This window comes from Vibrio sp. A37 (assembly GCF_059777565.1).
The window spans coordinates 115343-173013 of sequence record NZ_JBLNLI010000009.1; the positions used below are offsets into that span (position 1 = coordinate 115343).

Below are 57671 nucleotides of genomic sequence, written 5' to 3' on the forward strand. Positions count from 1 at the left end.
ATGCCATTATCGACGAAGTAGAACTCACGCTTGAAGAATTGCGTGAAAAACGCAGTGAGCAGAAACGTTTAGATAGTGATTGTGACAGTGAAATCAAGCAACTTGAAGCCAGCGCTCCAGCTTGGATTGTTGCTAATGATGCGCTAGCTAAACTGCAAGAGCAAACGTCTGCGGACTTATATGATAGCCAAGCGGTAATGACACAAATGCAGTCGGTGCTTGAGCAAGAACGTACGCTGACTGTTGAAAAAGAAAAGCTCGCCATTAAGCGCAACGAAGTAGAGCAAGAAATTGAGCAGATCGCATCGCCCGGAGGCTCAAACGATCCGAGGCTAAAAGGGTTAGCGGATATTTTAGGCGGTGTTTTACTATCGGAAATCTATGACGATATTACCCTTGAAGATGCACCTTACTTCAGTGCGATTTATGGTCCGGCACGTCATGCGATAGTCGTTTCCGACTTGGAAGGCATTCAAGAAAAACTCACGGGCTTAGACGATTGTCCAGATGATTTATATATCATCGAAGGTGATGTTGACGCGTTCGACGACAGTACCATGATGGTAGATGAACTCGATGGTGCTGTGTGCGTTCAGCTTAATGACAGACAAGTCCGTTATTCTCGTTTCCCGAAAATACCTTTGTTTGGCCGGGCGGCTCGTGAGCAGCGTTTAGAAAACCTGCGTGAATCCAGAGAAGAAGTCGTTGAGCAGCACGCGAAAGCTGCGTTTGATAGCCAGAAGCTGCAACGATTGTTCCAAAGCTTTAATGATTTTGTTGCCAAGCATTTACAGGTTGTCTTTCAAGATGATCCAGAGAAAGCATTGCAAGCTGTTCGTGAGAAGAAGAATCAAATCACGCGCGCTTTATCTGAAATTGAAGCTCAAGAGCAGCAACATCGAAGCAGGTTGAATGAAAGCAGATCAGCATTATCATTGATAGCAAAGCTGTCGCCAAACTTAGCTTTGCTTTCAGACGACTCTCTACAAGAGCGGCATGATGAACTCCATAGCAAATTACAAAGTTTGTTAGAACAGAAAGCATTCGTTAGTCAGCATGGTAAAACTCTGAAAGAACTTTCAGGTATTGTGAATGCGCTTGAGGCCGATCCAGAGCAATTTGAAACTCTAGAAAGTGAGTATCAAAGCGCAGATACAAGTCTACAAGCACTAAAAGCCCAAATATTTGCTCTGTCTGACTTATCGGAGAGAAAACAACATTTCAGCTATTCAGACTCCGTTGACATGCTCAACCAAAGTAGTGAGCTCAGTGACAACCTTAAGCGTAAATTGGTCGATGCAGAACGAACGAAAATTCGTTCACGCGATGAAGTGAAACAAGCGCGAAGCCAAGTCAGTCAGTACAACCAGTTGATGGCTTCTTTAAAAAGCTCTTACCAAGCGAAACAAGAAACGGTGCAAGAGTTTCGTACCGAAATGAGCGAACTAGGCGTCGTGGCTGACGAAGGTGCTTTGGTACAAGCACAGCATCGCCGCAATGAATTGCAAGAGCAGCTGCAAGGTGCTCGAAATCGCAAGAGTGAATTCGAACGCACGACCACTTCGACTGAGCTAGAAATGAAGAGCTTACTCAAGCGAGCGAAAGCGGCTAAGAAGGAGTATATCGAGCTTCGCACTTTTGTTGTTGCTGCCAAAGCTGGCTGGTGCTCTGTACTGAAGCTGGCGAGACAAAACGATGTAGAAAGCAAGCTAAACAGACGCGAGCTTATTTACTTGTCCGCTGAAGAGCTACGTTCGATGTCGGATAAATCTCTGGGTGCACTGCGTTTAGCGGTTGCTGATAACGAAAACCTGCGTGACGCACTGAGATTGTCAGAAGACAACGCGAGGCCAGAGCGTAAGGTATTGTTCTACATTGCAGTGTATCAACATCTACGCGAGCGTATTCGTCACGATATTATTCAAACGGCGGATCCTGTTGAAGCTATTGAAGAGATGGAAGTGGAACTTGCGAGGCTCACTGAAGAGTTGACTCAGCGTGAAAACCGCCTTGCAATCAGCTCTGCATCGGTTGCGACCATCATTACCAAAACCATTCAGCGTGAGCAAAACCGAATTCGACTGCTCAACCAAGGTCTGTCGAATATTGCTTTTGGTCAGGTAAAAGGTGTTCGCTTAAACGTGAAAACTCGTGATAGCCATTCCGTGTTATTGCGTGGGCTGTCTGAGCATCAATCGCAGCATAAAGACCTATTTGAAAGCTCTAGGCTCACCTTTTCAGAAGCGATGGCGAAACTATTCCAGCGAGTGAATCCACATATCGACTTAGGCCAACGTTCTCCGCAAATATTTGGCGAAGAGTTATTGGACTACCGCAACTACTTGGAATTGAGCGTTGAGGTTAACCGTGGCTCTGATGGTTGGCTACAAGCCGAATCTGGCGCACTTTCAACGGGTGAAGCGATAGGTACTGGTCAGTCAATTTTGTTGATGGTCGTTCAAAGTTGGGAAGAAGAAGCACGCCGCTTGCGCAGCAAAGAGATCATCCCATGTCGATTGCTGTTCCTAGATGAGGCTGCACGATTGGATGCGAAATCTATCTCGACACTATTTGAATTGTGTGAACGCTTAGACATGCAACTTCTAATCGCAGCCCCTGAAAACATTAGCCCCGAAAAAGGCACCACCTACAAGCTGGTACGTAAAGTGTTTAAAGACCACGAACACGTGCATGTGGTTGGCCTTCGAGGATTTGGTCAGGCCAAGCAAAGTGATCAGGAAGAAGAGCTAGCAGAAGAAGTGTAAACTGTTCTTACTACTAAGCCCCAAGTACTGAAATACTTGGGGCTTTTTGTCTCTATTGCAAAGGAAAGTCTAAACGATTAGTGACGACAGGTTTCAAGACGCTCCAAACTGCCTTGCAGCATATTTTACTCTCTCAGCAGGCTTAGGGTACTCAAGTGACACACCCATAGACTCTATATGATGAAGCCTTGGTAGTAGGCCAGCACCGTTGGCAATCTGAATCGCCAATCCCGGGCGAGCATTGAGCTCTAGCACCATTGGTCCTTCTTCTTTATCCAACACCATGTCTGTGCCCATGTAACCGAGGCCAGTCATCTCCCATGCGCCAGCTGCAAGAGTAAGTAGCTTTTCCCAATGTGGAACAGTTAAAGTGAGCAGATCTTTGCCAGTGTCAGGGTGTTGTTCGATGGGTTTATCGTATTGGACGGCACGGATGGCTTTGCCAGTGGCGATATCTAAGCCTACTCCGACTGCTCCTTGGTGCAAGTTTGCTTTGCCATCCGATGCCGCTGTTGAACAGCGCATCATTGCCATAACGGGATAGCCCTTAAACACAATGATGCGAATATCCGGTACACCCTCGTAGCTAAAACCTTCAAAGCAATCATCAAATTTAATCAGGTTTTCTACTACGGCTACATCGTTTTTTCCGCCCAAGGAAAATAGACCCGCTAAAGCATTCGATAAGTGGCGTTCTACATCTTCTTTACCAATGACTTCACCAGATGGTTTTGTGTAACGGCCATCTTCATGAGACAAGATGACCAAAATACCTTTTCCGCCACTGCCATGAGCTGGTTTGATGACAAAGCCGGGCCAGTCTTTGATCATCTTGTGAATGCCTTTGACTTCTGCTTGATGGCTAATCACGCCGATTAATTTTGGAACGGTACATCCAGCTTGCTCAGCGAGGAGCTTCGTTTTTAATTTGTCATCAACCATCGGAAACTTAGAGCGGTCATTATATTGCCCGATATAGTGGTTGTTCCTTTGATTCATGCCCAGTATGCCTTTATGACGGAGTTTACTGGGTGATGTAAAACAAGATAACATCTTTAGTCCTCCGTTAAAGGCTTGAAGCGGCGAAGTTCAGTTAAACGATAGCCTGTGTAAGTACCGAGCATCAAAATGCACGCCATTACGATGAGCTGAACACCAATGAAGTTAAATGTTAGATGTTGTATGTACGAGTTTGTCATGCCAAGGTACACGATGACCGCTGTAAACAAGGAGCCTCCTCCCTGGATGAGCACTTCTTTTGCTCCTTCCTCTTCCCAGAGAATCGACATTCTTTCTACTGTCCAAGACAAAATGATCATTGGGAAGAACGTAATAGTGAGGCCTTCCGTTAAGCCTAGTTTAAAGGCGAGTACCGTAAAGAGGGCAATAATCATGATGACAGCAATAATCACAGCCGATATTCGCGCAACCAGTAGTAAGTTGAGTTTGGATAAGTAACTTCGAATAATTAGTCCAGTACCAACAATCAACAGAAAGCCAATAATACCGGTTAAAAGCTGAGTTTGAACAAAAGCAACTGCAATCAAAACAGGCATGAATGTACCTGAGGTTTTTAAACCAACAATGACGCGCAGGAACACGACAATCAAAGCACCAATTGGAATCAACATAATGGTTTTGAACATGGCTTGCTCTTCCAGTGGCAGGCTATGAATCGATAGATTTAACAAACCATCTGCTTCTACTTTATCTCTAGTTGCTGCTTGGGCTGACACTTTTTGCTCGATCATCGAGAAATGAACTTGGCTATTTTGTCCGCCAATCACGTCCAACAATGAGACATTGGATTCATCCCAAACTAACAGATTCGATTGAATATCTTGGCTTACGGTATTTGGATTAAATAACACCCACTCACTGCCGTTCCACACTTCATTCATTTTTTGCAGTTGCTGACGTCTGCGGCCATCTTGTAGCTCAATGACACCAACGATCTTATTGGCAATATTGGAGTACGACAATAGCTGATGAATGACCTCGACTTTGCTCATACTGTTTAGAAGTAAGGCTGCGTTTTGACTTTCATTGTCATTGATAAATTTGATTAATTCCCGAGTGAAAGTGACGTCATCTGCTGACAGTCGATTGGCTCTTTGGATTAGAGCGGTAGCCGCTGCTTCAGTTGGTCCATCGAATGTCGGTTTTTTTATTTCTCCAGTTGGAGGCTCTGCTTTAAATCGGGATTGTGGGTCGACCAAAAATTGAGTCTTATAGTAGATAGTTTGGGGGCCCTTTGCATCACGGATAGTCCATTCTGCGCGCTCGCCTGATTCTGATTTGACGTAGGAAACGCCATAGCCAGGAGAAGAAGAGGAGCGACTAGTTCTAGTATAACCATGTTGTGTGTCTGGGATAGCAAGAGAAATCTTGACTGGTTTATCTAAGGCTGAGAATTCAATGCGTGCTTCAACATCCCATACTTGGCGGGTATCGCCCGGCAAGTATGGAACACCATAGTGCTGGTGTCGAAAGACACTTAGTAAGATGCCAACAGCAATCAGCATAAACACTGATAGATAGAAGGGAATTCTGGATGTCATAAGCGTCCTTTCTTTTTTCTAATTTCTTACTTTTCCGTTTGCAAAAACTGTTTACTGACGTCGACAACTGCTATGTCACGTATAAACTCTCGACCTAATAGCACTGGATATTTCATCTGGGTCCTATCTGCTAAGGTAAACTGAACTTTTTCATGGATTGCTCCAACTTTAATCCATAGTTCGATGACGGCTCTACGCTTTGCTTTGCTTACGGTCGCTTGCCTTACTTTAACATGTTTAAGTACAGGTGCTTCAAGCCAAACTTTATCATCAATGGCCTGTTTTCCATCAAATAAGTGAAACTTAACCCATTGCTGACCGTTGCGCTCAAATTCTTGAATATTTACCGCATTCAGTGATGACGTCGCGGCACCAGTGTCGATTCGTGCTGTAAAGTTTTTATCAATAGAGTCGATGTGGACAGTCTCTAACTCACCAAGCATGTTTTTTGTTGTTGGCTGCTGTTGGGCTGTTGCAGTGGGGGAGGGTTGCTCAACAACAGGCTTAACTGAAGCGTTTGTCGTATGGCTGATGTTATCTTTATGGTATTTCTCTATGTCCGAATTTAGCGTATTCACTTCTGAGCGAAGGCTAGATATTTGTAGAGCTTGCCTTCTCAATTGAAGGTTGAGTTCGTTAATTTTTATATTGACGTTGTGTTCTGAAGCTTTGATCGCTTTGAGGTTCTCTTGGTGATATTGTTCGCCATTTACCAAGCTGCACCCAGACAAAAAACTGAATACCAATACTGGGGCTATTTTCTTATACATTTAAAACCTTATTGCTTGGATATAAAACGAAGTGTGCGCTGAGTGTAGCGTAGAAAAAAGGAGGCGTGAAGCCTCCTAAAACCAGTGTGTGACAGTGCTAGGTCAAATATAACGCAAAGCTAACACAATGTTGATTAAGGTTTGTCCGCAATCAAAATCGCTCGGCGTGGTGCAGGGTGGCCTTCCGTTGTTTTACTTGGATCATTTTCGTCCAGATAATCTGGGAGAGAGTTGTGAGTCATCCACTCGGTTGTTCGCTGTTCGCCCGTAGTAGTGATGTTTTCATCAACAATACGCACATTTTCGAAACCACATTTCTCTAGCCACACTTTGAGGGCTTTCGCCGATGGGAAAAAGTACACGTTTCTCATTTGCGCGTAACGGTCAGTTGGCACTAGTACCGCATTTTCATCGCCATCAATAACTAATGTTTCTAATACTAGTTCGCCACCAGATACGAGTTGATCTTTAAGTTGAAGCAAATGGTCGAGAGGAGAGCGGCGGTGATACAGAACGCCCATGCTGAATACGGTGTCGAACGCTTCCAATTTCGGTAGTTGTTCTATTCCTAGAGGCAATAGGTGCGCCTGTTGGTTATCGCCCATCAACTTGCGAATTGCTTCGAATTGGATAAGGAACAGGTGTGATGGGTCGATACCGACACACGAACGCGCGCCTTCGCCAAGCATACGCCACATGTGATAGCCGTTGCCGCAGCCCACATCGAGGACTGAACGGTTTTTCAAGGGTGAGATATGTGGAAGCAAGCGATCCCACTTCCAATCACTGCGCCACTCGGTATCAATGTGTATTCCGTGAACGTTGTATGGGCCTTTTCGCCAAGGGTGGAAAGTTTTGAGTAGGTTTTCTAACTTTCTTAATTCACCTTGATGCATTGGCTCATCGTTGGCGATAGTAACGGAGTCTTTAAGGTTGATAGAATCTGGTTTTGCAGAAGAGATTTTGTTTAGTGCTCTTAACCAGCGGTCAAAGTCGCCATGCTCTGCATTAGACCAATCAGTCAGTTGCTGTGGCAGAACATTTAGCCAAGGTTGTAGGCGAGTATCTTGAGCTATTAGTTGGTAAAAATTGGCGAAATCAAACATGTTAATCTATCGACTTTTTAATAAGTTAGTTGGATATTGATATTTATTTAATGGCAAACATAGAGCCAAAGTTAAAGCATTGGAACCACATTTCACAGCTAGAGAAACCAATGCCTTGTAACCTTTCTTTGTGCATTGCGATAGAGTCAGGGCGCATGACATTTTCAATGGCACTTCTTTTCTGGCTAACTTCTAGTTCGCTGTAACCATTTGCTCGCTTAAAGCTGTGGTGTAAATCAATAAGTAGCTCATTTGAAGCGTCATCTTCGAAGGTGTACTTTTCAGACAGGATAAGTATGCCTCCGGGACGTAAGCCATCATAAACACGTTTTAGTAGAGATAACCTATCGTCTGGAGCGAGAAATTGCAGGGTAAAGTTAAGCACGACCATGGAAGCATTTTGGATCTCCACTTCACGGATATCAGCTTCGACAACATTGACCGGTGTATCTGAGCGATAGGCGTTCACGTGAAGTTTGCAGCGTTCTACCATGGCATGAGAATTATCAACAGCAATGATTTGGCATCCTTCACTTTGGATGTGTCGACGCATTGACAGTGTCGCAGCTCCAAGTGAACAACCAAGATCGTAGACTTGTGTATTTGGTTTAACGTAGCGTTCAGCGAGCATCCCGATAGCCGAAATAATATTGCTGTAACCCGGTACCGAACGTTGGATCATATCCGGAAAGACCTCAGCAACTTTTTCGTCGAAGGTAAAATCGCCAATTTTATCAATCGGAGCTGAAAAAATGGTGTCTTTATTGCTCATTGAACTTATCTCATCAAATAAACCGTCAACCGAGTTTCTAAGCTGACTCTAAGGGGCGGATATTTTATGGGAACTTAGTCACATTGTCATCTTTCGACGCAAACTAAGTTAAATCACGTTTTAGAACATGCTGATTTGTGACTCACCATCGTTGGCAGGAAATGTATTCAGCGCTGGCAACTGAACAACTTGTTGTAACTCGGTATACAGCTTAAGAGCTAGTTCAGGTGCTTGAATATTATCTGGCGTGTGAATCATTAAATACGGTTGTTTCCCTTGCGCAATCCACTCGGGCAGTTTGTTTACCCAAGGCTTAAAAAACTCGCTGTTCTGGTCAATATTTGGATGACCGATAAAACGTATCATTGGATTGTTAGACGTAGAGATAGCGTGGACCGGCACTTTCGGCTTTTTCTGCTGAGCGTCAATAACGGATGCAGTAGAAGGCTCAGCAGCAAATACTGGTCTGCTATCCATAATGATTCGATTCACGCCAGTTTCTATTAACCACTGATTAAAAAGCTTCTCTTCTTCTTTTTTGTTGAAGAAGACCATATTGCGCACTTCAACGCCTAAACCACTACCTTCGGGAAAATACGTGCAGAAACGTTTCAGGCGTTCTAAGTGTTCGAACGAAAATGCAGCGGGCAGCTGAATTGTCCATTGACCAATACGATCGTGAAGCGGCTCCATCACGGTTAAAAACTGCTTAAGCTCTGCTTGAGAGTGGTTGAGCATTTGCTGATGAGTAATGGCTTTTGGCAATTTAAAGGTAAAGCTGAAATCATCGTGCGTAGCAGCTCGCCAGTTGTTCACAGTAGACACGGAAGGGGTTGCATAAAATGTTGTGTTACCTTCGACACAATGAAACACCTGAGCGTATTTTTCTAATCGCTCAGAGTTTGAAGTGCCTTTGCCATAAAACGATTGTTGCCACTGAGAGTGTGACCACATGGTAAGACCTAAGCGAAGGGGAAGAGTGGTCATGTTGTTAAAGTCGCAGAGAAGTAGAAAGGGTTCAGTCTACTTGAGATTTTGACGCTCTGGTACCGCAACATTACTCAGTCACGTTGAAACTCGCATCTTGAGCTTAATTGGGTATATAATCTGCGCCAAATTTTAGCGGATTTCATTCGTCGCAAAATAAAACCGAGAAATATGTCCGCTGAGAGTCGATTTTGTCTGACTTTCAGCGTATAAATGGAGGTTTGATTTGCTGCGTTCAAACTTGCTGCAAATACAGACAGATTAATTAAATAAGAGGTTGGGAATTTCATTATGCGCACCCATTATTGCGGTCACCTGAACAAGTCCCTTGCAGGACAAGAAGTAGAACTTTGCGGCTGGGTTAACCGTCGCCGTGATTTAGGCGGTCTAATTTTTATAGATATGCGAGATCGTGAAGGTATCGTTCAGGTTGTTGTTGATCCCGATATGGCAGATGCGTATGAAGTAGCAAACCAACTTCGTAACGAGTTTTGCATCAAACTCACGGGTGAAGTGCGTGCGCGCCCTGACAGCCAAGTTAACAAAGACATGGCTACGGGCGAAGTAGAGCTTCTTGCCAAGTCTCTTGAAATCATCAACCGTGCAGATGTTCTGCCACTTGATTTCAACCAAACGAATACTGAAGAGCAACGCTTAAAATATCGTTATCTAGACTTACGTCGCCCTGAAATGAGCGATCGTATTAAACTGCGTGCGAAAGCATCAAGCTTTGTGCGTCGTTTCCTAGATGACAATGGCTTCCTTGATATCGAAACACCAGTGCTTACTAAAGCGACACCTGAAGGCGCACGTGATTACCTAGTGCCTAGTCGTGTACACAAAGGTAGCTTCTACGCGCTTCCACAATCTCCACAGCTATTCAAACAGCTGCTGATGATGTCTGGTTTCGATCGTTACTATCAAATCGTTAAGTGTTTCCGTGACGAAGATTTACGTGCAGATAGACAGCCAGAATTCACCCAAATCGATATCGAAACTTCGTTTATGTCTGCTGACGAAGTACGCGCGACCACTGAAAAAATGGTCCGCGATATGTGGCAAGAGCTACTTGATGTAAATCTTGGTGAGTTCCCAGTGATGCCGTTTAGCGAAGCGATTCGTCGTTTCGGTTCTGACAAGCCGGACTTGCGTAACCCACTAGAATTGGTGGATGTTGCCGATCTAGTGAAAGACGTTGAGTTCAAAGTATTCTCTGGTCCAGCTAACGATGAGAAAGGCCGTGTAGCCGTTATTCGCGTTCCAGGTGGTGCGAAGCTGACTCGTAAGCAAATTGATGGTTATGCAGATTACGTTGGTATCTATGGCGCGAAAGGCCTAGCTTGGATGAAAGTGAACGATCGCGCAGCTGGCGTTGAAGGTGTTCAGTCTCCAGTCGCTAAGTTCCTAAACGAAGATGTTATTAATGGCATTCTAGATCGCACACAAGCTGAATCTGGTGACATCATTTTGTTTGGTGCAGACAAAGCTAACGTTGTGGCAGAAGCAATGGGCGCGTTAAGACTTAAAGTAGGTAAAGACCTAGAGTTGACCAACGAGTCTGCTTGGGCACCTCTATGGGTTGTTGACTTCCCAATGTTTGAGGAAGACGACGAAGGTAACCTGCATGCAATGCACCATCCATTTACTTCTCCTCTAGGTGTATCACCAGAAGAGTTGAAAGCGAACCCTGCAGCTGCAAACTCTAATGCTTACGATATGGTTATCAATGGCTATGAAGTGGGCGGTGGTTCTGTGCGTATCCACAATGCAGAAATGCAAGCGACTGTTTTCGATATTCTAGGAATTGATGCGGATGAGCAGAAGCTTAAGTTTGGTTTCCTACTGGATGCTCTGAAGTTTGGTACGCCTCCACACGCTGGCTTAGCATTTGGTCTTGACCGCTTAGTAATGCTGCTTTGCGGAACAGAAAACATCCGTGATGTGATTGCGTTCCCTAAAACGACAGCGGCTGCATGTTTGCTCACTGACGCACCTAGCGTTGCTAACCCAGCAGCACTTGATGAGCTTGCGATTGCAGTGACAGTAGCGAAAGAAAAAGACGCTGAGTAATTCGATTACTCAAGTGATATAGAAAAAACGCCACTTCATATTAGAAGTGGCGTTTTTGATCGACCTTGCTGAGCTGAAAAAATAGCTACAAGTTGATCTCTTTCCATTCTCCGGGTTGTAACCCTGCAAGCTTGATGCTTCCCACTGAGTATCGAACGAGCCTTAAAGTAGGAAAGCCAATATTGGCCGTCATTCGACGAACTTGGCGATTTCGCCCTTCAGTGATGGTAATAGAGAGCCAAGTGGTTGGGATACTAGCTCGAAAGCGCACAGGTGGATTTCTTTCCCACAAGTCGGGCTCTGTCATGACTTCAACTTTGGCAGGTAGAGTCATACCGTCTTTGAGCTCAACACCTTTTCGCAGTTTGTCTAAATCACTTTCGTTTGGTGCACCTTCCACTTGTACCCAATAGGTTTTAGGCGACTTAGAAGACGGCTGGGTTAATTTAGCTTGCAAGATACCGTCATTGGTTAATACCAGAAGGCCTTCACTGTCTCTATCTAGTCTGCCTGCGGCATAGACATCTTTTACAGGGATGTAATCCGCAAGTGTTTGTCTACCTTGACCATCGGTAAACTGGCTGAGTGTGTCGTATGGTTTGTTAAAGATGAGAACTTTTGTTTCGCTTTTCGAAATCGTTTGAGGCTTCTTCTTCACTTTATATTTACTTTTCGAGAGAGTTGCTTTCCCTGATTGTGCTCGGCGCTTGTCGTTTGAATTGTTATTGCGCTTTGTACGAGCTGTATGAGAGGTATCTCTATTTGAGCGTGGTGGCATGTTAACTAACCTGCAAAAAAGTAACGATTATGTATGTAAAAGTTTTATGAACTATAGTTATGAGCTAGAATGCTCGCGCCAAAAAGCGCGATTAACGCACAAGATGATAGACTATTGTCCTAGTTTGTTTAATTATAAAATATTTACGGCTTGGCTCTGATGTCGCTCAACGTATCAAAGTCCAGTCTTTAAAAGTGAACCGATTGTCGGCCAATGGTAATTCAACAATTAGCATTCGCCCTTAGACATTCACCTGCAACAAAAGAAAGTTTGATGCTGCAAGATCAATAGGGAAACTTCATGCCTACAGAAAAACCTACAATTATCTACACCATTACTGATGAAGCACCAGCGTTAGCAACTTATTCGCTGCTACCGATCATTCAATCGTTTACTGCTTCTTCAGGAATAGAGGTTGAAACTCGAGATATTTCTCTTGCCGGGCGTATTATTGCAAACTTCCCTGAGCATTTAAAAGAAAATCAAAGAATCAGTGATGCACTAGCAGAATTAGGTGACTTAGCGAAAACACCTGAAGCGAACATTATCAAGCTACCAAACATCTCAGCTTCAATTCCACAGTTAAAAGCCGCTATTAAAGAGCTTCAGGGGAAAGGATATGACCTTCCAGAGTATCCTGAAGAGCCAAGCACCTATGACGAAGAAGCGATCAAAACCACCTACGATAAAATCAAAGGTAGTGCAGTAAACCCAGTATTACGTGAAGGTAATTCTGATCGTCGCGCACCGCTATCAGTTAAGAACTACGCGAAGAAAAACCCTCATTCGATGGGTGCTTGGGCTTCTGATTCCAAATCGCATGTGTCTAGCATGGATGGAAAGGATTTCTTCGGCAGTGAAAAATCCGTAACCGTGAATGGTGCAACCGATGTACACATTGAGTTCGTTGCACAAGACGGTTCTGTGAAAGAGTTGAAAAAAGCCTTTCCACTGCAAGACAAAGAAATCATTGATGCTTCTGTCATGAATAAGGCTGCGTTGGTGGCTTTCTTTGAAAAAGAAATTGCAGATGCGAAAAAGCAAGATGTTTTGCTCTCTTTGCACATGAAAGCGACCATGATGAAGGTATCAGATCCAGTCATCTTCGGTCATGCAGTTAAAGTGTATTACAAAGATGTATTCGACAAGTACGGCGCTGAGTTTGACAAGCTAGGTGTAGATGTTAATAATGGCATTGGTGACGTTTACGCGAAAATTGCAGCTCTTCCAGCAGATAAAAAAGCCGAAATTGAGTCTGCATTGCAAGTTGTTTACGAGACGCAACCACCACTTGCTATGGTTGATTCCGACCGAGGTATCACCAACCTTCACGTACCAAGTGACATCATTGTAGATGCTTCAATGCCGGCTATGCTTCGTTCTTCTGGTCAAATGTGGGGTCCAGATGGTAAGCAAAAAGACACTAAAGCAATGATTCCTGATCGTAGCTATGCAGGCATCTATCAAGCGGTTATCGATTTCTGTAAAGAGCACGGTGCATTCGACCCAACAACTATGGGTAGCGTGCCAAACGTAGGCTTGATGGCTCAAAAAGCAGAAGAATATGGTTCACATGATAAAACCTTTATTCTAGAGGCTTCTGGAACGGTTCGAGTGGTTGATTCTTCGGATGCTGTATTGCTTGAGCAGCCTGTTGAAGAAGGCGATATCTTCCGTATGTGTCAGGTTAAAGATGCGCCAATTCAAGATTGGGTTAAGCTAGCCGTGAATCGCGCTCGTGCGACTGGTGTTCCGGCTGTCTTTTGGCTAGACCAAAACCGTGCTCATGACGTGCAGCTAATAAAGAAAGTAAACACTTATCTGGCAGATCACGATACCAACGGACTAGAGATCAAAATACTCGCACCGATTGAAGCATGTGAGTACTCACTATCTCGTATTAAAGATGGTTTAGATACGATTTCAGTGACAGGTAACGTATTGCGAGATTACCTAACTGATTTGTTCCCAATTTTAGAACTGGGTACTTCTGCAAAAATGCTTTCTATTGTTCCACTCATGAATGGCGGTGGTTTGTTTGAAACTGGCGCTGGTGGTTCTGCACCGAAACATGTTCAGCAGGTCGAGAAAGAAAACCACTTGCGCTGGGATTCGCTAGGGGAGTTCCTCGCTCTGGCAGCTTCTCTGGAGCACCTAAGTCAATCTACGGGTAATACTAAGGCTCAAGTTTTGGCTGACTCGTTAGACAAAGCGACAGGTGAGTTTCTAGACAACAATAAATCACCTTCACGTAAGGTAGGCGAGTTGGATAATAGGGGAAGTCACTACTACTTGGCTTCGTACTGGGCGAGAGCATTAGCAGAGCAAAATGTCGATCAAGAACTGGCGAATGAGTTTGCTCCAATTGCTAAGGCGTTAGCACAGCAGGAAGATAAGATCGTTGCTGAGTTAAACGATGCGCAAGGTGTTCGTGGTGAGTTGGGCGGATACTACGCGCCAAATGATAGTCTAGCGTCAGCATTAATGAGACCGAGCAATACGCTTAATAATATCATTAGCAAGTCTTAGTTTTGAGAATTTAAGGAAGATTCTGACCCGTCAGGTTTCTGGCGGGTCATTGTTTTAAGGGACTGTATTTACTTCGTTGCTTGACCTTCGATGGGGACTACGGAGCTTGCGTGATAGCCTTTAGGGCCTTGTTCTACCTCGTAAGAAACCTGTTGACCAGCCTTCAGAGTTCGATACCCATCCATTTGTATGGTCGAGTAATGTGCAAAGATGTCTCCATCTTCCCCCTCAGGGCAGATAAAACCGAATCCTTTGGCATTGTTAAACCATTTTACTGTACCTGTCGCCATGCTATACATCCCTCATGCATATTGTTACTGAAGCTGTTGCAAAGATAAACTCAATATGTTGAATTTGATCTAGTGATAATTTTTGGCAAAACATTTGCACAAATTATACTCACCATGTTGACCAATGTAGTCAATGATTTGCAACAGTCAATAGAAAAAATGCATTAAAATCTACATATTTGTAAATAAGTCAAGTTTTTTTGATAACAAATATGTAACCGCTTACGAGTTTCATGATTGCAATTTGTTAGCTGAATTAGGAAAATGAGATTTCGTAGTCAGCGATTCGATGAAGGTGTTACACCGATCTCTCTCTTTAATTTGCAGTCGAACAATTGCTGCATTAGGCTCTAAGTAAGAGGTGTTTTTATGGCTGACCGTTTCTTATCCAATTAAAAATGGATAGTGAAACACCCGTCACAATGACGTGATAAAATATGGCCGATCAACACGTTGAATAATACTATTAACCATGAGCAAGCATTTTGAATGGGTATCTCCAGACTCAGATTTACTGGAGAAAGAAAAGACCAAAGTTAAGCCGCCGGCTATGTATAACGTTGTGTTAAACAACGATGATTACACCCCGATGGACTTTGTTATCGAGATCCTAGAGCGTTTTTTTTCTAAGGATATCGATCAAGCGACACAAATAATGCTCAAGGTGCATTATGAAGGTAAGGCAATTTGTGGCACATATACTGCTGAGGTTGCAGAAACAAAAGTAGCTCAAGTTACGGCGTACTCAAGGGAAAATGAGCACCCGCTACTTTGTACAATGGAGCAAGCCTAGATCTCATTAGCTATGAGATCGTTCTTAGAGGAGGTACTTATGCTAAATAAAGAGTTAGAGTCGAGTCTAAATGGCGCGTTTGCACGTGCCAGGGACAAAAGACATGAGTTTATGACCGTCGAACACCTCCTACTAGCGTTACTTGAAAATGATGCCGCTAGAGAGGCTCTGCATGCCTGCCAAGCAGACTTAGATTCGCTTCGTCAAGAACTTGACGTCTTTATCGATCAAACCACACCACTTATTCCAGAAAACGACGAAAGTCGTGAAACACAACCAACATTAAGCTTTCAAAGAGTTCTTCAACGCGCTGTTTTCCATGTTCAATCTTCTGGCCGCAACGAAGTAACAGGGGCAAATGTACTTGTTGCAATCTTTAGTGAGCAAGAGTCACATGCTGCGTACCTTTTGAAGAAGAACGACATTAGCCGTCTGGATATTGTCAACTACATCTCCCACGGAATAACCAAAGCGTCTAGCTCAAATGAAGAGCCGTCTTCAGAATCTTTTGGCAACGAAAGTGTTGAAGAAGGTAATTCCGAAGAACGCCTTGAGAGTTTTGCGACCAATCTTAATCAGCTTGCAAAGCAAGGAAATATCGATCCATTGATTGGCCGTGACAAAGAACTGGAAAGAACGGTTCAAGTGCTTTGTCGTCGCCGTAAGAATAATCCTCTCCTTGTGGGTGAAGCAGGGGTTGGTAAAACGGCTATTGCTGAAGGTCTTGCATGGCGTATCGTCGAAGGGCAAGTGCCGGAAATCATCCAAAACAGTGTGATTTATTCTCTCGATATTGGTTCGCTTCTAGCGGGAACAAAATATCGCGGTGATTTTGAGAAACGTTTTAAAGCGATCCTCAAGCAGCTCGAAAAAGAAGAAGACGCAATCTTGTTTATTGATGAGATTCACACCATTATCGGTGCCGGTGCAGCTTCTGGCGGGCAAGTGGATGCTGCTAACTTAATTAAACCGTTGTTAAGCGGTGGCAAGCTTCGCTGCATTGGCTCGACGACTTATCAAGAATACAGCAACATTTTTGAAAAAGAGCGCGCACTTTCTCGCCGATTCCAAAAAATCGATATTGTTGAACCATCGCTTGATGACACAACCAAGATTTTGATGGGACTTAAACCGAAATACGAAGCTCACCATGAAGTGAGATACACGAACAAAGCGCTTCGTGCTGCTGTTGAGTTATCTGCCAAGTATATTAATGAACGTCACTTGCCAGACAAAGCAATTGATGTCATTGATGAAGCGGGCGCGCGCTGCCGTTTAGTTCCAGCGAGTAAGCGCAAGAAAACTGTGGGAGTGTCAGATATCGAAGCCATGGTTGCGAAGATGGCTCGTATCCCAGAGAAATCGGTGTCTTCTTCAGACAAAGATATTCTTCAGAATCTGAATGAGAAGATGAAGATGTTGGTGTTCGGACAAGATGCTGCTATCGATGCGTTGAGTGAAGCAATTAAGCTAACTCGCGCGGGTTTAGGGGAAGAGAATAAACCCGTTGGTTCATTCTTATTTGCTGGGCCAACCGGTGTTGGTAAAACTGAGGTCACAGTGCAATTGTCCAAGTTGCTCGGTATTGAACTACTTCGCTTTGATATGTCCGAGTATGGTGAACGCCACTCAGTCAGCCGTCTAATCGGTGCTCCTCCAGGTTATGTAGGTTACGACCAAGGTGGCTTACTAACGGACGCCGTAATTAAACACCCTCACTCGGTAGTACTACTGGATGAAATTGAAAAAGCACATCCAGATATCTTTAACTTGTTACTTCAAGTAATGGATAACGGTACATTGACTGACAATAACGGTCGCAAAGCAGATTTCCGTAACGTTATCTTAGTGATGACCACCAACGCGGGGGTTCAAGAAACTGAGAAACAATCGATTGGTCTTATCCAGCAAGATAATAGCCATGACGCGATGTCGGAAATCAAGAAAGTCTTCACACCTGAATTCAGAAACCGTTTAGATAACGTTATCTGGTTCAATAGCTTGAATGAAGAGGTTATCAATCAAGTCGTTGATAAATTCATCGTTGAATTGCAAGCACAGTTGGATGCAAGAGGTGTTTCACTGGAAGTGTCACAAGATGCTCGAGCTTGGCTAGCTGTTAAAGGGTATGACAAAACTATGGGTGCTCGACCAATGGGACGTGTCATTCAGGAACAGGTCAAAAAACCACTTGCTAACGAGCTGCTGTTTGGAGTGTTAGTGAATGGCGGAACGGTGAAAGTGTCCATGGATGGCGAAGAGCTCAAATTCGAGTACTTGGGCACGAAAGAAGAAGCTTTTAACTAGGAATAACTTATCAACTAAAAGCCAGAGCATATCTGCTCTGGCTTTTTTATGCCTAAAACACAATATTACTTTTTCCAGCGTTGACTATATTGCTCAGGAGAGCTCCCTGCGTGTTTCCTGAACATTGCAATAAATGCAGAAGAAGAGGAATACCCAAGCTCAAAAGCTACCTCCTGAACGGAGAGGGATTGCTTTAGTAATTGCAAGGCTGAGACAAAGAGTAGCCTTTGCTTCCACTCATTGAATGACATGCCAAGTAGCTTATTACATCTTCTAGAAAGGGTTCTCTCTGTCGAAAATACAGATTCAGCCCACTGCTTTAGCGTCCGCTTGTCTCCAGGGTTTAGCTTTAAGGCGTTAAGTATAGGTTTTAAAAGTTTATCTTCGCTACTTGGTAGATATTCAGACATATACGAAGCTGAAGTAAGTTGGTCATGTAACACGCGGGCTAACCGAATCTCCCTTGGCGTATTGATATGATTTTTATTCCAATGAATAAATTGATTGATGATGCTGCGTGTTAAAGGCTCAATGGCTAAAATACAAGGCTTACTTGGCATGGATTGTGAAAGTTCAGGTTCTATATAAATAGAGCAATATTTATGTGCCTTTTTGTATAAGCTTGCATGCTCTGTTTCAGCAGGGATCCAAATCCCATATTCACTTGGTGCAATGAGTAACTTGTCTTCGATAATTATCTCAGCAACACCTTGGTCAATAGTATTAAACTGTCCCCAAGAATGAGAGTGCTTAGGGCATTCCGACACCAATTCAAAATCTTCAAACTGAAAACAAAGTGGTTTAGTCATATTTATGATCGGCGGATAGCAATTCATTATGTTGTCCGAATTTACCAATGGGCTGTCTTACATTCATTATACGTGGGCTATCAGTCAGTGTAACCTATGCCAACTAATTCGACGTTGGAACTCTTTATGCAACCTTTTTTCCCTCTAATCTCTGTGTTCATCTGGTCTGGGAATATGCTAGTGAACAAAATGGCTGCCGGTGTTGTGTCTCCAATTTCGATTTCTTTTTATCGTTGGGCGCTTGCTGCTCTTATCCTGACTCCTTTATGTTGGCGAGCTATTGCTAATAATCGAGAACATCTGACTAGCCAATTGTGGCGTCTAGCGGTGCTAGGGGCTTTTGGTATGGTGCTTTATCCGAGCTTCGCTTATTTTGCAGCGCACACTATTACCGCAACCAAATCCGGTGTGATGCAAGGTCTTTTACCTGTTTACACATTGTTACTTGGTGGATTGCTTTTTCGCAACAAGCTGCATTTTGTTGGAATTATAGGGGCCATTATTTCTTTGCTGGGAGTCATGGTATTTATCTGCAAAGGTTCACCGCTTGAGCTGTTTCATGAGCACCTTCAAATTGGTGATGGCTGGATGGGCTTAGCTGTTTTTTGCTATTCCATATATAGCTTATTACTTAAACATTGGGAACAAAAAATCCGGCTACCAGTTTGGGTGTCCCTCAATGTTCAGGTTTTGTCTGCGGTGTTAATACTTCTGCCGTTTTATCTAACTAATGGAGAATTTGAGATTCACGCAAATGCGATTGGTCTAATTGGATACGCAGGAGTATTAGCGTCACTGGGGGCACCGTATTTTTGGATGAGGGGTATTGCGGTATTAGGTGCGCCAAAAGCATCCGTTTTTATAAATTTAATGCCAATTATTAGTGCTGTTCTAGCCTATTTTATATTGGGAGAGAGAATGGTTGAAATCCAATTGATAGCGGCCGTGATGATAATTTGTGGTGTCGCGTTAACTCAGGTTCCTCAAGACAAGCTACGCGAGTATGGCTTAAATAAAACATCATAATGTTATGAAAGGCATTTTTTGTAACACGTCATTTTCGGTATTTTATTGCTTGTAAATGCTTGCCTTTAAACATCCACTTCAATGGAGTGCAGGTGTATAGTCGTTAGCTAACAGTTTTATCCAGTTAGAGGTAGAGAAGCTATGACTAGAAACCCGATACAAGAAATATTCTACCGAGTCATTCAGTCAACGAAACTCAATCGTGTGCCGATTTGGGTATGGGGTGTACTGTTTTTCGTCAATTTGATTTATTTGGTGTTTCAACAAGTGCATGGTGACGTATTTTATACTCAGGTAGTTGTGACTGCTTTGCTTGTGTTTATGGGTGTCAGCTATGATGAATACAAAAAACGTGAGCCTTATAAATTCAACAACAAGCGTTAGTGACTAATTATGAAGGGTAGAAGGACTTAACCTTTCAGCACACTTTTAAAATTAACTCTTACTGGCAGCTACCTTTCTATATATTCTTACTCAACATTCCGCTTTATTACTATTTATTGTCCGAATGTAATGTGAAATCTCGACTAAATATTACATGCCATAATGATGGTCGAGACAGGGTTATTAAATATAAAACCGTCCAATAGCCACTGACTCTTTTATTCTAAATAATGTCAGATAGAGCAAAGGCGGCTAGAGCCGCCTTTAAGTAAGCTATATTGACTAAAAAGGTATTAGAACTTCTTCGGAGCGAAACCCGTCATTACATCTAAGCGAAGTTCTTTACCTAACTTGGTCATTGGATGAACAACCACTAACCCTTTTACAGATTTCTTCAGTTTGCCCATATCTGCTTGTTCTTCTTTAGTGATTTCACGAGAAAATGGCATATCCAGTAAGGCTTTACGCTCTTTATTCAGTGTGTAACTTTGCTTATGTTTTAGTTGAGACACCTTTTTGCTAAGTTGATCAACCTCGTCAGTAAATTTGCTAATCATTGGCTGATCACCACGAGATTTTGCAGCTTCAAGTTTATTCTTACATTTGTCTAAGCGGTTACTTAACTGCTGAATTTCATTTTTTACACTCATGGTAGGCCTATTGTTCGCAAAATATGGACGCGGAGTATATCACACAAAGCGGCCCTAGCATTCAAATATAGTTTACTTTAACATTTTCAGCAGTTGCTGCGGGTCATTTGAATAGTCATTACTTAGCCAATGCCGGGTAAGTAAAAAAGACCAAATGGACAAAATTAAACAAGAAATGCACTACAACTGCAGCCCATAAACGGTTGCTGAAATAGAACACCAGTCCGTAGCCAAGTCCTGCCAATCCAGCAAAGATCATTAGCGTTAAGCCCCCTGCAAAGTGCGCAAGGCCGAACACAATACTGGCTATCAGTAATCCCGCAATCCACCCTAGTTTACGGCCTATTTCTCTTTGCAAAAAACCTCGGAAGAAAGCTTCTTCGGCGACGCAGGTGAGAAGTAAATTATTTAACGCAAATAGCCACCACCATGAAGGTATCGCAAACTCTGGCTTAATTGCCCCAAGCCATTGGGCAACAAGAAGTAAAGCGAACAATGGTATGACCGTAGCGATAATGGCTTTATTATTTGGCTTAGCGCCACTACCTAGTAATCGCGGAAAGGCAATTAATAAGGCAAAGAAAATTAACGGCTTATCTAGGTTTAGGTACATGGTAAATGGTGTGCTATGTGGCTTAGCAATGACCTGATCCAGTACTTTTAAGTTGTGAAATCCTGGTACGATATGGAAAAAAAGTGCTGAACACCAAGCAATCAATAACGCGATACACAGCAAGCGATTTATCTTGTGAGTTTTTGGAATGAGAGAAGCAACAGCAAAACCCAACAAGGAATAAATCACCCCCACATAGCTTATTTTGTCGGTAAAAAAGCCTGCAATAACAACGGCGACAGCGGTACCGATTGCGAGCTCTCGTTGCCCTAAAAATGCGACGATGATAGCTAGGGCAAGCAGTGCCCAAATCCAAAGGTTATAGTCGAGGTACATGGTTAGACCTTATAGAACAAAGAGTGCATATTAATCTGCCATAGTTGATCTAGGTTCGCAACTAACTAACTAATATATAAGATTTTTGCTCAACATACTTGGATAGGTATGGTCAGGTTAAGCGTCATAGCTGACTATATATTGTTTGTACTATTTGGTTCTGAAGCTTCTCCGCACTACCTATATTCAAAGAGCCGTTGATCAGGATAGAAAATAAAATATGATGTTTTTTATAGGTCGTCACCATTCCCGATATCGATGAAACTCCTGAACGGGGCATTCCTCCGATTCTGCCGATTACATTGTTTTTAACACCCGGTGAGCAAAGTCTGTGCTTTAACGCACCGGTTTTACAAGATACCGACAAAAATGGCTTATAAAATGGACTCAATTTTTGATCTTTTAAAATGCTGCGTAATATCTGCGTTATTTGCATCGGCTTAACTCGGTCATAAATAGAAATACCAGCTCCATCAGCAAAGTTAGTATTTTTTAGGCTCAAGTCTGTATGAGTGTTTAATGTTTGGACTAATGCGTTTATGCCAGTAGTAAAACTGCCATTTCTTCCATGCGAAAATTTGACGCCCATTGTCTTGGTTATGGCGTTTAAGTATAAATTCTCTGATTGCTCAGGAATATTGGCCAATATTTCTGACAACGACTTTGAATTATGACTGACTAATATGTTCAAGTTGTGAGGAAAATTTTTTACAAAAATAATATTTCCTTGAAAACTTACATTACTCTCTTTTAAAAATTTTTTTATCGTACTTACCAGATTTTCTCGATTATTTGTTATTGAGAGGTTCATAATGTAGGGTATATTTTTTGGTCGTACACAACCCTCTAAAAAATATTGTCTCGTATAGTAGAGGTGTACATTAGATGGGCACTCTTTCTCTGCTTCAGTAACAATTTTTCCATGTAAAATTGGGCTATATTCTCCGGTTGATTTAAGAGTAGCACGCTGCCCAATTTTATCGGATGGTATGACAGTAACACTATATTGGTTTTGATTTAGGTTATAGCCAGTAACAGGCGCAGCATACCCCCATTGTAGATCGTCACTTGTTACCCCAGCAGGTACAGTCACACCATCGAAAGGGCTTTTTATGTAAATATTTCCTGAAATTGCCTTAACTTTTGACGTTTTGATTAAATTCTGAAGTTGATTTGCAGTTAGTGACGGGTCTCCAGAAAATGAGATGTAGTAGTTACCAGTAAGTGTACTATTGTGAATTTGTTTTCTGTTCGCTAGTACTCGGGTCGTGAAGGTATAATTGGGCCCCAATACATATAGCGATGCTGCAGCGGTCAGTAACTTCATGTTACTCGCTGGAATAAAGTATTTTTGGGAATTTTTATTGTAAAGCGATTTTCCAGATTTTATATCGACAATGGATATACCGATGTCAGGATTCTTGTTCTGTTTGATTAGGTGATTTAAATCATACGTAAAACTTTGGCAGTATCCGTACCCGAGAGGGAATAAAGCAATAATTGTTAGGAGCCACTTTAGCATTTTTATATGCTCATAAAAAAATAAACTAATATATTTTTTATCACCTTAGATAAGTAGGCATCAATGACGAGACTGTTAATTTAGTGCAATATGTATCGTTCTGTATATGAGCCCCTTTTTACAAAATACACGCTTAATATGGGCGCAAATTCTGCCGTTCCCAAGCTTATTATAGAAATATTTTTGGCAATCTATATGGAGGTAAGTGCTTTCTATGTATATCAAAGCGCCCATTTAGGTCGCTTTTTTCTTAACTCTAATTAGCAGAGAAAGGTATCGCGTCTAAAGCCTCGATAATGTGTGTGTACTTAAACCGATAGCCAAGGGATTGTAATTTGTCTGCCATTATCCTTTTGTCTGGCGCATCGATAATGGTTGGTAGTACATATGGTGCGCCAGTTGTTTCGATTGCATGTTTGTAAAACACCGCTTTGGTGACAGTTTTAGGTGTGGTTGCATTCACTACAGTATTTTTCTCGGATGCGATCAAAAACTCGATGCTGCCAATCACATCTTCTAGGTGAATCATGTTTGCAGGTGCAGACTGACTAACTACCTTTAAGTGGCGTACAAAGCGGGAAGGGTGGCGATTTGGGCCCATTAGGCCACTACATCTTACAATGCTGTAATTTATACCTGAATCAAGAAGGTGTTGCTCTGCTTTGAGTATTTGCTTTGCTCCTTCTGAGAACAGCTCATTTCCTAGGCTGAGTGAATAAAATGCGTCCTCTTCAATGCAATCTCGCGCTATGTTTGGGTATACCGAAGTCGAGCTTACCATAATGATTTTTTTTACAGAGGTGCGCTTTGCTTGCTGGATTAAGCGTTGCCATTTTTTAGCATAGTCTTTTCCTTTCGTCTCTGAACGCATTCCAGGGGGAAAGGCGGCGATCAGGATGTCACAGTTTTGCTCATTTAAAATGGGATGAAGTGAATCGTCTTCTGGGGTAAGTTGATACTGAAACCCACTTAGACCAAGCACCGCGAGTTCTTGTACTCCTTGCTGTGTGGTTTTGCTGGCAAAAACCTTGTGCCCTAGGGATTTAAGGTGAAGTGCCAGTGGCTTTCCTAGCCACCCAGCACCAAGGACAGTGATCGTCGTCATTGGCCAATCCATTATTGAGAATCAGTAACTTGATTGATTTAGTGTAGCTTTGTTTGAGAAGTCATAAAGCGGACAACACGTTCGATGTGCTCAGTTAATTCGATGCCTTCGTCGGTTAGATAACCTCCATCAGGAAGAGTACATAAACCTTTTTCGAATAACCTTTGCACCGCATGCAATGTCTCTTCTGGTGCGTCTTTGTGTACTTTTATACCCGTAGCTGCACTGCTTAAATCAAATTGCAAAAGCAAATTGAGTTCATCTAAGTGCGCTTTAGTAAATTTCATGTAGTGTCCTTGATTTTTTTTGCAGCTTAATAGTATTTACATCATGACAGCTTTTACAGCGCATAACTACCAGTTAACTCGAATTATGGTCTGTGAAACAAAAAGTTCGGTAAAAGGTTTATCTTTCCGAAGGGTCACTTGTCTTGAGTCCACGGCTTCAGAATAATTCGAACTTCATCTTCTCTCCTCATCCAACCATCTTTCTCCATTCGATTCGCAAGTGGGATGGCGTATTTTCGACTTAGATTTGTGAGTTGTTTAATTTCTTGAATAGAAGTGGTGTCTTTCGCCTGTTTGTCACCGATGATCGTTTTGACTAGGTCGTGATAAACGCCCATATCAAAGTAGATATTCTCATCAATCGCAGTAATAAATTTTGAGTGTGTGAGTTGACGTAACCATTTTTTATCTTTGCCTAAATCGACCTTGTTTAACTCTAAACCATTACGTCCCATTTCACGGGCATGTTCTAATATCTTTCTTGCTGGTTCAGGTAAGTCGTCTTCACTGTTGCCATCTCCGATGTGCCAAAGTCCCGTATTCAAATGAATCTTTTGAGCTTTCTTGAGACTCTGTAGCACGATGTCACACACTTCTTTTTCAACTTTTAGCGAGTATGATAACTCGTTGCTACTAATTGAACGTTTTTCATCGAGTGCGGCAAGGATTCGCTGTTTAGTGTTTTCAAACCAATCTTTGTTGACTACATAGTTATCAAGGGTGAGCTCACTCTCACGGGCCCCAGAGTCAGCGAGTTCTTTTCGATAATAGCCTTGTAAATTGAGTAACATATCGAGCTGTGCATGGCTTGAAAGATCAGTCGGTAGCTCTTCTAACTGGTCATATATATCGCGTTTCTGGTGTTTTGGAATCGTTTGATCCCAAATCATTTCACCGACTGTGACACACTCGTTATTGCCTTTTGGAATGAGTAGAATTCGCTGACCAAAATAGAGTGGAATAGGGGCATCAAAGACGAGCCTAGCAAGTTGCTTGTCTGGCAGCGGAATATAGCGAGCTACTCCGTGCCAACTGCCGGTGGCGACTTCTATCTGCTTGTTCTTTAGTTTTGAAGTTGCTGCTTCACCTAGGGTTTTTACTCTAATTATGCATTGCTGTTGCAAGTTTACTGGCGCTTCAGGGCCAAACAGAAGATCTCCGCGCTGAACTTGCTTGCGACTCAACCCTTTAACATTAATCGCCACACGGCTGGTAGGGTAGACTTCATCTACCTGTTGATGGTAGGTCTGTAATGAGCGAACTTGGCCAGTGACCTTTGCTGGCTCGCAATGCAATTTGTCACCGATTTTCAGAGCACCTTGAGTTAAAGTACCCGTTACAATTGTTCCGACACCATTGACGACGAAAACTCGATCCACATAAATAACAGGTGCTGGAGAGGGATCTACCGGTTCTAAGGGTGTAACGGCTAAGCGAGACTGCTCAATAAGGATCGCTTTCAGTTGTTCTATATTTTCCCCAGTGATAGCACTAACACAAACGACCTCTGGTACGATACCAGAGATATCCATGATGGTTTCAAGTGCGGTTTCTTCAACTTCTTCAAGCTGCTTTTTTGTGACCTTGTCACATTTATTGATGCAAACTACAATTCTTTCAACACCCATTGCGGTTGCGATCTGAGTATGAGTGAGTGTCATTGGCATACAGCCTTCTTCAGCTGAAATGACGAGAAGAAGTACGTTGATATGCCAAACACCCGCAACCATGTTGCGTAAATAACGCTCGTGACCTGGGACATCAACTATGCCGATCATGTTGCCACATCCATCGTCAAGATGAGCAAAGCCCAAATCTTGAGTCATGCCAAGCTTTTGTTCATGTGGGCGAGCAGTTGTGATGCCAGTAAGGGCTTTAATCAGAGTGGTTTTACCATGGTCCACATGGCCTGCTAATCCAATAATGGAATTGCTTTTAGGAAGGTTGGAAGTTTGACTAACATTCATGGGTGGATCTCATGCAATTATTGATTTTAGTTATTGTGTGCGTTGTCCCTGTGAAACTTTATCCAAGTAGCTCGACAGTTGCTCGACGAGTATTGGCTTGTCTTGTTCAAGAATGGTAGAAAGATTCAGCATCAGCTGCTCTTGGCGTATATATCCTATGATGGGCGTTGGCATATTTCTCAGCGCATCGAGGTGTTTTTGCGCACTTCCAGGAAGAGAAAAAGCGATACCTTGGTTAGGGTAGCGTTCATAAGGGATAGAGCCGCCGCCGACTTGGCTGTCTACAGATACGAGAGTTGCAAATTTGCTCCACTTCTGTACAAGATTTTGTGTCCAATTATTCACGTCACTTAACGCTAGGATAACCCGCTCGGCAATACCTTTTCCAGCTTCGGTTCGGTTTAACTTTTCAATTAACAGCTCTTCGAGCAGCGAGAGGGTAACGCGACCTGGACGAAAGGCTCTCATCATTGGGTGCTTAGCGAGTGTATTAAGTAAATCTTGTTCACCGACAATAAGCCCAGCTTGCGGTCCACCTAAAATTTTGTCACCTGAGAAGCAGACAATATCTGCCCCAGAATTTAGGTATTGACGGATTGATTTTTCTTCTTGAGCGTACGTTTCATTCGATAGGCCAGAGCCTTGGTCAACAAGCAATCGAACGTGCGCAGGTAACCTTTCAGCAAGCTCCCGCATATCTGGCGTGCTTGTAAAGCCTTCAATTGAAAAGTTAGATTGATGGACCAGTAGCACGGCAGCCGTGTTTTCAGTGATAGCGTTTAAATAATCATCTACTGTAGTGATGTTGGTGGTGCCAACTTCAACTAGGGTACAGCCTGCCATCGCAATGATGTCAGGTATGCGAAAACCACCCCCAATTTGGACTAGCTCGCCACGTGAAATAATGACTTCTTTACCCTTGGCAAGAGCCATTAGCATTAAGTGCACAGAAGCTGCATTATTGTTGACTACGATTGTGTGGTCCGCACCAATCCAACTTTGTACGAGCCTTGAAATCAAACCATTTCTCATACCCCGTTTACCCGTGGCTAAATCAAGCTCTAAGTTACAATATCCAGTGTTGACGTCAGTAATTTTGTCCCAGATTTTTTTGTGTATCGGAGAGCGGCCAAGGTTTGTATGTACTGCAATACCTGTCGCGTTAATGACGTGCTGCTGGCGGCACATTAATAGAGATTGGCAGCGCGTTAGGATTTCATGTTCGATCTGGTCTTGCGTACACTTATGTCCCTGAACCTTGAATTCGTCTGACTGGCGTAGGTATGCGAGCGCATCTCGGATTTGGTCAGTCACAATTGGGCGACTTAACGCTTCAATAAACGGTTTTAAGCAAGTCAATTGAAGCAGTTTTTCTACTTGAGGTAGACGCTGTAGCTCTTGAGATAGGGTATCGGACGAAATTTCGCTGTTCACAAATGTTTTCCTTACTACTCATTTGGTAGGCAGATAGGACATCGACTAGCTAAACATCGTAACAGAGGATTTCGCTGTTGTGACGCGCAATTTGGCGGAAGAGGCAGGAATCGAACCTACCAAAGCTTTTTCAGCTTACATCGGTTTTGAAGACCAAGAGGGCCACCAGACCCCATCTCATTCCTTGGCCGCCATGCTAGACCAGCCCACTCGCGATTTCTTTGATCTAAATCATTTTACGTATTTGCATACATTTCGAAATCTTATGTTGCAATTATATCCTTGTGTGTTGCGTATCACATATTGATTTCTATCAAGTCATTTTGTAGCTCATACATTTAAGGTACTCCACATAAAACTCAATTCCTAAAAATAACGAATAGGAAGTACTATGCCTTCAATACGCTTGACCCAGTATAGCCACGGTGGAGGCTGTGGTTGTAAAATCTCTCCTAAGGTTCTCGACACTATTCTAAAGAGCCAACTCGCTCCTTTTCATGATCCTAACCTTTTAGTTGGCAACGATAGTCGAGATGACGCCGCAGTGTACGATTTGGGCAATGGGACTTCCATTGTTAGTACGACCGACTTTTTCATGCCTATCGTTGATGACCCGACTGACTTTGGTCGTATCGCAGCGACGAATGCTATTAGTGATATTTATGCCATGGGCGGTAAGCCGATCATGGCTATCGCTATATTAGGGTGGCCTATCAATACACTGTCTGCTGAAATTGCTCAGCAAGTGGTGGACGGTGGTCGTCAAGCATGCGCAGAAGCGGGTATTAGCCTAGCAGGTGGTCATTCTATAGATTCACCAGAGCCGATATTCGGCTTGGCGGTAACAGGTATTGTTCCTACCGAAAACGTAAAATGTAACAACCGTGCGAAAGTCGGTGACAAACTCTTCTTAACCAAGCCCCTTGGTATCGGTGTTCTTAGCCACGCGGAAAAACAATCTAAGCTGCAGCCTGAGCATCGCGGCGTAGCACGTGATTGGATGTGCACGTTAAACAGCATGGGTCAAGAGCTAGCCAAATTGGATTACGTAACAGCAATGACCGACGTAACTGGCTTTGGCTTGCTGGGCCACCTGACTGAAATGTGCCAAGGCTCTAACCTTGCAGCAATCGTGAAATTTAATGATGTGCCCGCTATGCCAGGTGTTTTTGATTATATCGGTATGGGTTGCTTCCCAGGCGGTACCGAAAGAAACTTCGCGAGTTATGGCCATAACATCAATGCACTGACTCCAGAGCAGAAAGCTCTACTGTGCGACCCTCAAACTTCGGGTGGTTTACTCGTTTCTGTTAAGGCTGAGAATGTCGAACAAATGAAGTCATTTCTTGCTGATAACGATATGCAGGTCGCGCAAGTCGGGGAGTTCGTGGAAAAGGATAATTCGGCGCACCTTATCGAAGTTATATAGAGTGATTGCTATTTAATTTAGATAAAACCAGCTCAGTCGAAGTGCGGGTTTGGACTACGTCAGCGGACGTTAGACTCGTGATGGCAATGATTTCCATTTGAAGTATCAAGTTAAATTCATCACGAATGAAGTAGTGGAAAATAGGTTGTCACCACCTATACCCTTACAAACTGTAATGGAATATGATGCGCGCGGAAGTTGATGACGTGCGCAAAGCAAGCCTAACCCTTGTCTAGAAAACGATAGCCAAAACTTAGATAGACGTTAAACGGTTACGCATAAATTACCTAATTTTTTGTTTTTACTTTTGGACTTCAGCCCTAGTTTAGCTTTCTAGGGCTTGTTAACTAACAGGATATGCTATGAAAAGCTTTGTTGTTGCAGATCCCGAAAAATGCATTGGGTGCCAGACCTGTATGGCTGCGTGCTCTGAAGTGCATAAAAAGGAAGGTCTGCAAAGTCATCCTCGTTTGACCGTGGTCAGGCAAGGAGAAGCTACTGCTCCCGTTATGTGTCGGCATTGTGAGGACGCACCTTGTGCGACAGTATGCCCAGCACTAGCGATCATCAAAGAGGATGATCGTATCCACATCAAGGAGAATTTATGTGTTGGTTGTACATTATGTGCAGTTGCTTGCCCATTTGGTGCAATAGCCTTCGATGGTAGTCGCCCTTTCGCAATGGCCAATAGTTACGACACATTTATTCCTTCTAGCCCTCGCTCAAGCAACCCTTCGACTTCTAATCCTGCACAGTTTGGGCACGATATTTTGGCTTGGGAACCGGGTGTAAAGAGCATCGCTGTGAAATGTGATTTGTGTGACTTTCGCGAGAATGGCCCAGCTTGTGTTGAGGTGTGTCCGAACGGAGCTATCGTGTTGGTTGATAAATCTGCAGTTGACACTTCTAGTTCGGCTAAGCGAGAAGATGCCGCTTCCGTTGGCCGTTCTGTGAACTTGGAGAAATAACCTTATGAGTCCTTTAGAGCTTTTAGCTTTATCTATTGGTTGTTATCTTGTTGCCAGCTTAATATCTCTACTTGGAAGTGGTAAACAAGAAGAATCAGTGATGAGCCTAACGGGTGTCATCTCTACTATCGGTGGTATTCTTGGTGTAGCGAGTGCAGGTTATGCGTTGGCTAGTGGCCAGACATGGCATGCAGAATTATACAGCCCATTTTCTTTCGCGCAGTTCTTGATCAGTATGGATGCACTTAACGCCTTTATGGTGTTAGTGATCTCTTTGATAGTCATTGCCTCTTCAATTTACTCTCTTCAATACATGAAAGAGTACACTGGCAAAGGCGGGTGGGGGATTTGCTTTTTCTTAAACCTCTTCGTGGCGTCAATGGTGCTGCTTGTTGTCTCTGACAATGCATTTTATTTCATCGTATTCTTCGAAATGATGTCGCTAGCGTCATACTTCCTCGTACTAGTCGAACAGTCAGGCAAGAGCGTTAAAGCAGGTTTGAACTACTTCTTTATTGCGCACGCGGGCTCAATCTTAATTATGATTGCCTTCTTTATGCTATATCGTGCGTCTGGCTCACTGAATTTCGCAGATTTTTATCACTTGCATTTACCGACATGGGAAGCGTCAGTGATTTTCTTATTGGCTTTCTTCGGCTTCGGTGCCAAGGCCGGTATGATTTTGCTCCACGGCTGGCTACCAATGGCTCACCCTGCAGCGCCGTCTCATACTTCAGCGTTAATGTCTGGCGTCATGGTTAAGATAGGCATCTACGGTATCATCAAAGTGGGCGTTATGTTCCTTGGTGGTAGCGAAGCATGGTGGGGATACGTTGTATTAGCGTTTGGGGCAGTTTCTTCTGTGCTTGGCGTTATGTATGCTTTGGCAGAGCACGATATCAAACGTCTACTTGCTTACCACACCGTTGAAAACGTAGGTATCATCTTGATGGGCGTCGGTGTTGCGATGATCGGCATGGCGACCAACCATCCAATCTTTGCGGCTCTTGGTCTGTTAGGTGCGCTCTATCACCTCTTAAACCACGCTGTGTTTAAAGGTCTTCTGTTCCTTGGTGCTGGATCAGTTATCTACCGTACCCATACAAAAGATATGGAGCACATGGGTGGTTTGGCTAAATTAATGCCATACACTGCCGTTGCATTTCTTATTGGTACGATGGCTATCTCAGCGTTGCCACCACTCAACGGTTTTGTTAGTGAATGGTTTATTTATCAATCACTATTTAGCATGAGTCACCAAAGTGATATCTCCATGCTAATCGCTGGACCATTTGGTGTCGTGATGTTAGCGATCACTGGTGCACTAGCTTGTATGTGTTTTGTTAAGGTTTACGGTATCTGCTTCTCTGGTACGCCAAGAACAGAAGCGGCTGCGAATGCAAAAGAAGTCGGCTGGCCAATGCTGACTGGTACAGGTTTCTTAGCAGTGCTTTGTATCGTGCTAGGTGTAGGCTCTCCTTGGATTGCACCGCATATTTCAGATATTTCTACTTCGATACTTCAAGCGTCGCCAGTCACAGTACAAGATGGTTTTGCACTTCACCCTGTATCAACGACTCAAGCGATTCTTTCTACGCCAGTTATCGCAATCAGTTTACTTGTTCTGCTTATCGTTCCTGCTGCCATTCTCGCTCTATTTAGAGGTGTACGCTTGAAACGTCGTCATCGTGGTGACCCGTGGGCATGTGGATATGCGTATGAACAGCGTATGACAGTCTCTGCTGGAAGTATCACTCAGCCACTTAAGCATATGTTTGCTCCTGTTTATCGTATACGTAAGCAGCTTGACCCAAGTGGCTGGATGAAGCGGACGCTTGATGGAACGACATCAGCGGCTTCTGCTTCAGAGTCTGCGTTTGACCGTTATCTTATAGAGCCAACTTGCCGTCTTGTTTTAGGCATAAGTAACCGAGTTGCCAAATTGCAGAGTGGAGATTTTAGGCTCTACTGCTTGTACATCGTTGTCGCTCTGATTGTTTTATTGATTCTGCCAATTAGCTCAGGAGTGAAATAATGCCTGAATTACATATGCCTAGCGCAAGCTGGATAACACTCGCCGTTGTGCAAGCCGTGCTGATGCTACTGCTGGCACCACTTGTGACTGGCTTTTCTCGTGTCATTAGAGCGAAGATCCATTCACGTCAGGGGCCTGGTATTCTCCAAGATTACCGTGACATTTTTAAGCTTTTGCGCCGTCAATCAGTCGCGCCTGCTAACGCTGGTGTGATCTTCTGGATAATGCCTTGGGTCCTGATTGTCACTATGTTGTTGATTGCAATGGCATTGCCAACAGTAACGGAAACATCACCGTTTCCTATTTCAGGTGATGTGATTACGGATATTTACCTTCTCGCCATTTTCCGTTTCTTCTTTGCTTTATCGGGCATCGATAGCAACAGTATGTTTGCAGGTATCGGTAGTGCGCGTGAACTGACTCTTGGTGTATTGGTCGAGCCAGTATTCATGCTAGCAATTTTTGTTGCAGCTATGGTTGTGGGTTCAACGGACTTAGGTTACATCAGTCAAGGCATGGTTAGCCTATTCGCCTCTCATCCTATTCCTGTAATTTTGGCAGGTATTGCGTGTGCTTTCGCGGTATTCGTTGAAATGGGCAAACTCCCATTTGATGCGGCAGAAGCGGAGCAAGAATTACAAGAAGGCCCGGTAACAGAGTACTCCGGTAATGGCTTAGCTATGGTGAAGCTTGGGCTGGGCCTTAAGCAACTTGTCGTGGCACAGTTATTCTTAGCTATCTTCGTGCCATGGGGCAAGGTTGTCACTTTGTCTTTCACAGGTTTGCTGTTCGCGACCGTTATTTTGTTTGTGAAACTATTCGTAGTGTTCTTCCTAGCTGGCTTAATTGAAAACAGCATGGCACGTGTACGTTTCTTAAATACTAATCGTCTAACCTGGTCAGCATTTGCATTTGCTGTTTTAGCGTTAGCCTTTTACATCACTGGACTGTAAGGCGATAAAACTATGGAGATGATAGGGTTATTTACTATCTTGGTGCCATTCGTTGGTGCCATCCTCACGTTATTGGTTCCGCGTCAATCAGCGAAGTGGGTTTGCCAATTATTTGCAGCTATTGCAACGCTGGGCACTTGGGGTCTAGCTTATAAATTCTTTGCCGAAGGTGGGGTTTCTCAAACGATCTCACTGCTACAAATCGACCATATTCAACTATTCGGCTTAGTGGTTGATAAAGTCAGTACGCTAATCGCAGTTGTGGTGGTTGGACTTGGCTTAATTGTTGCCATCTATTCTCTTGGCTATATGAGTAAAGGCAACAAAGAGCATCCTCAAGAAGGCGAGCCACGCTACTATGCATTTTTGCTGATTTTTATCGGTGCAATGGCGGGTCTAGTGCTGTCTTCAACTATTCTCGGCCAGCTGCTGTTCTTCGAAATCACCGGTGCTTGTTCTTGGTCTTTGATCAGTTACTACCAAACGCCAGTAGCTTACAAGTCTGCGCTGAAAGCATTGATCGTGACACATATCGCTTCGCTTGGCCTATTTTTAGCTGCGGCGCTGTTGTTCGTTAACACAGGTACATTTGAGCTAACTGCAATTGCTTCACTTAGCCCAGCAGTAAAAACATTAGTGATGTTCGGCATTATGTTTGCCGCTTGGGGTAAATCAGCTCAGTTGCCAATGCAAATGTGGCTACCGGATGCGATGAACGCGCCAACGCCAGTGAGTGCGTATTTGCACGCAGCTTCGATGGTGAAAGTGGGTGTGTATATTTTTGCTCGTGCCATTTTGTCTGGCGGTCAAATTCCTGAAATCGTTGGTATTGTCGGTGTTATTGGCGCCATTTTAACTATGTTCTACGGTTTCGTGATGTACCTGCCGCAGAAAGATATGAAGCGTCTGTTGGCCTACTCTACGATTGCGCAGCTCGCTTATATCTTCTTAGCACTGTCTTTTGCTGCATTAGGTTCAAACTTAGCGCTCGAAAGTGGTGTGACATATATTTTCAACCACGCGTTTGCTAAGAGCTTACTCTTCTTAGTGGCAGGTTCATTGAGCTACGCATGTGGTACACGTATGTTGCCTAAGTTGACGGGCATTATGAAAGGCTCTCCTTTACTGGGTATCGGTTTCTGTGTCGCTGTCATGGCGATTGCAGGTGTGCCTCCTTTCAATGGATTCTTCAGTAAGTTCCCACTTATCGAAGCAGGTTTTCACTTATCTGCACAACATAGCTGGCTAACGCCAATCATAGTTCTTGCGCTAATTGAGTCTGTCGCAACATTTGGTTGGTTGCTGTACTGGTTCGGTAAGTCTGTTGTCGGTGAGCCATCTGAAGCGGTTCAAGAAATGTCTCCGCTTCCAGGTTCGATGAAATTCACATTGATCGTGTTGATTGCAATGTCGGTTCTATCCAGCGTTATTGCATCAGCATGGATTCACTAGGGTTACGCTCATGGATAATTTAATAATCAATAATTTAGCTGGAGCTTTGGTGGTGACATCGTTTTTCGTTGTTGTCGCCCGCCGGGCTCAAACTGCAGCGTGGTTATACGCGCTTCAGTCTCTAGTTTTAATCTTGCTGTTTGTCGCAATAGCCGATCAATACAATGCGCACAGTTTGTATGAATGGTCTATTTCAGCGTTTATTACCAAAGTGGTATTGCTTCCGAGTTTACTGTTTTATTTGTTCCGCAATATGCGTGACGAAGTAGCAGAGCAGTCGGTATTGCATCCAGTAATCATCGCGATTTTAGTTGGTGTGATTAGCTTGGTTGCATTTTACGTGGTTAAACCGGTGGCATTGCCTATGGTTTCGTCACTTAAGTTTGTTCTCGCTGTTTCTCTAGCACATTTTTTTATCGGATTGCTATGTATAGTGACCCAGCGCAATATTCTGAAGCAAGTCTTTGGTTACTGTTTGATGGAAAACGGGTCATCGCTCACTTTAGCCCTGCTGGCGCACCGCGCGCCACACCTTATGGAAGTGGGTATTACCGTTGATGCAATTTTCGCTGTGATTGTGATGATTATTTTGGCCAAGCTGATTTATAACAAGCTCAACACATTAGATGTTAAACAACTTACAGATTTGAAGGGGTAATGGCGTGCTTACATTGGATACTGTTTTCCCTTATTTAATCGGCATTCCGTTGATTGCCTCAGCAATAGGCTTTTTAGGTGCAGCAACGTGTGGTCGTTCGCATAAAATTGCTTCACTAATTCATCTTGTTAGTGTTGTTGCAACCTTCCTGCTATCTGGCTGGTTGGGATTGCAAGTCATTGACCATGGCAGCTTACTTTCGAGTGGTCATTGGTTAATTCTTGATGGTTTATCTGCACTGTTTATGGCGGTGTTAGGTGTAGTCGCTCTTATTACTGGTATTCATGCTATTGGCTATATCAGTTATGAATTTAAGCATGAAGAAATGACTGGCCGTCAGGTTTCACTTTTCTATGGACTATATAACCTGTTCTTGGCATCGATGATTCTAGCTATCAGTGCAAACAATATCATCATGATGTGGGTTGCCATTGAAGCAACAACTATCAGCTCAGTGTTCCTAGTGGGTATTTATACCAAACGCTCTTCTCTAGAGGCGGCTTGGAAATACATTATGATCTGTACGGTTGGTGTTGCGTTTGGCCTATTTGGTACTGTGCTGACTTATGCTAACGCAGTTGCGGTATTCAACGACCCTAGCCAAGCTTTGCTTTGGACTGCGGTTAGAGATCATGCTCACTTACTTGATCCGCGCTTAATCCAGATTAGCTTTATCTTTGTCGTGATTGGTTTCGGCACCAAAACAGGTCTGTTTCCAATGCATACGTGGCTACCTGACGCGCACTCCGAAGCGCCAAGCCCTGTATCTGGCCTTCTATCTGCTGGTCTATTGAACTGTGCTCTGCTGGTTATCATTCGTTTCTTTATCATCAGTAACGAAGTGCTAGGTAGCGCGTTTACCAATGGTGTATTGCTTACCTTTGGTTTGTTATCGGTTGGTGTTGCGGCGCTGTTCATTCTTATTCAGAAAGACATCAAACGCTTGCTAGCATACTCCAGCGTGGAGAATATGGGCCTCATCACCTTCGCAATTGGCCTTGGTCCGCTAGGAATTTTTGCTGCAATGCTTCATGTTATCAACCACAGCCTAGGCAAAACGCTGATGTTCTGTGGAGCAGGTAACGTGATGCTCAAATTTGGCTCACGTAACATGAACGTGATCAAAGGTGTCGTTAGAGTCGCTCCTTGGACTGGCGTGCTATTCGGCGCTGGTGCGATGGCTCTAGGTGGAGTTCCTCCGTTTAACCTATTCGTGAGTGAGTTCTTGGTAATTTGCTCAGGTATTTATGCTCAGCATCCTGTACTGACAGTCGTCTTACTGTTACTGCTGACTATTGTTTTAGCTGGTCTAGCTCGTATGGTGGCTTCAACTGTTCTGGGCAAAGCTCCCGAGGGCATGAAAAAAGGCGAGATTGGTGTTCTAACAGTAGCGCCACTTGTTGTGCTGATTGCTTTCATGTTGTTAATGGGTACGCATATACCAGAAGTGATTCTACATAGTGTCGATCACGCGGCACAAGTGGTTATCAACAAGCCAAATTACTCTGTATTGCAGTCCTTGCATCTGCCTTGGCAAGCGGTGTCGAACACCGACGTGTCAACACTCGTTACTCACACTACGCATTAATTTAGAGAGAATGTTGAATGGAAAGTTTACAAACAAATCATTCGCAACGCCAAGTTGGTAAACAGTACGTAGAAGGCGTGCGTCAATTGTTCCCTTCTGCAATCTTAGATGAAGAATGGCAGACTGAAAATCAGGTGACCATCACTGTTAAAATGACTTCTCTCGTTGAGGTCATGAAGTGGCTTTACTACGACCAAGGAGGCTGGTTAACCGTCTCATTTGGTAACGATGAGCGTAGCATCAATGGCCACTTTGGTGTCTACCATGCACTGTCTATGGAAGCTGAAGTAAAAAGCTGGGTTACTGTAAAAGTTCTTGTTGATACTAAATCTGAAGAGTTTATTTCTATCACGCCTGAAATCCCAGCCGCAGTTTGGGGCGAGCGTGAAATTCGCGATATGTACGGGCTTAAGCCTGTCGGTCTACCAGATGAAAGGCGTCTGATTCTGCCAGATGATTGGCCTGAAAACATGCACCCATTGCGCAAAGATGCAATGGATTACCGCCAACGTCCTCAGCCAACAACAGAAACTGAGAATTACGAGTTCATTAATGAGCTAGGTGATGATTCAAACCGAATCGTACCAGTGGGGCCGCTGCATATCACCAGTGACGAGCCGGGGCACTTCCGTCTATTTGTTGATGGTGAAACTATCGTCGATGCCGACTACCGTATGTTCTACGTTCACCGTGGTATGGAAAAGCTGGCTGAAACCCGTATGGGCTACAACGAAGTGGCTTTCCTTGCCGACCGAGTTTGCGGTATCTGCGGATTTACTCACAGTGTCGGTTATGCCAACAGTGTCGAGAACGCTTTAGGTGTTCAAGTGCCTGAGCGCGCCAAGATGGTTCGTACTGTCATGCTTGAAGTCGAGCGTCTGCACAGTCACATGCTAAATATTGGTCTGTCTAGCCACTTTGTCGGTTTTGATTCTGGTTTCATGCAGTTCTTCCGTGTTCGTGAAAAAACCATGGAGCTTGCAGAGCTACTAACGGGTGCTCGTAAAACTTATGGAATGAACCTAATTGGTGGGGTACGTCGCGACTTTCTGAAAGATCAGCGTGTTCGTGGTATTCAAATGGTTCGCCAAGTACGTAAAGAGTTTACCGAGTTAGTCGATGTATTGCTTAACACTGCGAACATAGATAGCCGTTTAGATGGTGTTGGCATCCTTGATAGACAGATTGCTCGTGACTACAGTCCAGTAGGACCGCTTATGCGCGCAAGTGGTTATGAACGTGACGTTCGTATTGTGCACGGTGACTACCTTACCAACTATGCAGATATGCCAATTGATCTACATGCTCTTGATACTTGTGATGTAAAAGCGCGCGTTCTGATACGTGTTAAAGAAGTCTTAGATTCATTGAACATGGTTGAGTTTGGGCTTGATCACTTGCCTGAAGGGGCAATTCTAACTGAAGACTTCAAATACACACCAAACAAGTTTGCTCTTGGTTTCACTGAAGCACCCCGTGGCGAAAACATGCACTGGAGTATGTCAGGAGACAACCAGAAATTGCATCGCTGGCGTTGTCGTGCGGCTACTTATGCAAACTGGCCAACATTGCGTTATATGTTGCGTGGAAACTCAGTTGCAGACGCACCATTAATTATCGGTAGCCTTGATCCATGTTATTCATGTACCGATCGTGTGACTTTAGTTGATACGAAGAAAAAACGCAGCAAGACCATCCCATATAAAGCTATCGAGCAATACAGTGTGAGTCGTAAGAACTCACCGGTTAAATTTTAATTTGAGGTCACCATGTTTAAGTTACTGAAAACAGTTTTAAAAACCGGAGATCCTACCACTAAATATCCGTTTGCACCTATTGATGTGCACCAAGACTTTCGTGGTAAACCTGAGCTTGATGCGAGCCAATGTATAGCGTGTGGTGCATGTACTCGTGCGTGCCCCGCAAATGCTTTGATTATGGAGACGGACGAAGAAAACGGTAAGCGCCGCTGGGAGTTGTCAATTGCTCGTTGCATTTACTGTGGTCGCTGTGAAGAAGTATGCCCGACTCATGCAATTGAGCTGACTGAACAATTTGAGTTGGCGGTAACTAATAAAGCTGATCTTTATGAGCATGCAGAATTTAGCTTATCTAATTGTACTCAGTGTAATCGTCCTTTTGTGGCGACGAAATTGCTCGACTATACCCTAGCGACGATAGAGCAGGCTGGTTTAACTGGAGAGCAGTTAGAAATGCGCAAGATTCAGCTTTGTACTTGTCCAGAGTGCCGACGTAAAGCAAACATGCTCGATGGTGAAGGTGTGAGCTGTGATCGTTATATCAGTGAGTTTGACCAAGTTCCTGTAGCTACGGTAGGAGAGAAAGCATGAAAGGCTTTAAGCAATTAGCGGGTGAAAATCATACTCAAGCAGTGCCTGTTGAGGTGTCTCCTGAACATGAGAAGCTAAAGGCATCACTACTAAAAGATATTAAGCGCTCTGCTTATGTTTATCGTGTCGACTGCGGTGGATGCAACGCTTGTGAAATTGAAATTTTTGCGACAACGACACCAATCTACGATACAGAAAGGTTTGGTATCAAGGTGGTTGCAAGTCCTCGACATGCCGATATTTTGCTATTTACAGGGGCGGTTACTCGTGCGATGAGAGCCCCAGCACTGCGTGCTTATGAAGCCGCGCCTGATCCAAAGATCGTAGTTTCATACGGCGCATGCGGTTGCGATGGTGGTATTTTCCATGACTTGTATTGTGTATGGAGTGGAACCGACAAAATCGTCCCTGTTGATGTTTATATCCCGGGTTGCCCTCCAACGCCCGCAGCAACTATCTACGGTATGGCCGTAGCGTTAGGTTTGCTCGGACAGAAAATGAAAGCCAAAGAGCACGATGTAGAAAAGCAACCTGCGAGTCTGCGTCATACAGGTATTCCTGTTGATATACGCGTGTTGATTGAAAAAGAAACCCGTTTACTCGCTGGTTACCGTCATGGTAAGAGAATTTCAGACGAGCTGATGGATGTATTGGAAGCGAGCGATGCTGACAACGTTGATCAGCAAGTTAAAGATTATTTGGCTGAAAAGGACGATCCTCGATTAACAGAAATTGTTAATAAAGTGATGCGTCAAGTTATGCAGCAATTAATGGGCGGAAATCCTGCTGGAGGTTGCAATGGATGTGGCTAATTCAAGACACTTAGATGGCGATGTGAATTTTTATCGCCTGAGCCGTAAATTTGTTGATGAGAGCGAAATGCCTCAGGAAGCAAAAGACATCATGTATTACAGCTTGGCGATTGGACACCACCTTGGAGTGGTGGACTGTTTGAAATCTGAGATGCAATGTAGCGGTCACGAGTACCTAGAGTGGATTAGCGCAATTCCAGAAGAGAGCGATGCGTACAACAAGATGAAAGGGTTCTTAGTTTTTGGAGAAATCACCATAGACACCGATCATATCAATATGTTGGCTCTTGCTTTTGATAAAATAGATGCAAATGTTCAATCAGAAAAGTCAAAAATACTGACGCAAGGCTTCATCAACATTCTAACGGCGATACATAAAGAGCCGAACATGTATCTGATGGTTCGAGGCAGCTGAGGAATAAAACTAATGAGCAAAAACATATTGATAACAGTTGGCAACTCGATGATGGGCGATGATGGGGCTGGGCCCTATCTCGCTAAGCTTTGTCGAGAAAACCCAGTTGATGAGTGGGAAGTACTGGAAGGTGGCACCATGCCAGAAGATACTTTGCATATTATTCGTGATCAAAAGCCTGAACGAGTTGTCGTCGTTGATGCAGCTGACTTTGGTGAAAAAGCGGGTGAGATACGGATCATTAGCTCGGATGTTATCAATGACATGTTCATGGTCTCAACACATAGCTTGCCACTTAATTTTTTAATCGATGAGCTGAAAACATTTGTTCCAGAAGTCACTTTCGTTGGTATTCAGCCAGCAGCAGTGGCTTTTTCGTTCCCTATGACAGACATGGTAAAGGACGCGGTTCATACCATTTTTTCCCGTTTACCTGTTTGGCAAGGTGACAGTGAGTTTGAGCACTGTTAAAGTACACCCACACTTTATAAGTGTATGTAAAATAAAAATTAATAATGTTTTTGATATCTAGTTATGGAAGCAGTGAATTAGTGTCAAAAGAAAGTAAGAGATAGCTCGTATCCAGACATTTAAATTCAAATCGAATTGAAATATTGAATATAGAGCAATGTAGTTTAGGGTCTGTAACCTTTTGAAAATTTCCACTGATAAGACTCGAAAGGAAATAACTACAAACCCTAGTGTATCGACACAAGAAGGTATCGTATGAATCGATTTGTCTTTGCAGACGCCAATAAATGTATTGGTTGCCGAACTTGTGAACTGGCATGTGCGATTTCTCACCAAGAAGAAGGTGTTGGGACATTAAATGATCCGAACGACTTCGCTCCGCGTTTGCAATTGGTGAAAAATGCAAAGGTCACTACGCCTGTGATGTGTCGTCAGTGTGATGACGCACCATGTGCGCAAGTTTGTCCGAACAATGCCATTGTTCATGAAGATAGTTATATTAAAGTGATTCAATCTCGTTGCATCGGTTGTAAAACCTGTGCTATCGCATGCCCTTATGGAGCGATGGACGTTGTAACGAAAATGGTGACGGAAGATACAGGAAGCTCTGCTCTATTTAAGAGAAAAGTGCCTAAATCTAAAGCACTAAAATGCGATTTATGTTCTCATCGGAAGCAAGGCCCAGCTTGTGCTGAAGTCTGTCCGACAGGGGCCATTAGCTTAATTGAGCCGCAAGAAATCCAACAAACTGCCCGACAAAAGCGTGAACTAGCGGCGTCTAGCAATGCAATCATCGGTTTTGGTCAGTGAGAAAAGAGCAATGAAAAAATCAATAGTGGTTTGTCCCTACTGTGGAACAGGGTGCAAACTGAATCTAGTTGTTGAGAACAACAAGGTCGTTGGTGCAGAGCCTCTTGAAGGTCGTACTAATGAAGGCCAGTTGTGTCTAAAAGGTTACTATGGCTGGGACTTTTTAAACGACACTAACTTGCTAACTCCACGTTTGAAAAGCCCAATGATTCGTCGTACTAAAGATGCAGAGCTAGAAGCGGTATCTTGGGACGAAGCATTAGATTTTGCCGCTGAAAAGCTAATGGCAATCAAAGATAAGTACGGTCCTGATGCGATCATGACTACGGGCTCTGCTCGTGGGCCTGGTAACGAAGCAAACTTCGTTATGCAGAAGTTAGCAAGGGCGGTCATAGGGACGAATAACGTCGATCACTGCGCAAGGGTGTGACACGCTCCTTCAGTCTCCGGTCTGGAGACAACAGTAGGTAATGGTGCAATGAGCATGTCCATTCCCGAAATTCAAAAAACTAAATGCTTACTCGTTTTCGGTTACAACGCGGCTGACTCTCACCCAGTTGTAGCAAGACATATTCTAAAAGCACGTGCGAACGGCGCGAAGATCATCGTGGTTGACCCACGTAAAGTTGAATCTGCCCGTATTGCTGACCAATGGCTAGCGCTGAATAACGGCTCTAACATGGCTATGGTTAACTCACTTGCTTACGTAATGATTGAAGAAGAGCTTTACGATAAATCTTATGTAGAAAACTACACAGAAGGTTTTGCAGAGTTCCGTAAGATCGTTGCTAACTACGCTCCAGAAAAAGTTGAGCACATCACAGGCGTTCCGGCTGCTGACGTTCGCTTCGCTGCACGTACATATGCTGAAGCACCTGAAGGTATGATCCTTTGGGGAATGGGTGTCACTCAGTACGGTCAAGCTGTAGACGTGGTTCGTGGACTCGCTGGCTTAGCTCTTATGACAGGTAACTTCGGTCGTCCTGGTGTAGGTTGTGGTCCAGTACGTGGTCAAAACAACGTACAAGGGACTTGTGACCTAGGTATGTTACCGCATCAGTTCCCTGGCTATCAGTCTGTACAAGATGAAGCAATTCGTGAGAAGTTTGAAAAAGCTTGGGGCGTGAAACTATCTGGTACACCAGGTTACCGTTTGACAGAGATCGGCCACAAAGTAGATGAAGGCGTATGCAAAGCGTTCTACATCTTTGGTGAAGATCCAGCGCAAACTGAAGCTGACTTAAACGCACTACGTGAAACATTGAAGAAGATGGAGCTAGTCATTGCTCAAGATATCTTCATGACCAAAACGGTTGAAATGGCAGACATCGTCTTCCCAGCAACCAGTTGGGGTGAGCACGAAGGTGTTTACTCAAGTGCAGACCGTGGTTTCCAACGCTTCTATAAAGCGATTAATCCACCAGAAGGCGTGAAGCCAGACTGGGAAATCTTCAGCTTGTTGGCAACTCGTATGGGTTACCCAATGCACTACAACAACACTCAAGAAATTTGGGATGAGTTGCGTTCATTGGCTCCACTATACGCTGGTGCGACTTACGAGAAGATGGAAGGGTTGAAATCTGTTCAGTGGCCTTGCCCAACTGAAGATCACCCAGGTACCCCATTCTTGTTTGAAGGCAATAAATTTACCACTCCTTCTGGTAAAGGTCAGTTTATTGCAGCAGAATGGCGACCACCACTCGAGCAACCAGATGCTGAGTATCCATTGGTACTTTCAACAGTACGTGAAGTAGGTCACTACTCTTGTCGTTCAATGACAGGTAACTGTGCGGCACTTTCAACACTTGCTGATGAGCCTGGATATGTTCAGATGAACCCAGAAGATGCAGCGAAATATGGTATCAAAGATGAACAATTGATCTGGATTTCATCTCGCCGTGGTAAGGTTATCTCTCGTGCAAGTTGCAGTGAACGTATCAATAAAGGTGCCGTTTACATGACTTACCAATGGTGGATTGGTGCATGTAACGAACTAACTATTGAACACGTTGACCCAATCTCAAGTACGCCAGAATACAAATACTGCGCGGTTAAGATTGAAGCTATTGCAGATCAAAGCTGGGCTGAAAATTACGTACAAACTGAGTACAGTGATATGAAAGCTCGCTTGAAGTCTAAAGTTAAGCAGTTCGAAGCTTAATTTAAACAGGCCAAGAAAGGCTCTTTATCCTTGGGTAAAGGGCCTTTTTATTAGACGTTAATTTGAAAAATAATAACTAAAGTGTATAGAGCGAAAGTTTGCTCAATTGGGAGAAAGCAATGAAAGATGTGCAGCCGCTTTTGGAAGCCAATATTGTCAAGCAAACAAAAATTGTCCGATACAGGAACGGTCAAGCTTCATTGGATAAAGAAGATCTTTTGATCGGTGAAACGCCAGTCGCTCTTGAATACAATGGGATCGCCTATACCGTAATGATGTGTACGCCAACGGATTTAGAAGAATTTGCCATTGGATTTTCTCTTACTGAAGGTATTATCGATCATTCTCGTGATATTCATGATATAGAGATGAAGCCAGCCTGCAATGGCATTACATTGTCTGTTACAGTCGCCAATCGCTGCCTCAATCGATTACAGGAAAAGCGCCGTTCCTTAACTGGCATGACGGGTTGTGGAATTTGCGGTGCAGAAAAACTTGAAGGTGTCGTTAGAGGTATCCAGCCTGTTGTAAATAAATCGCAGTTTAATATTGAGTATCTCGATGCCGCATTAAGCGCCCTTAACAGCGAGCAAAAATACAATCAGCTAACAGGAGCGAGTCACGCTGCAGCCTATATTAGTCCTGAAGGCAAACTAGAAATCGTATTTGAAGATGTTGGTCGCCATATCGCACTTGATAAACTGATAGGTTGGATTACACGAAGCCAGAAAAGCCAACAAGGAGCAATATTAGTGACCAGCCGCGCAAGTTTCGAGATGGTGCAAAAAGTTGCGGCTTGCGGAATTGAAATGCTTTTTGCCGTATCTGCGGCTACAAGTATGGCCGTTGAGTTAGCGGATAAATTGAATGTCACTTTGTGTGGATACTGCCGAACAAGTAGGGTAAATGTATACACGCACCCTTCACGGTTAAATGAATAGCAATTCATGCAAAAACGGGAGAGTAAATATTACTCTCCCGTTTTTCATCCTAATGTCAAATTATGATTTTGACGTCGTCGCTTTAGTTGAATCAGTTTTCGTTGCAGTCTTAGCCGTTGAGCTTTCTGTCGCAGTCGCTGGCTTTGCAGTGTCCGTTGTAGGAGCTTGAGCAGTAGCAGCTGGAGTAGAGTCAGTAGTTTGTACTGCTGCAGGTGCCGGAGCAGCTGCTTGTTTAGTTGATGCTTTGTCAGAAGGAGAACATGCAGCTAGGCCCGCGATAAATAGAGCTGGTACCACAAACTTAAGGATATTTTTGTTTAACATATTGGATATTCCACTATTAACAGCTAGTTGATGGCAGTTATTATTTATGAATGTTTGATTTTTTCTGTCATAAAAATGAAATATGAAAATCAAATTATTTTTAATTTTTAAGTCATTGAAAATTAAAAATTTATTTGATTAATGGATAGGGCTCATACTTTCTTTGTTGGAATTTTTTCCGAAATGATACTTTGCAAGTACATAAAATTGACTAATTATGTCTATTAGTTTTCTCTGCAATGACATTCAGTATTGAGCGGGTTACTTTGAGTGTACTGAGTTCTAATTCCCTACTCAGTGTTGAGCAGGGAAATATATAGAGGTACAGGTTTTGGTAATATTAAAATGAGCTATAAATAACAGCACTTAAAGCTGCAAACCCACACACAGCGGTAAAAATTTGAGCAAGAATTGATGTACGGTATTTTTTCATCGATGGCACTTTACGCATTGCGTAAACTGGCATCAAGAACAAAATAGCAACAATCATCGTTGCGCCGACGATCTCAATCATATCCAAAATACTTGGGTTAATAATTGCAGCAATCCAAGCAGTCACAACGACAAATATCAATACGTACTTCTCAATCTTATTTCTTGGTGCACTCGAGCGAGAGTGGATAAGCCCTGCAATACCTTCGCAAGCCCCTAAAAAGGTCCCAAAATAGCTAGAAGCAATAGCAGAGAATGCCACAATTGGGCCTAAGTACGAGATGATGGGTGAGGCATGAGTATTGGCGAGATAAGAAAGAACAGAGATATTTTGTTTGTTTGCGATTGCTAGCTGAGCTGGTGAAAGCGAAAGCACCACAGAAAAAACAAAAAACATCACGAAAACCAGCAGCATCGCAGCTGCTCCACCAGTAATCATGTCTGTTTTTCTAACGGCATTGTCACCATAAATTCTGCGTTGCTCTTTAGAAAATTGACTAATAATAGGGCTGTGATTAAAAGAGAACACAATTAAAGGAATGGCCAGCCATATTACTTTTGGCAGTGTTGACCAATCTGGGCTTGCGCTTACCATGGACATATTCCAGTTGGGAATCAAGTAAACAGATAGTGCAAACAATATAACGACCAGTGGGTAAACCATTGCAGAAGTTGCTTTAAGCATAAGGTCTTTGCCATACACCACACATAGCGTCATTGCGGCAATGAGAACACCAGAAAGTAGCCAGCGAGGGATTTCAGGTAACCCTAGCTGGTGAACCATAAAAGAGTCGACGGTATTCGTGATACCCACACCATAGATAAGAACGATAGGGTAGATAGCGAAGATATAGGCAAAGGTGATGATGTTTGCACCCGTTTTTCCGAAATGTTCTTCAACTGCATCTGTGATATCAGCTTGTGGATCTTTTGCCGATAAAACAAAGCGCGCCATGCCTTTGTGTGCTAGCCATGTCATTGGTGCAGAAAGTATCGCCAGAATAACAAGAGGCCAAAATCCACCGGCTCCGGCTTTAATAGGCAAAAATAGAATTCCAGCGCCAACAGCGGTACCGAAAAGTGATAAACACCAACTGAAATCTTGGTAAGTCCATTTACGCGACGATGGTAAATCTATAGTGGGTGACGAAGGTGTGGTCATAAGTGGTTTACTCTTTTTAATTTTAGGGCTGAACGGCTGCCCTAGTCGCGAATAAAATGCAAAGTGTCGTTTTTTATCATGTATGCGATATTTTGGAAATGGCTAGATAAAAAAATAAAACTAAACGACTGGATTTGACACAAAACTCTATATTTTATTTTGATTGCTCTCACAAACTTAACTACTAGGTACTTAGTGGTTTTTTACTCGTATTGGCATCGGATTGATCTTCATCAAGGCTGAATCCTGTTATTCAGCTCACATTTCGTTAGAATGACGTCCACCATTTTTACACGTTGAAAACGCGACTTGTAAGGTGGTCGATGTTGATATTCATCAAGCAATTGTTATGAATGTATTGATAGTCTTGATAACAACCAGTAAATGAACTGTAAGCAGAAATCACTAAAATGATCGAACGCCAGCTAATTTGTGTGACAGGGATAGTACAGGGAGTAGGGTTTCGCCCTTTTATCTATCAGCAAGCCAAGTTGTTGGATCTTCTGGGCTCAGTTAGAAATGACTCAGATGGAGTCAAGATAGATATTCAGGGTGAAAAGCAGAATCTACAAGCTTTTCATCAGCGGTTATTAGATACCGCTCCGCCTCTATCTCGAGTTGATAGCATTTATTTTGAAAGTGTTACCGTCGATTCGTCTTTAAGCGAATTCAGTATCTTAGCAAGTCAGGAGGCGCTGACCGCTTCTGTTGGTATATCGCCCGATCAAGCGACTTGCCCTGATTGTAAGCAGGATATGAAACTTGCCGAGTCTCGTTATTTTGAGTATCCATTTACTAACTGCACCAATTGTGGACCACGTTATAGCATCATAGAGAAGCTTCCTTACGATCGTTGCAATACGTCGATGAAAGACTTCTTGCTTTGTCCTTCTTGCCAAATTTCATACACAGAACCGCTCGATAGACGTTATCATGCCCAACCCATTAGTTGTCCAGACTGTGGGCCAGCAGTGAGTTTTTTAACCCCAAAAGGAGAGGCTCAGTTCGCTGGTAAAGAGGCGGTTTACAAAGCTGCGCAAATAATCCGTCAAGGTGGTGTGATTGCCATGAAAGGGCTAGGTGGTTTCCATTTAATCTGTGATGCGAGGCAAGACAATGCGATCCAGAGAATTAGACTGATTAAGCACCGTCAATACAAACCTTTTGCTGTGATGGTCGCTGATGAAGAACACGCGAGAGAGCATGTCGTTGGTGAAGAACTTGAGTGGAAAGCACTAAGTTCTCAAGCAGCACCCATTGTGTTGATGACTAAACGAGAGCAATCCACCTTAGCGGATTCAGTCGCCCCAGAAGCACCTTATCTTGGCGTCATGTTGCCGTACACACCTTTGCACATCCTTCTTTTTAAAATGCTTGCAGCGTTAAATGTGACGCAAGAGTTAGTCATGACCAGTGGGAATGTGTCAGGAATGCCACTGGCGATAGACAGCTATGAAATTATTGAACAGTTTAGCGATACAATCGACGCAGTGCTCGATCACAACCGACCTATAGTCAACCCATGTGATGACAGTGTGGTACATATTGCTGGTGGAAAAGTCAGAGTATTACGGCCAGCGAGAGGTTATGCACCTGTTACACAAAAAATAGATTACGCGGGCAAACCAATATTAGCTCTGGGGGCTCAACAAAAAGCTTCGGTTGCTTATGCAGTTCCTAATCAGTGGATGCTTTCCCCATATATTGGTGACATAGATAACCTCGACACTGAAAAACGGTATCAAGCGACAGCTGAGTTATTTCCTAAGTTATATCGTCAGGCTCCAAGCCTATACTTGCATGATTTACATTTTGGATACTACTCAACTCAATATGCTAAAGCTCAAACCCCCGGGCCACGGATATCAGTTCAACATCATTATGCGCATATATTGGCCGTAATGGCTGAGCACAAGTTAACGCAACCAGTGCTTGGTTTTGCGTTTGACGGCACGGGAGCAGGTACAGATGAAACCGTGTGGGGTGGGGAAGTATTGATCGCTGATAGCGAAAATTTTGAGCGTGTTGGTCACCTAAAACCATTTCGTTTGATCGGGGGTGAAAAAGCTATTAAAGAGCCAGCACGCATATTGTTTGCAATGCTGCTTGAGTGTTTTTCTGTTGAACAAATAAGAGCTTTCAATCTCCCCGCATTTTCGCGCTGGAGTGCGTTTTATTTTGACAATCTTTATCAGCTTTGGCTTTCGGGGAACAATTCTCCTTATTGCACGTCAATGGGGCGATTATTTGATGCTTGGGCAGTACTACTGAATCTAGTCGAAAAAGTGGATTATGAAGGCCAGTGTGGACTAGCAATAGAGTACGCACTTATTCATCGCGACAAAGAAAAGCAACAAAAGCGCGGCAGCGACTTCGATTTTTGCTGGAGTGATGACGATATTTCAGTATTAGATTGGACGAGAGCGTTAAAGAGCAGCTTGGAGTGCCAGCAAGAGCTGGGAGAACATTGGGTGGGAGACGTATGTGTGGGATTAATCGCAGCTATTATTACTGCTATTGACCAAATGTCCGCTAGGTTTCCACATCTTCCTGTCGCAGTTGGTGGTGGGGTTTTTCAAAACCGCTGTTTGGTAAATGAGCTATTTAAACATTGGGAAAATAAACAAGTTCCAATTTATAGTGGCGAAACTATTCCAGTTAATGACAGTGGGATTGCGGTAGGTCAATTGTGGCACGGCTTGCACGTGTTTAAATAGGCCCCTTGAATTTACTGTTCCTGTTTGCCTCTAGCAACAAAGTAAGTGAGTAATTTATGTGTTTATGTATTCCATCTAGTGTAATTGAAATTAATGCTGAGCAAGTAACGGCTCGAGTAGAGACATTGGGTGTCGTGCGAGAAGTCAGTACTCATTTGATCTCTGATCCTATCGAGTTAGGAGATCACCTACTGATTCACGTTGGGTTTGCCATAGCAAAAATCGATCAAAAAGAAGCGCAAGAAAGTCTAGAAACGTACAAAACCTTGCTAGAGCAGATGAGTGAAGATGATATAAAGGTATTGCTGTAATGAATACTGTAAAGCCAATGACTGAGAAGAATGAACCTTCAACAACAGCTATGTATCAAGGGTTTCGCAAGCCTGATGTAATAAAAGCTCTAGCAGAAAAAATTCGAGAAAAAGCCGTACAACTTGATACCCCTTTGAACATTATGGAAGTTTGCGGTGGGCATACTCACACCATAATGAAATATGGTTTAAAGCAGTTATTGCCAAACAATTTAAATTTTGTTCATGGCCCAGGCTGTCCAGTTTGTGTGATGCCTAAAGAGCGTATTGATCAAGCTATTGTGCTGGCTCAGCAGGAAGACGTAATTCTCGCGACTTTAGGAGATATGATTCGTGTGCCTGGTTCACGGACCTCGTTAGCCCAGTGCCGAGCCAGCGGTGGTTCAGTCGAGCCTATCTATGATCCTATGGACGTGATTCGAATTGCTCAAGAGAACCCAAATAAGAAAGTGGTGTATTTCGCTATTGGTTTTGAAACAACGACACCAATGACAGCGGTTTTGGTCAAGCAGGCTGAAAAACTAGAATTAAACAACCTGTATTTCCACGTGAACCACGTTTTGGTCCCACCTGCTATGCACGTGGTGATGGCCGATGATCAAACGCCAGTTAATGCATTTATCGGCCCTTCGCATGTAAGTGTTGTTGCTGGAGCTAATATCTATCAGCAGATAGTTGATACCCATGATACGCCAGTAGTTGTATCAGGTTTTGAGCCCGTCGATGTTTTAGAGTCAGTTCTTAAGCTTGTAGAACTGGCCTCTGAGCACCAAGCAGAACTTGCTATCCAATATACTCGAGCGGTGACGCCAGCTGGCAACACTGCTGCACAAGCTTTGGTAGACCAAGTTCTAGAAGTGAGAAGTGAATTTAACTGGCGAGGTTTAGGCAATATTCCTGAATCTGCCCTTAAACTCCGTTCAGAGTTCTCAGAGCGTGATGCGGAAGTGGTGTTTAATGACATTTTGCCAAAAGAGCCAATTTCTGATCATAAAGCTTGCCAATGTGGGGATATATTGCGTGGTGTAGCTACTCCCCCTGATTGCAAGGTGTTTGGTAAGGCTTGTACTCCAAACCGACCGATGGGGAGTTGCATGGTAAGTTCAGAAGGTGCATGCAACGCTTACTATCGTTATTCGGGAATTGAGGTAAAAGAAAGATGAGTCTTACTAAAAAAGTTCAACTAAGTCACGGTGGTGGTGGCTTGGAGATGAATCAATTCATTCAAAAGCTATTTTTTAAGCGATTTAATAATGAAATATTAAGTCGTGATGAAGATGCAGCAACATTACCTTTATCCGCAAACACGGCAATGACGACCGACAGTTTTACCGTCTCTCCGCACTTCTTTGCAGGTGGAAACATTGGCAGTTTAGCGGTTGCTGGAACTTGCAATGATTTAGCCATGGTTGGGGCTAAACCTGAGTATCTCAGCTGTAGTTTTATCATCGAAGAAGGCACTGAGTTCAAAGAGCTGGAAGCAATCGTCGATTCGATGGTTGAAGAGCTCGCAACTATCGATGCCAAAGTGGTATGCGGTGATACAAAAGTAGTACCTAAAGGCTCTGCAGACAAAGTGTTTATTAACACAACAGGCGTAGGGCGAGTTATGCAAGCCGGAATTTCGTCTCGGAATATTCAGTCTGGTGATGCAATATTAATTTCTGGTGATATTGGTCGTCACGGCGCGTGCATTTTAGCGGCAAGAGAATCACTTCGTTTAGAGCATGAAATGACCAGTGATTGTGCAGTGCTTTGGCCGGTTGTTGATGCTTTAATTCAGCAAAATATTGATATCCGAGCGATGCGTGATGCGACTCGTGGTGGGCTCTCAGCGGTCATGAACGAGTGGTGTCAAAGCTCAAATATTCAGCTAATGCTGCAAGAAGAACATATCCCAATCAACGATATGGTTAAGGGTGTATGCGAACTGTTTGGCTTTGAAGCTTGCGACTTAGCCAACGAAGGAACATTTGTTATTGCTGTTCCTCAAGAATACGCCCAGCAAACGCTTGATGTACTCAAATCATTTAATCCCAACGCAGCGCTTATTGGTCACGCTCAGTCCGGTGAGCCATGCAAGCCGATTTTACATACGCCTTGGGGAAGTCGTCGTTACTTAGACTTTCCACTTGGCGAGCTGCTACCAAGGATTTGCTAGTATGCATGAGCTTTCGATCAGTTTAAAAACAATAGATTTGGTCTCTGAACAGGCCAAAAGTCACGGTGTTGATAAGGTTACTGGCGTCACTTTAAGTGTAGGGGCTCTTTCCTGTATTGAGCCAGAGGCACTGATGACTGGCCTTGAGTTCGCCAGTAGAGAAACAGTAGCCGAAGGAGCCAAATTCAATATCGAAATGGTGGCTGCAACAGCCATATGTCTCGATTGTAGGCAGTATGTCGGCGTGAAAAGCCATATGGATGTTTGCTCTAACTGCCATAGCCATCAGCTGCAAATCGAGACAGGTGAAGAATTAAAAGTTAAACATATTGAGGTAGCGTAGTATGTGTAATGTTTGTGGATGTGGCGATAGCCACATAGAAGGACACTCACACGATCACAGTCATGAGCATTCCCATGACCATGATTCCCATGCTCACCAGCATTCCCATAGTGAGCATTCACACTCCCATGATCACTCTCAACCTGTTGTGATTCATCATCACTATCATCATACCGGTGATGTTCACCATCATGTCCATTATCACGGTATGACAGAGCATCAGACACATAGTCATCAAGCAAACACTTCCGAGGTTCATCAACCTGAACAACTATCAAATGGTGATCTCCATTATGGAAAAGGTGAAGCTCAGGTCCATGTATCTGGGGTATCTCAGCGTCAATTGATTAGCCTTGAGCAGGACATTTTGGGCAAGAATAACCATGTGGCTGAGCACAATCGAGAGCACTTTGTCGCGAATGAACAGCTAGTGCTGAACCTAGTGTCGAGTCCGGGCTCTGGTAAAACCACGCTATTGACTGAGACGTTAAATCGAATCAAGCAACATTATTCATGCGCCGTAATAGAAGGTGATCAGCAAACCAGCAACGATGCAGAGCGCATTCGCGCGACGTCTGTGCCAGCCATACAAATCAATACCGGTAAAGGTTGCCACCTAGACGCTGATATGATCCATAAGGCATACCACCAATTAGATATTGGTAAGCAAGGCGTTCTATTTATAGAAAATGTAGGAAATTTAGTTTGTCCCGCTAGTTTCGATTTGGGTGAACACAGCAAAGTAGCGATACTGTCTGTGACTGAAGGGGAAGAAAAGCCTTTGAAGTATCCAAATATGTTCGCTGCTTCTGATCTGATGCTTATCAATAAGATCGACCTGTTAGATTACGTTGATTTCGACATTGACGCTTGTATCGCAAATGCAAAGTTGGTCAATCCAAATATTCAAGTTATCAAGGTTTCTGCGCGTACTGGCGAGGGTTTAGAAGCTTGGGAAAGCTGGATTCAACAGCAACTAGGATCGCTTGGCAGCGATCGTTAGCTTACTTCGCTCTATTGACGTTTTTTATTAAATAAAGCCTTTCTCACTTATCGTGAGAGAGGTTTGTTTGGGATTTTATTATGTATAAAAACAATCATTTATAGGTGTTTTATGAAATTTATTGCCGCAGTTTGCGGACTGTTTACACTATTTGTGATGAGTAGTTCTTCAGCTATGACTTTCGACCAACTTACAAAAAAAAATCCTGATTCCTATCAGATCGTTGATTGCCGAGACAGTAACACTTTTAATGGCTGGTCGAGCAAAAATTATCCTAGAGGTGGCCATTTTCCTAACGCCACTAACATTGACGCCAATTGGCTACCTTTACTTAATGACAGAAATTTAGCTAACGTATTGAATTTACATGGTTTAAAAACCGACCTGCCCACATATTTATACTGCTCAACTCAAAAAGAACAAGCACTTATCTCTCGCTTGAAAAAACTGCATTATACAGATGTTCATGTGATAGATCAGCCTATCAACGAATACTCCGGTAAGCTCGATTCCTTCCCAAATTATCAACATTTAGTCCCAGCTTGGTGGGTGAATGAATTGTTACAGGGTAAGCTTGTTAGTTACGAACCAAATAAAGATTACAAGGTTATCGAGGTTGCGTGGGGTAAGCCAACTTGGTATCTCAAATCGCATATTCCTGGGGCGTTGTACTTAGATACTGATGATATCGAATCTAAGCCACTTTGGAACAAAGTGCCGAATGATCAGTTGAAGATAACACTGCAAAGACTAGGAGTAAGTCAAAATACGACAGTAATTTTATACGGAAGAGATATGTCCGCCGCATCAAGAGCAGCGAATATAATGATGTATGCAGGTGTTAAAGATGTTCGCCTAATTAACGGTGGTTGGAGCGCGTGGAAAAGGGGGAAGTATCCCGTAGAATCTCTAAAAATCAATCATGCTAAACCAGTACAATTTGGCGCCCAAATACCTCAGCACCCAGAGTACCTTATTGATTTAGTGCAGGCGAAGCAGCTTTTAAAAGATCGCGAACATAGCTCACTCGTTAGTATTCGTAGTTGGCCAGAGTTTATTGGTAAAACAAGTGGTTATAGCTACATCAAGCCTAAAGGTAGAATTGAAGGGGCCCGTTGGGGGCATTCAGGGACGGACTCGCATCATTTGCAAGATTTCCACAATCCTGATGGTACAATGATTAGTCCAAACATTATTACCAAGCACTGGAACCAATGGAATATTTACGCCGACCAAAATGTTGCCTTCTATTGTGGAACAGGGTGGAGGGCATCTGAAGCATTCTTTTATGCATATGTCATGGGCTGGAAACACATTAGCGTTTATGATGGCGGTTGGTATGAATGGAGTTCGATTTCATCTGATCCGGTTGCTAAGGGGCCAATAAACGCACCAAAGAAATTAGCAAGCCACTAAGTGTATAAGTGATACCTGATATGAGCCCAAAATATATTTTAGCGCATTGGCAAATATAACTTGTACAGCTTAAAAACTGCTCACTATTTTGGTGTGAAATGTTGAATATTTGCACCAAAATAGTTTCTTGATACTACCTAGATCACCTTTGGTGAAGGCGAACATGACAACCTTGAAACGTTATCCACATTTTCTGTGGACAAACTAGTGGGAAACTTAAAGAAAAGGCTTTGTCAAACTCGGCGTTATCTTTTTTGTATAACGGTTTTATATATCTAAATATCAAAATCGAATTACATTACATCCATTAAATAATCTTTTTTATACAGCTAGTTATGTCAGCAACCTTGATAGGCAAGATCGTATTTTCAATAGTTTGAATCCTATCTTTCTTGGCAAAGCAGGGGAATTTAAAATGATAAGTTTATTAATAGAGCAAAGCCGATAAATTGTTATCACATTTTCTTAGTAAGGTGTTAGCAAGTTGTTAGTATGATCTTGTGTCCCTCATCGATATTACATTTCTGTTTTACACATGCTTCTAGATAAAACTATTTTGCAAACGAATAGTTTTATCTCGTCATGGAGTTTTAAACCTGACTAAAACCTTTCCATCACTGTTAATCGTTTTTAAAACTGCTAGCTTTAGTGACAGGGTAATTGAAACAGTCATCGTGACAAAGATGGCTATCATAATCATAAGTTGATATTTAATCGCCAAAATAGGGCTAGCCCCGCTCAATATTTGACCTGTCATCATCCCAGGCAAGGTAACAAGGCCAGTTGTCGTCATTGAAGCGAGTATTGGAGCTAGAGATTTTTGCAATGATACTTGGATAAAAGGGCGGGTTGCATAGCTTGTTGAGGCTCCTAAAGATATCGCTGCTTCATATTCAGATCTTCTTTCTTCTAGAGAAGTATATAGATTTTGTAATGCAACAATATTACCACTTAAGCTGTTACCTAAAAGCATGCCTGCCAGCGGAATGAGATATTGAGCACTATATAATGGAACTGGTTTCACCAGTACTGCGCAAATTAAAACTAGCATAGGTATCATTGCAACGAATAGGCCCGTAGACACTGGCATGAATAATTTCGTTTTAGGTAACTGGCTCTTGCTTATGATGGAGCTAGAGCCAATAAGAACCATTAAGAGCAGCCAACCAGTATTGATATAGAAATTGTTGATTCTAAATAGATATTCCAAGTAAAGCCCGACTAAAATCAGCTGTATGCTCATACGGGTAACACTAATTAATATGTCCTTACTTATCTTCAATTGAAATTGAGCGCAGATCCCTAGTGGAATAAGTAGGGTGCTAGCAAAAAGTACTAATTGCCACCATGTGATATTGATTATTCCGTTCAACGTTTTCTCCAAAAATTTTGTTCTGTCTCGGTGCACGGACTCTTTAAGGTTAACGATACCTAGGGGCTACAGAGTGTAACATGCTAAGTGCAAGCGTTTGTTAAATAGCCATTTTTAAATGACTATTCTGAGTCAGAAATTAGAGCTCCCATCCAGTTTGATACGCTGATGTATTATTGGAATCATGTTGAGTAGATAGATACTTATTCATAACCTGCTGATGATTATCGGTCACTATTGTAAACGTTTACATATATAGCTGGTAATAATCACAATATTTCTTATAACCCAATTTCATTAAAATAAATCTTGGATGTAGATCAAACTAACCAAGCAAAGATGTAACTAATTTTAAAGTATTTCATTCTAGGTGTAATTATTTACGCAAAATGTGCTTAATTTTATAATTTTGCAATCTTATGTTCCAAATTGGTGGGGTTTTTCTTAAGTATAGGTTTGGATTCTATAGGATATTGATAGATTTAAATTCTGATAGATTGATTATTTTAGAATAATATTCTTAGTGTTTTTATTTGTCTATGTGATCTCCATCACCAAAACATTTTAGTGTAATCGTTACCATTCATCCTGTGACTGATTAAGGAAAAGGGTAAGTCAGATTTCCATCAAATGATGAGATCTGAAGATCGGTTGGCTACACAAGTCAGGGAATCGCTTTTTAGTATAGGGGTAGTTAGGAGACGATAAGCTTTGCTTCACTCGACTAGGCTAACTACTCAAGTATTAAATCTGCGGTAAATCATTATTCATATTACAAATTGGCTGTAGTAACCGTGTGAATAGAGTCGAGAAATGTTACGTCTCTACAACTTATAACAAAGCATACATTGCACTGTTACTAGGGCTGAAAAATAAATATAAAAGAGACTCTACTATGGCAACAGTGATTACTGACAGAAGTACTGATGGCGCATCTTCTTTTGATAAGGATGATGCTGGCCTAAATAGACATGTGTTCATTGCTTGTATTATTGCAGCGTTGGCAGGTTTGTTATTTGGGTTGGATATTGGTGTTATTTCCGGAGCACTTCCGTTTATCGCCAAAGAATTTGGTTTAGCGACTCATACTCAAGAGTGGGTTGTAAGCTCCATGATGTTTGGTGCGGCTGTAGGCGCAGTCGGCTCAGGTCCTTTATCGAGAAAGTTTGGTCGTAAGTACAGCTTGATTGTTGCTTCGGTTCTTTTCTCCGTTGGCTCTCTAGGATGTGCATTGGCTGGCAACCCAGAGATTCTAATTGTATTCCGTGTACTACTTGGTTTAGCTGTAGGTGTTGCGTCGTTTACAGCTCCACTATATTTGTCAGAAATTGCACCACAAAGGTTACGTGGTAGTCTTATCTCAATGTACCAATTGATGATCACTATCGGCATTGTTGTCGCGTTTTTGTCAGACACTGCGTTTAGCTATGAAGGTCAATGGCGCTGGATGCTCGGAGTTATTACAATTCCAGCATTGATCCTATTTATCGGAGTATTAATGCTTCCTCGTAGCCCACGTTGGTTA

The 57671-nt window shown here is 43.1% G+C and carries 49 protein-coding genes and 1 tRNA gene (2 of these 50 running past the window's edge); 30 read left to right on the top strand and 20 right to left on the bottom strand.

Annotated features, from left to right (window positions below; translation table 11 throughout):
- Nucleotides 1-2765: the 3' portion of a chromosome partition protein MukB gene (gene mukB / locus ACM2FC_RS16040; protein WP_498481973.1), read on the top strand. The gene continues 1690 nt to the left of window position 1, outside the view; 2765 of the gene's 4455 nt are visible here — the last part of the coding sequence; the start codon falls outside the window, past its left edge; it ends in the stop codon at nt 2763-2765.
- 93 nt (nt 2766-2858) lie between these two features.
- On the opposite strand, the gene ACM2FC_RS16045 is transcribed toward mukB, so the two are convergent.
- The 6 genes from ACM2FC_RS16045 to ACM2FC_RS16070 form a co-directional block, all read right to left on the bottom strand.
- A complete protein-coding gene (locus ACM2FC_RS16045; RefSeq protein WP_498481974.1) occupies nt 2859-3818 on the bottom strand; it encodes an alpha-L-glutamate ligase-like protein in 960 nt (319 codons plus the stop codon).
- A 2-nt stretch (nt 3819-3820) separates the two neighbouring features.
- Nucleotides 3821-5326 (bottom strand): inactive transglutaminase family protein, encoded by a 1506-nt coding sequence (locus tag ACM2FC_RS16050; protein WP_498481975.1) that lies wholly within the window; start codon nt 5324-5326, stop codon nt 3821-3823.
- A 26-nt stretch (nt 5327-5352) separates the two neighbouring features.
- Complete coding sequence (locus ACM2FC_RS16055) at nt 5353-6096, bottom strand: ATP-dependent zinc protease family protein (protein ID WP_498481976.1); 744 nt, start codon at nt 6094-6096, stop codon at nt 5353-5355.
- A gap of 134 nt (nt 6097-6230) precedes the next feature.
- Nucleotides 6231-7202: a tRNA 5-methoxyuridine(34)/uridine 5-oxyacetic acid(34) synthase CmoB gene (gene cmoB / locus ACM2FC_RS16060; RefSeq protein ID WP_498481977.1), complete on the bottom strand. Its 972-nt coding sequence runs from the start codon at nt 7200-7202 to the stop codon at nt 6231-6233.
- Between the two features lie 43 nt (nt 7203-7245).
- Nucleotides 7246-7974: a carboxy-S-adenosyl-L-methionine synthase CmoA gene (gene cmoA / locus ACM2FC_RS16065; protein ID WP_498481978.1), complete on the bottom strand. Its 729-nt coding sequence runs from the start codon at nt 7972-7974 to the stop codon at nt 7246-7248.
- 120 nt (nt 7975-8094) lie between these two features.
- Nucleotides 8095-8961 (bottom strand): DUF72 domain-containing protein, encoded by an 867-nt coding sequence (locus ACM2FC_RS16070; protein WP_498481979.1) that lies wholly within the window; start codon nt 8959-8961, stop codon nt 8095-8097.
- Nucleotides 8962-9252: 291 nt separating this feature from the next.
- On the opposite strand from ACM2FC_RS16070, the gene aspS reads away from it, so the two are divergent.
- Nucleotides 9253-11031 (top strand): aspartate--tRNA ligase, encoded by a 1779-nt coding sequence (gene aspS / locus ACM2FC_RS16075; protein WP_498481980.1) that lies wholly within the window; start codon nt 9253-9255, stop codon nt 11029-11031.
- A gap of 85 nt (nt 11032-11116) precedes the next feature.
- Here the strand turns inward: aspS and ACM2FC_RS16080 are convergent, their stop codons facing one another.
- Nucleotides 11117-11809, bottom strand: coding sequence for a pseudouridine synthase (locus ACM2FC_RS16080; RefSeq protein ID WP_498481981.1), 693 nt, complete (start codon nt 11807-11809; stop codon nt 11117-11119).
- Nucleotides 11810-12109: 300 nt separating this feature from the next.
- On the opposite strand from ACM2FC_RS16080, the gene ACM2FC_RS16085 reads away from it, so the two are divergent.
- Nucleotides 12110-14338, top strand: coding sequence for an NADP-dependent isocitrate dehydrogenase (locus ACM2FC_RS16085; RefSeq protein ID WP_498481982.1), 2229 nt, complete (start codon nt 12110-12112; stop codon nt 14336-14338).
- Between the two features lie 68 nt (nt 14339-14406).
- On the opposite strand, the gene cspD is transcribed toward ACM2FC_RS16085, so the two are convergent.
- Nucleotides 14407-14628, bottom strand: coding sequence for a cold shock domain-containing protein CspD (gene cspD / locus ACM2FC_RS16090; protein ID WP_237362440.1), 222 nt, complete (start codon nt 14626-14628; stop codon nt 14407-14409).
- Nucleotides 14629-15100: 472 nt separating this feature from the next.
- Here cspD and clpS point away from each other — a divergent pair, with 472 nt between their 5' ends.
- Both clpS and clpA read left to right on the top strand, forming a co-directional pair.
- Entirely contained in the window at nt 15101-15421 is a 321-nt protein-coding gene (gene clpS, locus ACM2FC_RS16095; protein WP_498481983.1) for an ATP-dependent Clp protease adapter ClpS, read from the top strand.
- A 39-nt stretch (nt 15422-15460) separates the two neighbouring features.
- Entirely contained in the window at nt 15461-17728 is a 2268-nt protein-coding gene (gene clpA, locus ACM2FC_RS16100; RefSeq protein ID WP_498481984.1) for an ATP-dependent Clp protease ATP-binding subunit ClpA, read from the top strand.
- A 65-nt stretch (nt 17729-17793) separates the two neighbouring features.
- Here clpA and ACM2FC_RS16105 read toward each other — a convergent pair whose 3' ends face one another.
- Nucleotides 17794-18537: an AraC family transcriptional regulator gene (locus tag ACM2FC_RS16105; protein WP_498481985.1), complete on the bottom strand. Its 744-nt coding sequence runs from the start codon at nt 18535-18537 to the stop codon at nt 17794-17796.
- A 126-nt stretch (nt 18538-18663) separates the two neighbouring features.
- Here ACM2FC_RS16105 and ACM2FC_RS16110 point away from each other — a divergent pair, with 126 nt between their 5' ends.
- Both ACM2FC_RS16110 and ACM2FC_RS16115 read left to right on the top strand, forming a co-directional pair.
- Nucleotides 18664-19563, top strand: a complete 900-nt coding sequence (locus ACM2FC_RS16110; RefSeq protein WP_498481986.1) for a DMT family transporter — start codon at nt 18664-18666, stop codon at nt 19561-19563.
- A 141-nt stretch (nt 19564-19704) separates the two neighbouring features.
- The gene (locus ACM2FC_RS16115) at nt 19705-19947 is read left to right on the top strand and encodes a hypothetical protein (protein WP_498481987.1); all 243 of its coding nucleotides are present in this window, start codon (nt 19705-19707) and stop codon (nt 19945-19947) included.
- Between the two features lie 293 nt (nt 19948-20240).
- On the opposite strand, the gene ACM2FC_RS16120 is transcribed toward ACM2FC_RS16115, so the two are convergent.
- The 8 genes from ACM2FC_RS16120 to ACM2FC_RS16155 form a co-directional block, all read right to left on the bottom strand.
- Complete coding sequence (locus ACM2FC_RS16120) at nt 20241-20597, bottom strand: YibL family ribosome-associated protein (RefSeq protein WP_237362434.1); 357 nt, start codon at nt 20595-20597, stop codon at nt 20241-20243.
- Between the two features lie 118 nt (nt 20598-20715).
- Nucleotides 20716-21546, bottom strand: coding sequence for a CPBP family intramembrane glutamic endopeptidase (locus ACM2FC_RS16125; protein WP_498481988.1), 831 nt, complete (start codon nt 21544-21546; stop codon nt 20716-20718).
- Between the two features lie 124 nt (nt 21547-21670).
- Nucleotides 21671-23068, bottom strand: coding sequence for a D-alanyl-D-alanine carboxypeptidase/D-alanyl-D-alanine endopeptidase (gene dacB, locus ACM2FC_RS16130; protein WP_498481989.1), 1398 nt, complete (start codon nt 23066-23068; stop codon nt 21671-21673).
- A 256-nt stretch (nt 23069-23324) separates the two neighbouring features.
- A complete protein-coding gene (locus ACM2FC_RS16135) occupies nt 23325-24173 on the bottom strand; it encodes an NAD(P)H-binding protein (protein WP_498481990.1) in 849 nt (282 codons plus the stop codon).
- A 38-nt stretch (nt 24174-24211) separates the two neighbouring features.
- Entirely contained in the window at nt 24212-24460 is a 249-nt protein-coding gene (locus ACM2FC_RS16140; RefSeq protein WP_498481991.1) for a TIGR02647 family protein, read from the bottom strand.
- 134 nt (nt 24461-24594) lie between these two features.
- Complete coding sequence (gene selB / locus ACM2FC_RS16145) at nt 24595-26427, bottom strand: selenocysteine-specific translation elongation factor (protein ID WP_498481992.1); 1833 nt, start codon at nt 26425-26427, stop codon at nt 24595-24597.
- 30 nt (nt 26428-26457) lie between these two features.
- The gene (selA, locus tag ACM2FC_RS16150; RefSeq protein WP_498481993.1) at nt 26458-27861 is read right to left on the bottom strand and encodes an L-seryl-tRNA(Sec) selenium transferase; all 1404 of its coding nucleotides are present in this window, start codon (nt 27859-27861) and stop codon (nt 26458-26460) included.
- A gap of 92 nt (nt 27862-27953) precedes the next feature.
- Nucleotides 27954-28045 (bottom strand) — tRNA-Sec (locus ACM2FC_RS16155).
- 207 nt (nt 28046-28252) lie between these two features.
- Between ACM2FC_RS16155 and selD the strand changes: the two genes are divergently transcribed.
- From selD to fdhD, 15 genes are all read left to right on the top strand, one after another.
- Nucleotides 28253-29290 (top strand): selenide, water dikinase SelD, encoded by a 1038-nt coding sequence (selD, locus tag ACM2FC_RS16160; protein ID WP_498481994.1) that lies wholly within the window; start codon nt 28253-28255, stop codon nt 29288-29290.
- Between the two features lie 362 nt (nt 29291-29652).
- Nucleotides 29653-30258 carry a 4Fe-4S dicluster domain-containing protein gene (locus ACM2FC_RS16165; protein WP_498481995.1) on the top strand — a complete coding sequence of 202 codons (606 nt, stop codon included), beginning with the start codon at nt 29653-29655 and terminating at the stop codon, nt 30256-30258.
- Between the two features lie 4 nt (nt 30259-30262).
- Complete coding sequence (gene hyfB / locus ACM2FC_RS16170; RefSeq protein ID WP_498481996.1) at nt 30263-32293, top strand: hydrogenase 4 subunit B; 2031 nt, start codon at nt 30263-30265, stop codon at nt 32291-32293.
- A complete protein-coding gene (locus ACM2FC_RS16175; protein ID WP_498481997.1) occupies nt 32293-33246 on the top strand; it encodes a respiratory chain complex I subunit 1 family protein in 954 nt (317 codons plus the stop codon). Before hyfB ends, ACM2FC_RS16175 begins: the two co-directional genes overlap by 1 nt.
- Before the next feature lie 12 nt (nt 33247-33258).
- Nucleotides 33259-34698, top strand: a complete 1440-nt coding sequence (locus ACM2FC_RS16180) for a hydrogenase 4 subunit D (protein WP_498481998.1) — start codon at nt 33259-33261, stop codon at nt 34696-34698.
- A 10-nt stretch (nt 34699-34708) separates the two neighbouring features.
- Entirely contained in the window at nt 34709-35356 is a 648-nt protein-coding gene (hyfE, locus tag ACM2FC_RS16185; protein WP_498481999.1) for a hydrogenase 4 membrane subunit, read from the top strand.
- A 4-nt stretch (nt 35357-35360) separates the two neighbouring features.
- Nucleotides 35361-36944 carry a hydrogenase 4 subunit F gene (locus ACM2FC_RS16190; RefSeq protein ID WP_498482000.1) on the top strand — a complete coding sequence of 528 codons (1584 nt, stop codon included), beginning with the start codon at nt 35361-35363 and terminating at the stop codon, nt 36942-36944.
- Nucleotides 36945-36961: 17 nt separating this feature from the next.
- A complete protein-coding gene (locus ACM2FC_RS16195; RefSeq protein ID WP_498482001.1) occupies nt 36962-38701 on the top strand; it encodes a hydrogenase large subunit in 1740 nt (579 codons plus the stop codon).
- A 12-nt stretch (nt 38702-38713) separates the two neighbouring features.
- Nucleotides 38714-39295, top strand: a complete 582-nt coding sequence (locus tag ACM2FC_RS16200) for a formate hydrogenlyase complex iron-sulfur subunit (RefSeq protein ID WP_498482002.1) — start codon at nt 38714-38716, stop codon at nt 39293-39295.
- Nucleotides 39292-40107: an NADH-quinone oxidoreductase subunit B family protein gene (locus tag ACM2FC_RS16205; RefSeq protein ID WP_498482003.1), complete on the top strand. Its 816-nt coding sequence runs from the start codon at nt 39292-39294 to the stop codon at nt 40105-40107. Before ACM2FC_RS16200 ends, ACM2FC_RS16205 begins: the two co-directional genes overlap by 4 nt.
- A complete protein-coding gene (locus ACM2FC_RS16210; protein ID WP_498482004.1) occupies nt 40094-40522 on the top strand; it encodes a formate hydrogenlyase maturation HycH family protein in 429 nt (142 codons plus the stop codon). The genes ACM2FC_RS16205 and ACM2FC_RS16210 overlap by 14 nt, the downstream gene beginning before the upstream one ends.
- 12 nt (nt 40523-40534) lie before the next feature.
- Nucleotides 40535-40993, top strand: coding sequence for a hydrogenase maturation peptidase HycI (gene hycI, locus ACM2FC_RS16215; RefSeq protein ID WP_498482005.1), 459 nt, complete (start codon nt 40535-40537; stop codon nt 40991-40993).
- Between the two features lie 255 nt (nt 40994-41248).
- A complete protein-coding gene (locus ACM2FC_RS16220; protein WP_498482006.1) occupies nt 41249-41803 on the top strand; it encodes a 4Fe-4S dicluster domain-containing protein in 555 nt (184 codons plus the stop codon).
- 10 nt (nt 41804-41813) lie between these two features.
- Complete coding sequence (gene fdhF / locus ACM2FC_RS16225; protein ID WP_498482035.1) at nt 41814-43964, top strand: formate dehydrogenase subunit alpha; 2151 nt, start codon at nt 41814-41816, stop codon at nt 43962-43964.
- Between the two features lie 119 nt (nt 43965-44083).
- Nucleotides 44084-44905, top strand: coding sequence for a formate dehydrogenase accessory sulfurtransferase FdhD (fdhD, locus tag ACM2FC_RS16230; protein WP_498482007.1), 822 nt, complete (start codon nt 44084-44086; stop codon nt 44903-44905).
- 60 nt (nt 44906-44965) lie between these two features.
- On the opposite strand, the gene ACM2FC_RS16235 is transcribed toward fdhD, so the two are convergent.
- On the bottom strand, nt 44966-45229 hold the full coding sequence (locus tag ACM2FC_RS16235; protein ID WP_498482008.1) for a hypothetical protein: 264 nt from the start codon (nt 45227-45229) through the stop codon (nt 44966-44968).
- 340 nt (nt 45230-45569) lie between these two features.
- Nucleotides 45570-46823: an aromatic amino acid transport family protein gene (locus tag ACM2FC_RS16240; RefSeq protein WP_498482009.1), complete on the bottom strand. Its 1254-nt coding sequence runs from the start codon at nt 46821-46823 to the stop codon at nt 45570-45572.
- Between the two features lie 410 nt (nt 46824-47233).
- On the opposite strand from ACM2FC_RS16240, the gene hypF reads away from it, so the two are divergent.
- The 7 genes from hypF to ACM2FC_RS16275 all read left to right on the top strand — a co-directional run bounded on the left by hypF (nt 47234) and on the right by ACM2FC_RS16275 (nt 54774).
- Nucleotides 47234-49540 (top strand): carbamoyltransferase HypF, encoded by a 2307-nt coding sequence (gene hypF / locus ACM2FC_RS16245; protein ID WP_498482010.1) that lies wholly within the window; start codon nt 47234-47236, stop codon nt 49538-49540.
- A 56-nt stretch (nt 49541-49596) separates the two neighbouring features.
- On the top strand, nt 49597-49851 hold the full coding sequence (locus tag ACM2FC_RS16250; protein WP_498482011.1) for a HypC/HybG/HupF family hydrogenase formation chaperone: 255 nt from the start codon (nt 49597-49599) through the stop codon (nt 49849-49851).
- Nucleotides 49851-51014 (top strand): hydrogenase formation protein HypD, encoded by a 1164-nt coding sequence (gene hypD, locus ACM2FC_RS16255; protein ID WP_498482012.1) that lies wholly within the window; start codon nt 49851-49853, stop codon nt 51012-51014. The genes ACM2FC_RS16250 and hypD overlap by 1 nt, the downstream gene beginning before the upstream one ends.
- Complete coding sequence (gene hypE / locus ACM2FC_RS16260; RefSeq protein WP_498482013.1) at nt 51011-52012, top strand: hydrogenase expression/formation protein HypE; 1002 nt, start codon at nt 51011-51013, stop codon at nt 52010-52012. The genes hypD and hypE overlap by 4 nt, the downstream gene beginning before the upstream one ends.
- Nucleotide 52013: 1 nt before the next feature.
- Complete coding sequence (gene hypA / locus ACM2FC_RS16265; protein WP_498482014.1) at nt 52014-52355, top strand: hydrogenase maturation nickel metallochaperone HypA; 342 nt, start codon at nt 52014-52016, stop codon at nt 52353-52355.
- A 1-nt stretch (nt 52356) separates the two neighbouring features.
- Nucleotides 52357-53358 (top strand): hydrogenase nickel incorporation protein HypB, encoded by a 1002-nt coding sequence (gene hypB / locus ACM2FC_RS16270; RefSeq protein ID WP_498482015.1) that lies wholly within the window; start codon nt 52357-52359, stop codon nt 53356-53358.
- Nucleotides 53359-53469: 111 nt separating this feature from the next.
- Nucleotides 53470-54774 (top strand): rhodanese-like domain-containing protein, encoded by a 1305-nt coding sequence (locus ACM2FC_RS16275; protein WP_498482016.1) that lies wholly within the window; start codon nt 53470-53472, stop codon nt 54772-54774.
- Between the two features lie 580 nt (nt 54775-55354).
- Here ACM2FC_RS16275 and ACM2FC_RS16280 read toward each other — a convergent pair.
- Entirely contained in the window at nt 55355-56146 is a 792-nt protein-coding gene (locus tag ACM2FC_RS16280; RefSeq protein WP_498482017.1) for an ABC transporter permease, read from the bottom strand.
- 895 nt (nt 56147-57041) lie between these two features.
- Here ACM2FC_RS16280 and ACM2FC_RS16285 point away from each other — a divergent pair.
- Nucleotides 57042-57671 carry the 5' end (the start) of a sugar porter family MFS transporter gene (locus ACM2FC_RS16285; RefSeq protein ID WP_498482018.1) on the top strand. Its footprint extends 798 nt past the window's final position, so only the first 630 of its 1428 coding nucleotides appear in the window; its start codon is at nt 57042-57044; its stop codon lies beyond the right edge, outside the window.

Excerpts from the sequence above, each read along its gene's own strand:
- ACM2FC_RS16175 (WP_498481997.1), top strand. The coding sequence starts at position 32,293 with ATGCCTGAATTACATATGCCTAGCGCAAGCTGGATAACACTCGCCGTT.
- ACM2FC_RS16250 (WP_498482011.1), top strand. The coding sequence starts at position 49,597 with ATGTGTTTATGTATTCCATCTAGTGTAATTGAAATTAATGCTGAGCAA.
- ACM2FC_RS16105 (WP_498481985.1), bottom strand. The coding sequence starts at position 18,537 with ATGACTAAACCACTTTGTTTTCAGTTTGAAGATTTTGAATTGGTGTCG.
- ACM2FC_RS16205 (WP_498482003.1), top strand. The coding sequence starts at position 39,292 with ATGAAAGGCTTTAAGCAATTAGCGGGTGAAAATCATACTCAAGCAGTG.
- ACM2FC_RS16135 (WP_498481990.1), bottom strand. The coding sequence starts at position 24,173 with ATGACGACGATCACTGTCCTTGGTGCTGGGTGGCTAGGAAAGCCACTG.
- ACM2FC_RS16110 (WP_498481986.1), top strand. The coding sequence starts at position 18,664 with ATGCAACCTTTTTTCCCTCTAATCTCTGTGTTCATCTGGTCTGGGAAT.
- clpS (WP_498481983.1), top strand. The coding sequence starts at position 15,101 with ATGAGCAAGCATTTTGAATGGGTATCTCCAGACTCAGATTTACTGGAG.
- ACM2FC_RS16210 (WP_498482004.1), top strand. The coding sequence starts at position 40,094 with ATGGATGTGGCTAATTCAAGACACTTAGATGGCGATGTGAATTTTTAT.
- clpA (WP_498481984.1), top strand. The coding sequence starts at position 15,461 with ATGCTAAATAAAGAGTTAGAGTCGAGTCTAAATGGCGCGTTTGCACGT.
- fdhD (WP_498482007.1), top strand. The coding sequence starts at position 44,084 with ATGAAAGATGTGCAGCCGCTTTTGGAAGCCAATATTGTCAAGCAAACA.
- cspD (WP_237362440.1), bottom strand. The coding sequence starts at position 14,628 with ATGGCGACAGGTACAGTAAAATGGTTTAACAATGCCAAAGGATTCGGT.
- hypD (WP_498482012.1), top strand. The coding sequence starts at position 49,851 with ATGAATACTGTAAAGCCAATGACTGAGAAGAATGAACCTTCAACAACA.
- ACM2FC_RS16240 (WP_498482009.1), bottom strand. The coding sequence starts at position 46,823 with ATGACCACACCTTCGTCACCCACTATAGATTTACCATCGTCGCGTAAA.
- ACM2FC_RS16235 (WP_498482008.1), bottom strand. The coding sequence starts at position 45,229 with ATGTTAAACAAAAATATCCTTAAGTTTGTGGTACCAGCTCTATTTATC.
- ACM2FC_RS16125 (WP_498481988.1), bottom strand. The coding sequence starts at position 21,546 with ATGTACCTCGACTATAACCTTTGGATTTGGGCACTGCTTGCCCTAGCT.
- hypE (WP_498482013.1), top strand. The coding sequence starts at position 51,011 with ATGAGTCTTACTAAAAAAGTTCAACTAAGTCACGGTGGTGGTGGCTTG.
- ACM2FC_RS16180 (WP_498481998.1), top strand. The coding sequence starts at position 33,259 with ATGGAGATGATAGGGTTATTTACTATCTTGGTGCCATTCGTTGGTGCC.
- ACM2FC_RS16085 (WP_498481982.1), top strand. The coding sequence starts at position 12,110 with ATGCCTACAGAAAAACCTACAATTATCTACACCATTACTGATGAAGCA.
- ACM2FC_RS16070 (WP_498481979.1), bottom strand. The coding sequence starts at position 8,961 with ATGACCACTCTTCCCCTTCGCTTAGGTCTTACCATGTGGTCACACTCT.
- aspS (WP_498481980.1), top strand. The coding sequence starts at position 9,253 with ATGCGCACCCATTATTGCGGTCACCTGAACAAGTCCCTTGCAGGACAA.
- selD (WP_498481994.1), top strand. The coding sequence starts at position 28,253 with ATGCCTTCAATACGCTTGACCCAGTATAGCCACGGTGGAGGCTGTGGT.
- ACM2FC_RS16050 (WP_498481975.1), bottom strand. The coding sequence starts at position 5,326 with ATGACATCCAGAATTCCCTTCTATCTATCAGTGTTTATGCTGATTGCT.
- hypF (WP_498482010.1), top strand. The coding sequence starts at position 47,234 with ATGATCGAACGCCAGCTAATTTGTGTGACAGGGATAGTACAGGGAGTA.
- hypB (WP_498482015.1), top strand. The coding sequence starts at position 52,357 with ATGTGTAATGTTTGTGGATGTGGCGATAGCCACATAGAAGGACACTCA.
- ACM2FC_RS16080 (WP_498481981.1), bottom strand. The coding sequence starts at position 11,809 with ATGCCACCACGCTCAAATAGAGATACCTCTCATACAGCTCGTACAAAG.
- hyfB (WP_498481996.1), top strand. The coding sequence starts at position 30,263 with ATGAGTCCTTTAGAGCTTTTAGCTTTATCTATTGGTTGTTATCTTGTT.
- ACM2FC_RS16045 (WP_498481974.1), bottom strand. The coding sequence starts at position 3,818 with ATGTTATCTTGTTTTACATCACCCAGTAAACTCCGTCATAAAGGCATA.
- cmoB (WP_498481977.1), bottom strand. The coding sequence starts at position 7,202 with ATGTTTGATTTCGCCAATTTTTACCAACTAATAGCTCAAGATACTCGC.
- ACM2FC_RS16200 (WP_498482002.1), top strand. The coding sequence starts at position 38,714 with ATGTTTAAGTTACTGAAAACAGTTTTAAAAACCGGAGATCCTACCACT.
- ACM2FC_RS16120 (WP_237362434.1), bottom strand. The coding sequence starts at position 20,597 with ATGAGTGTAAAAAATGAAATTCAGCAGTTAAGTAACCGCTTAGACAAA.
- dacB (WP_498481989.1), bottom strand. The coding sequence starts at position 23,068 with ATGCTAAAGTGGCTCCTAACAATTATTGCTTTATTCCCTCTCGGGTAC.
- ACM2FC_RS16195 (WP_498482001.1), top strand. The coding sequence starts at position 36,962 with ATGGAAAGTTTACAAACAAATCATTCGCAACGCCAAGTTGGTAAACAG.
- hycI (WP_498482005.1), top strand. The coding sequence starts at position 40,535 with ATGAGCAAAAACATATTGATAACAGTTGGCAACTCGATGATGGGCGAT.
- ACM2FC_RS16140 (WP_498481991.1), bottom strand. The coding sequence starts at position 24,460 with ATGAAATTTACTAAAGCGCACTTAGATGAACTCAATTTGCTTTTGCAA.
- selB (WP_498481992.1), bottom strand. The coding sequence starts at position 26,427 with ATGAATGTTAGTCAAACTTCCAACCTTCCTAAAAGCAATTCCATTATT.
- ACM2FC_RS16055 (WP_498481976.1), bottom strand. The coding sequence starts at position 6,096 with ATGTATAAGAAAATAGCCCCAGTATTGGTATTCAGTTTTTTGTCTGGG.
- cmoA (WP_498481978.1), bottom strand. The coding sequence starts at position 7,974 with ATGAGCAATAAAGACACCATTTTTTCAGCTCCGATTGATAAAATTGGC.
- ACM2FC_RS16275 (WP_498482016.1), top strand. The coding sequence starts at position 53,470 with ATGAAATTTATTGCCGCAGTTTGCGGACTGTTTACACTATTTGTGATG.
- hyfE (WP_498481999.1), top strand. The coding sequence starts at position 34,709 with ATGGATAATTTAATAATCAATAATTTAGCTGGAGCTTTGGTGGTGACA.
- hypA (WP_498482014.1), top strand. The coding sequence starts at position 52,014 with ATGCATGAGCTTTCGATCAGTTTAAAAACAATAGATTTGGTCTCTGAA.
- ACM2FC_RS16220 (WP_498482006.1), top strand. The coding sequence starts at position 41,249 with ATGAATCGATTTGTCTTTGCAGACGCCAATAAATGTATTGGTTGCCGA.
- ACM2FC_RS16165 (WP_498481995.1), top strand. The coding sequence starts at position 29,653 with ATGAAAAGCTTTGTTGTTGCAGATCCCGAAAAATGCATTGGGTGCCAG.
- ACM2FC_RS16115 (WP_498481987.1), top strand. The coding sequence starts at position 19,705 with ATGACTAGAAACCCGATACAAGAAATATTCTACCGAGTCATTCAGTCA.